Here is a 56,088-nt window from a genome sequence, read left to right as displayed (position 1 = left end):
GCAGTGGTTGCAGGGCTCCAGTGTCACCACGATCGCAGCGCCACGGAGGTCCAGGCCTGCCGCCTTCGCCTGGCCGATGGCGTCAGCTTCGGCGTGGGCAGTCCCGGCTCCGCGGTGGTACCCGGTAGCGAGTTGCGTCCCGTCGGCCCCGACGACGACGGCGCCCACGAGCGGGTTGGCGCCCCGCGGACCCTGCGCGGCGGCGGCCAAGGCAGCCTGCATTGCAGCACTTTCGGCAGCGCTGAAAAGGGCTGCGTCGAGTGGGGCTGCGTTGTCGAACCCGCCCACGGCTGCCGTCGGGGCGGAGCTGAATCCGCCGCTCATGCCCGGACCGCCACATCCGGGGCGGCCGCAGCGGCCGGCCGGACCGCAGGGCGCCGCGCCGCACGCCACCAGACGAAGAATCCGGTGAGGGTGAAGAAACCGTAGAAGAGGTACATGACGGCGCTGGCGTAGTAGCCCGCGCTGAACAGCAGCGGCACACCGACGATGTCCACCGCCACCCAGATGAGCCAGAACTCCGTCCAGCCGCGCGCCATGCCGTAAGTGGCGAGCAGCGAGCCCATGAACGTCCACGCGTCGGCCCAGACCGGCGGATAGGAGCCGAGGGAGTCGAAGACCGGGGTCAGCGCCATGGTGCCGGCCACGAGGCTAAGAGCCAGGATTGCCCGGGTCTTGTTGCTGGCCCAGCGTGGCGCGATGGCCGTCGCGGCGCCGGAGGCCTGTGCGCCCTGCTGCCAGCGGTACCAGCCGTAAAAGGCGACGCCGATGAACATCACCTGACGTCCGGCCTGGCCCCACAGCGTGGCGGGCGTGGCCGAACCGAAGACGTTACCCAGGAAGACTGTCAGGAGCAGGAGATTGCCGGCGATGCCGACGGGCCAGGCCCAGACCCGGCGGCGCATGCCGCCATAGGCGCTGGCGAGGCCAAAGATGTTGCCTAGCACTTCACGAAGAATCAGGACAGATCCGCCTACCGGGATCTGCGCTTCGAAGAGCCATCGCAAGAGGTCCATGCGTGTGTCGTTCCTTCCCTCAAGAACCGCGATGGCTCCGGGGGTATACGACAGCACAATTATGCGGACGCCGTCTGGGCGCCGCAGTAACAGCTGTACGTGCTTCTCTCATCCAGACTTTAACTGTCGGTACCGGAATTTCACCGATTCAACCGTTTGCCGGCACCCTTCCCAAGGGAAGGCGCTGGCGCGCGGGTCGCGGACTGTCACCGCCGGTTCGGACTTACACCGACCCCGGAGCACGTATGTGTGTTGTTATTCTGACACAACTGCAACGTAGCTCGGGCTATTCCCGGCCGCGCACGTTACGGTCTGAGTCATCTTTGCGGCAAATTCCCGGCCTAAACCGTGGCAGGCTCAGCGGTTCCCGGCCGCACGGAGGCGTTCGATGGCCTCCGCCGGATCCGCGGCGCCGTAGACGGCTGACCCGGCCACAAAGACGTTCGCTCCCGCCTCGGCGGCTCGCACGATCGTCTCCTCGGTGATGCCGCCGTCGACTTGCAGGGCCACTTTGACGCCGGAGCCGTCAATGGCCGCACGGGCCCGCCGGATCTTGGGCAGCGTCAGGTCCAGGAAGGACTGCCCGCCGAAGCCCGGCTCCACGGTCATGATCAACAGCAGGTCCAGTTCCGGGAGCATGTCCAGGTAGGGCTCCACGGGGGTGCCCGGACGCAGCGCCATGCCGGCCTTGGCGCCGCGGGCGCGCAGTTCCCGCGCGAGTTTGATCGGCGCGATCGAGGCTTCGGCGTGGAACGTCACCGAGGCCACCCCGGCGTCGGCGAAGCCCGGCGCCCAGCGGTCCGCGTCGGCGATCATCAGGTGGGCGTCCAGCGGCACCGGGCTGACAGCCTGGATGCGCTGCACCACGGGCAGCCCGATGGTCAGGTTGGGCACGAAGTGGTTGTCCATGACGTCCACGTGCACCGCATCGGCATTGCTGATACGGCGCAGTTCGGCCTCAAGATTGACGAAGTCAGCCGAAAGGATGCTCGGGTTGATGCAGCACTGGGCCATGGATTTCCTTCTTGTTCGTACTTAGCTGGTTCGTTCTTAGCTGATTCGTTCTTAGCTGATTCGTTCTTAGCTGGCAGTGCCCAGTATCAGCGAAACTCAGGCCTTCTTGTGAATCAGCGCCAGGAACATGGCGTCCGTCTGGTGCACGTGCGGCCAGAGCTGGGCGGTGAGCTCGTGCCCGGCCCCGAGGTGGCCGGTAAGGCTCACGCTGTCCAGCACGGCGCCGGCGTCGAGGAGCTCGAGGTCCTCGCGCTTGCGCAGGGCATCGCTGACGACGGCGGTCGTCTCTGCCGGGTGCGGCGAACATGTCACGTACGCCACCACGCCGCCGGGCTTGACGGCGTCGATCGCGGAGTTGAGCAGCTGGCGCTGCAGCGGGCCAAGGTCCACGAGGTCCTTGGGCGTGCGCCGCCAGCGTGACTCCGGGCGCCGGCGCAGGGCCCCCAGGCCGGTGCACGGGACGTCCACGAGGACACGGTCGAAGGACTCCGGCTGCTCGGCGCCGATGTCGCGGCCGTCTCCGGTCCGGACCTCCCAGGCGTCCCGCGGGACCGCGGACAGGGCCTGGCGCACGAGTTTGGCCCGGTGCGGGGCGGATTCGTTGGCCAGCAGGTGGGCGCCCTGCTGCCGGGCGAGGGCACCGAGCAGGGCGGCCTTGCCGCCGGGGCCGGCACAGAGATCCAGCCAGCGCTCCCCCGCGCCCTCGCTGTCCGTCCCGGTTTCCCCGCCGAAGCTTGTGCCGGTTTTTGCGTCGAGGGCCGTGCCGAGATCGACGGCGGCCATGGCGCGGGCCACGAGCTGCGAGCCGACGTCCTGGACACGGGTGCTGCCGTCGCGGACCGAGGCGAGCCGGCCGAGGTCCCCGCCGCTGGAGAGCGCGGATCCTTCGACGAGCTCACCCGGCGTGGCCCCGCTTTCCAGGGCTTCGTCCAGGCTGCCCACGCCGGGCAGCGCCACGAGGTTCACCACGGGCGCAGCGTTGTCCGCTTCGAGGAGCCCGTCAATCTCAGTAGCCGGCCGGCCGTGGACCACGAGCGACTGGCGGAGCGCGCGGACGATCCATTCGGGGTGGGCGTAGCGGATGGACGCAATCTTGGTGGCATCGGTCTCGGTGCTGAGCAGCACTTCTAGCCACTCTTCGAGAGTGCGGGCGGAGACTTTGCGCAGCACGGCATTGATCAAGGCCGAGGGCCCGGCCCCGATTACGGCGCGGGCCAGCCCCACAGTCTGGTCCAGGGCGGCGTGCGCGGGCACGCGCATGGCGAGCAGCTGGTGCACGCCAATCCGCAGGGCATCCAGGATCGCGGGATCCAGCTCGTCCAGCGGCCGGTCCACGCACCGGGCCAGGATGGCGTCGTAAGTGCCCTGGCCCCGGAGGGCGCCGTAGCTGAGCTCGGTGGCGAAACCGGCGTCGCGCTTGTCCAGCCCGTGGTGCCGGATCCGGGCAGGGAGCACCAGGTTCGCGTAGGCGTCCTCGGCGGCCACGGCGCGGAGGACTTCAAAGGCAACCAGCCGGGCCGGATCGGCGCGACGGGTCCGCTGGGACGGGGCGCTCTCGGTGAAGCCGCGCTGCGGGCCGCGGTTGCGTTCCCGGCCCTGGGCGTTCCGCCGGCTGCCGCTCCCGGCGCCCTGGCCACTGCCTCGGCTGCTGCCGCTGGTCCCGGACTCGCTCATTCGAATACCACGCTTTCAAGTGTTGCCTGCCCACGCGCCCAATCAGCGGCGGCCATCATTTTCTTGCCCGCGGGCTGGACCCGCGTCAATTCCACCGGGTGCGAGCCCGTACCTACGAGGACCCGCTTCCCGTCCATGGCCAGCTGTCCTGGCCGAAGGGCGGCTGACTCCGGGGCCGGCAGCACTGGCTCCAGTTTGATCCGCTGGCCCTCCAGCAGGGTCCAGGCGCCAGGTTCTGGCGTGACGCCGCGGGCCCGGCGGCCGATCGCCAGTGCGGGCTGCTGCCAGTCGAGCCGGCCGTCCTCGAGGCTGAGTTTGGGTGCCACGGTGACATCACCCTGTTGCGGCAGCGCGACGGCGTTGCCGGCGTCGATGGCGGAGAGTGTCTGGGCGAGCAGGACCGCACCGCTGTGGGAGAGCCGTTCGAGCAGGGCCCCGGCGGTATCGGCGGGGTGCACGGTCTCGGTGAGGGTTCCGAAGACCGGACCGGTGTCCAGCCCCTCCTCGAGACGGAAAGTGACGGCGCCGGTGACGTCGTCGCCGGCGATGACGGCGCGCTGCACGGGGGCGGCGCCGCGCCAGGCCGGCAGCAGGGAGAAGTGCAGGTTCACCCAGCCGTGGCGGGGAACAGCGAGGGCCGCAGGGGGGATCAGGCCGCCGTAGGCAACGATCGCCGCGACGTCCGGGGCGGCGGCGGCGATGCGGGCGGTGACCCCGGCATCGACTTTGGCGGCGTGGATGATCTCGATGCCGAGCTCGGCGGCCCTGGCCGCCACGGGCGACGGCGTCAGGACGCGCTTGCGTCCCAGCGGCGCGTCCGGGCGGGTGAGGACAGCGACGACGTCGAACCCGGCGTCAACAAGGGCGTCCAGGGACGGCACGGCGACAGCAGGGGTCCCCGCGAAGAGAACCCTCACGGGGTGATTCCGAAGCTGGACCCGCCAAAGCTCGTCCCAACGCTTTTCGCGCGCTTGGTTGTTGTCTGTTCCGTGATGGCGTCGTAGTTGGCATTGCGGATGGCGCGCAGGGCGGCCTTGCGGTCATCGCCCTCGAGCCGGTCGGTGTACAGGATGCCGTCCAGGTGGTCGGTCTCGTGCTGGAAGCAGCGCGCCAGCATGTCCTCGCCCTCAACGGTGACGGGGTTGCCATTCAGGTCCACGCCGGTCACCCGGGTATGGCGGTACCGGCGGACGGGGAAGCCCAGGCCCGGGATGGACAGGCATCCCTCGACATGGTCCGGCTGGAAGTCCTCGCTGTTTTCCAGCACAGGGTTGACGACGTGACCCTCGACGCCGCCGATCCGGTAGGTGAAGACGCGCAGGCTCACACCGACCTGGGGAGCGGCCAGGCCGGCGCCCTCGACATCCTCCATGGTTTCGGTCATGTCGGCGACGAGCTTTGCCAGTTCAGGCCCGAATTCCGTCACGGGATCGGCGACTGTGCGCAGCACAGGATCCCCGATGATGCGGATATTCAAAATGGCCATGTGCAGTCTGTCCTCACGGTGGGCGGCTAGGGATCCAGTCCAGTTTAGTTGCAGCTGCCGGGCTCCTGCTCAGGGCTGCCGTTCAGCGCTTCACCGGCGGCGCCAGCGGAAGCAGTGCCGCTCCGGCAGTCGCCGTGTCGGCAGACATCTCCCACACGCGGCGCAGCGCGCAGAATTTCCACCAGTGATGTTTCAGAACCTCGGGGTTGGCCCGCTGCGGACGGACTTCGGTCTCGCCGACCGCCACCGCCAGGAGGATGGGGGATTCGCCGTGCTGCCAGGCCTCCCACTCCCCCGCCACGGGATCCACGAGGCTTTCCTCCGCCTTCATGCCGGCGACGAGCTGCATGACCACCTTGTCATCCAGCGGCTTGACCGTGCCGTCCCGGCTGGTGCCCTTGGTCTTGTAGTCGATAAGACAGGTTCTGCCATTGATCCGTGCCACGAGGTCCAGGGTGCCGGCATAGCCGACCGTCTTGTTCCACACGGTAATCTCCGGGGCGATGGGTTCAACCTGGAAGAGCTCCCACCACTCGTCGAAGCGTGCCGCGAAGGCTTCCTCGCCGTTGGCGGCCAGGGCCTCCCGTGTTTCCTTCATCTGGTGCGGCCGGCCGAGCGCACGCAGCGCTACCTGCTCGCAGTAGTTGTGGACCCGGTCGCCGCGCTTGGCGGCATCATCCCGGTAAGACTCCGCCGCCTTGGCTGCCCGGCTGACCGCCTGGCGCAGTTTGGCGGGGCTCCCCAGGATGCCGGGGAGATCGGGATCCTGGGCCAGGCTGTTCGCGCCCATGTAGCCGAACCAGCCATCCAGGCCGTGCGGCTGCTGGCCGATCACCGTGGTGATGGAGGGGACGGAGAACTGTGCCGACGTGGAGCGCGCGTACATGCGGCCATGGTCCGTGGCGTGGGCGAGGAGTGGAGCGGTCATATGAAGACTCTTTCACGGGGGTCAGACAACGGTGAAAAGCAAAATGGCCCGCCCCGCTGAGTCAGCGGAACGGACCATTTCGTTAGTGGGCGATACTGGGTTCGAACCAGTGACCTCTTCGGTGTGAACGAAGCGCGCTACCACTGCGCCAATCGCCCTAACGACATTGAATGCTAGCCCACCCGGGCGGATTTTAGAAATCGGCCTGGCGAACCCGGCTTCGCCACTTGTTCGCCAATCTCTCCCGCAACAGTCCTGTGCACTGGCCCGGTGCAGTGGACACCTGCATTGGTACTGCGGAGGGTCCCGCGCAAAAGTCCCGGCACCGCTTCGGGCCGCCGCCCGAGACGGCTTCTAATTACAGCCCTGTAATTAGCAAAAACCCCTAGAATCCAAGGAAGCAAGGCCATGGCAAGGGGGCCAATGCGCCTCGATTTGTAGATTCCCAGAACCTCCTATAGAGTTCTTACTCGTTGGAACGCGAGGAAATGCCGAATGCGGCAAGGAATTGCACACCAACAATGCGGACGTAGCTCAGCTGGTAGAGCACCACCTTGCCAAGGTGGATGTCGCGAGTTCGAATCTCGTCGTCCGCTCGCAGGACACTGTCACGGCAAAGGTTCTTCGGAATCCTGTCTACACGGTGGGTTGGCCGAGAGGCGAGGCAGCGGCCTGCAAAGCCGTATACACGGGTTCGAATCCCGTACCCACCTCGGTGAAAACCCTGGTTTCCGGTTTCGACCGGTTGCAAGGGGCGATTGGCGCAGCGGTAGCGCGCTTCCCTGACACGGAAGAGGTCACTGGTTCGATCCCAGTATCGCCCACCAGAGCAAGGCAACTTGCTTGATGCAGTACCACCGGCCCAGCCGGCATGGACTAAATGCGGACGTAGCTCAGCTGGTAGAGCACCACCTTGCCAAGGTGGATGTCGCGAGTTCGAATCTCGTCGTCCGCTCTCTTCATTACAACTCCACTCCGGATCCTTCCGGTTGCGGGCGATTGGCGCAGCGGTAGCGCGCTTCCCTGACACGGAAGAGGTCACTGGTTCGATCCCAGTATCGCCCACCACAAGAGCAGCTCCCCGGAGCTGCTTTTTTTGTGCACTGGGGGTCCTTCTGCCCTGTGCACCTGCCCTGGCGTCTTTTATCCTGTCGGCGGACACCCTTGGCACCCCCGCAACCTCCCGCTAGGGTAGAAAACGCTAGGAGCGATCTGGCTCCGCGACCGAAGGGAGGTGCCCGTGGGTTTACTTGACGATCTAAAGGGCAAGGCTCAGCAAGTAATTGGTGGCAACGAAGACGCCATCAAGGACGGCATCGAAAAGGCCGGCGATTTCGTCGACTCTAAGACCGGCGGAAAGCACGCCGACAAGATCGATGCCGTGCAGCGGGGCGCTTCTGACTTCGTGGATAAGGCGAACGACCAGCCGAACACGGCTCCCGTCGCCGATCAGACTCCCGTAGCCGGCGAGCCGCGCGTAGCCGGGGAACCCCCCGTAACCGGGGAACCCCGCCAGCCAGGCCTCTGACCCAGATCCGTCAGCGAGGTGCCGGTCCCGCCGAGAGGCGGCGCCGGCACCTCCGGCATTTAAGGGCGACTCCGGCGATTAGCTAGGACGGTTCGTGGTTTTGGCCCTCGCGGGCCAGCGCGGTGAGCCGGGAGACGGCACGGAAGTACTTCTTCATGTACCCGCCGGTCATCATTTCCTCGGTGAAGAGCTGGTCGAACGGAACACCGCTGGCAAGGATGGGCACGTCTTTGTCGTACAGCCGGTCCGCCAGCACTACAAAGCGCAGCGCAACGGCCTGCTCGGTAATCGTGTGCACGTTCTTCCAGACCACGCCCTCGATTCCCTCCAGCAGCTGCCGGTAACGGCTGGGGTGCACGCCGGCCAGGTGGTTGATCAGGGTGCTGAACTCATCGCGGGCCACGGTCTTGCCGTCGAACTCGGCATGCATGTGGTGCGTCAGGTCGTCATTGCGCAGCGGCAGCGGCGCGGCCGGCAGGCCACGGTGGCGGAAGTCCTCGCCGTCGATCCGTACAACGTCGAACTGGTCCGCCAGTACCTGGATTTCGCGGGCGAAGTCGACGGCGGCGAAGCGCCCGTCGCCGAGGGAGCCCGGCAGTGTGTTCGATGTGGCGGCAAGCTTTACGCCGGCGTCGGCGAGTTCGCGCATGAGCCGGGACATGAGCACGGTGTCGCCCGGATCGTCGAGCTCGAATTCATCGATGCAGACGAGCTTGTAGTGGCTCAGTGCCTCGACGGTCTTGCGGAAGGACAGCGCACCGACGAGGTTGGTGTATTCGACGAACGTGCCGAAGGCCTTGGGTCCGGGGGCGGCGTGCCACAGCGATGCCAGCAGGTGGGTTTTGCCTACACCGAATCCGCCGTCGAGGTAAATCCCGGCCCGGGAGGTGTCCTTCTTGCCGAAGAGCCGCTTGAACAGGCCGTCGCCGTCGCGCGCCCCCACGCCGGCCGCGAAATGCTGCAGGGCATGGACCGCATGGGCCTGGCTGGGCTGGGCGGGATCGGGCCGGTAGCTGGAAAACGACACCTCACCGAACCGCGGCGACGGATAGAACCCCTTGAGGAGTTCGTCCACGGAAACTGCCGGCGTGCGGGCGGCGAGCTGTTCGATCTGTACCAAGGTGGTCCGTTCTGCTGGTCTCTTGTCCCCAGCAAGAATACCGGCAAAGCATGCCCGGCCCGCGTGGGCGCCTGCGGACCCGCGGCCGGCGTGAGGAAGACCACATTTCCCCGTGTGAACGCGGTGGAGCATTCCCGCCGGCCCGTGACTAGTGTTGTAACAGGCCCGGCGCCGCGCATGCTTTCCGCGCCCGGCCTCCTGACCGTTCCAGTGAAAGGCCATCGCAATGTCCTACCCCGTTGAGCAGAACGAGAAATTCGCCGCCTACGCCCACCCGGACCGCCTGGTGTCCACGGAATGGCTGGCCACGGCGATCGAGGATGGGGCCCTCGACGGCGGCAATCTCGTGGTGGTCGAATCCGACGAAGACGTCCTGCTGTACGAGACTGGCCACATCCCCGGGGCCGTGAAAATCGACTGGCACACGGACCTCAACGATGAAGTGACCCGAGACTACATTTTCGGCGAAGCCTTCGCCGCGCTGGCCGCGGCCAAGGGCATTTCCCGGGACAGCACCGTGGTCATTTACGGCGACAAGTCGAACTGGTGGGCCGCGTACGCCCTGTGGGTCTTCACGCTCTTCGGCCACGAGGACGTCCGGCTCCTGGACGGCGGCCGGGACAAGTGGATCGCGGAGGGCCGGGCGCTCTCTACCGTCACGACCGTTGCCACCCCCGCTGACTACCCCGTCGTGGAGCGCAACGACGCCCCGATCCGCGCCTTCAAGGATGACGTCCTGGCCCACTTCGGCAAGCCGCTGATCGACGTCCGCTCGGCCGAGGAATACACCGGCCAGCGGACCCACATGCCCGCCTACCCGGAGGAGGGCGCGCTGCGCGGCGGCCACATCCCCACCGCGGCCTCCATCCCCTGGGCCCGCGCGGCGGCCGGGGACGGCACCTACCGGAACCGCGGCGAACTCGAGGCCCTGTACCTCGGCGAGGCCAGCCTGAAGGCAGGCGACGACGTCGTGGCGTATTGCCGGATCGGCGAGCGGTCCAGCCACACCTGGTTTGCGCTGAAGTACCTGCTGGGCTTCGAGACTGTGCGGAACTACGACGGTTCCTGGACCGAATGGGGCAACGCCGTGCGCGTACCGATCGTCAAGGGTGCCGAGCGCGGCGCGGTTCCGGCCGGCCGTTAGCCGCGGGCACCATGGACCGGGACCGGACCCGACAGGGACACAATGGGCGCGCATGCGTAAGCTGGGAATGATGAATACTTCAACACTCCCCGCCGCGCTGGCGGACATTGTCGACGATTTCCAGGCCCTGACCGAAGCAGAACGCCTGCAGTTGCTCCTCGAGTTCTCGCAGGGACTTCCGGAACTTCCGGAGCGGCTCCGCGACCACCCGGAGCTGCTGGAGCAGGTAGTCGAGTGCCAGACGCCGCTCTTCCTGGCCATCGAGACGGAACAGGCCGACGGTGCCGCGCCGGAGCGCGTCCGGCTCTACTTCAAGGCACCCAGGGAAGCCCCGACCACCCGCGGTTTCGCCGGCGTGCTCCACGAAGGACTCGACGGCCTCAGCGCCGCGGAAATCCTGGCCGTCCCGGACGACATGCCCGAACTGCTGGGCCTCACCCGGGCCATCACTCCCCTGCGCATGCGCGGGATGACCGCCATGCTGGGCCGGATCAAGCGCAAAGTCGTCGCGTCCGGAAACCGGCAGTCGCCGGCGCAGTCCTGACCTCCAGCGCCCGGACAGCCAGGGAATATGGCCCGCAAACTTCCGTCGCAGGGAACTCCGGCCACCGCGGCACTCACGGCCGCCGGGGTTCACTTTGTTGCCCACCCCTACAACCATGACCCCGCAACGGCCAGCTATGGCCTGGAGGCGGCGGAAGTGCTCGGCGTCGACCCCGCCCGGGTCTTCAAGACCCTGATGGTCGACGTCGACGGCCGGCTCGCCGTCGGCGTCGTGCCCGTGAGCGGCAGCCTGGACCTGAAGGCGATGGCAGCAGCCCTGGGCGGCAAGAAAGCGGAGATGGCCGACCCGGCCGCGGCGCAGCGGCGGACCGGATACGTGCTCGGCGGCATTTCACCGCTCGGGCAGCGCCAGTCCTCCCCCACGGTGGTGGATGACAGCGCCCTGGCGCTGGAGACCATCCTCGTTTCGGGCGGACGTCGCGGCCTGGACATCGAGCTGGATCCGGCCGAGCTCATTCGGCTCACGGCTGCCCGTACCGCCAGGATCGGGATCCGGCGCGACTGACCCGTTTGTGTAACAGACTGACCCGTTTGTGTAACCGATCGTGTGTCAGTTGATAGCTCAGGCGGGTGCGGCGTTCCCGGACGCCGGCTCCTGGTCGCCGGGGTTGGCACGGGGCGCCAGCTGCAGCCGGAGCCAGGCCGTGACCTGCCGCTCCCAGCGCTCCGGGTCCACGTTCCATTCCTTGGTATGAAGGGCCCTGTCGAAGGGCTCGAAGGTGACCATCTCCGGGTTCTTCTCGGCCAGCGCCGCGGATGGCCCGTAGGGTACGTATTCGTCGTCCACGCTGTGCACAATGAGGGTCGGTGTCCGCAGCTCCACGGCCCGCGAAACCCAGTCCATCGCCTTGAAATCGACGGGGGCGGCGAGCCCGGTCAGCCGCCGGCCCAGGCGGTGGCTTAGCATCAGCTGTCCGTAGCGGCCCACGGACGACGGGATCCGGTTCAGCTCCGCGTGGTGGGCCAGTACGTTGACCCAGTTGATCACCGGCGCGTCCAGGACCATGGCCCGGATCAGGTGGCGGTGCCGGGAAAGGTCAGCCGTCTGGAGGCAGATCGCGCCGCCCATCGACCAGCCGAACAGGACCACCTCGCGGGCACCCTGCTGCACGGCGTAGCCGATGGCAGCCTCGACATCGCGCCATTCGGTGGAGCCCAGGCCGTAGCGCCCGTCGCTGGCTGACGGGGCCAGGCCGTCGTTTCGGTAGGAGATCAGCAGGCTGGACATGCCCAGTTCCCGGGCGGTCCGGACGGCCCGCAGGCCTTCCTGCCGGGTGGCACCGCGCCCGTGCACCATGATCGCCCAGATGTCCGGGGCCACATCCTCAGCCGCGGCAGGGGCGGCCCGGACGAGCCAGGCCGGCGCGGTCCCGGCGTCGACGTCGATCAGCACGTCCTCCACCGGAAGCCCCAGCGCGGCCGGATCCGGGTAGGCCGCCCCGCTCCACCAGCCGCGCCGGGCGGTGGCCATGTCCCCGCTGTAAACGTGCTCGACCTCGCGCAGTACGGTGCGTTCAGCCGGCGAGTAGGACAGGATCCGGCCGATCCGCGCGTGGCCGCGACCGCCGTCGAAGAAGAACCCGTAGACCCCGTCCACCGTGGCGTCCGGGGTGGCGGCGAGAATGACCTGCAGCGCCCGCCCCTCGCGGATGACGGCCAGCACTTCCTGGTCCTCTGCGCGGAACCTGGCCGGGGTGATGACGCGGCGGGCGAAATAAAGGGCGAGGGCGGAGGACCCGGCGGCGAGCACGCCGGCAGCGGTGCTGCCGCCGATAATGCCCCCCACCGCCCACTTGGCGCTTCCGGACGGCGCGGCGCCGGGGGATGCCGCCACGGGGACTGCTGTTCTGCGGGCAGCGGTCCGGCTGACGGCGGTCCGGCGAAGGTCCGGGCGGAGGCGCAAGGAGGATGCCATGGCACCATTCTTACTGAACCGCGGCCCAACCATGGCATTGGCAGGGTTTCAGCCGCACGGCCGGGCCGGCACGGACACGCCAGACCCGGCCGGGACACAACCATGCAGGTCAACACGAGCGCGACTAGGCTGGGGTCATGAGTGATCCAATCGTCATTTTGACAGAAGAGCCCCTCGGTGCGGATGACCGCGTCAATATTGAAACCCTGATTGCCGGCGGTGATGCGCCCGTGCTGATCCTGGTGCCGGCCAACACCGAGCGGCACCTCGTGGTGGATTTCCTGGAGAACCTTTCCTTGCTGGAAATCGCCAAAGCCTTCCGTGAACTGACGGCACACTCCGATCCCGCCGTGGAGCGGGCCGAAGCCGCCGACACCCTGGCTGCTTCGCTGGCCGCGCTGGCCGGCCTGGGCGGCGGCGTCTCGGGCGAAGTCGTCGAGGGCAAGGCCGTCGACGGCCTGGTCGCCAAGGTCAAGGAACTCAGTGCCGGACAGGCCGTGGTCATCACCCGCCCGCACGCCGTGGCCGACACATTCCACACCGACTGGGCCACTAAAGCACAGGACAAGCTGGGACTGCCCGTCCTGCATCTGTACGCCGGTTCGGGATTTATCGGGGACTCCTGAGCGTTATTGAGGCTATGAGCATCTTTAACAGGCCCAAATCCATGCCCTCGGCAGTGCCCGCCACCGAGCCCGCGACCGAGCCCGCAGCCGACCCTGCCGCTACGGCATTTGACCAGACGGCGGCCGAAAAGCCCGTCGAAAAGACGGATGCCCAATGGCGCGAGGAACTGACCCCGGAGGAGTACCGCGTGCTCCGCCAGGCCGGCACCGAGCGGCCCTACACCGGCGAATACTGGGACACCCACACCCGGGGCGTCTACCAGTGCCGGGCCTGCGGCACTGAACTCTTCACCAGCAACGAAAAGTTCGACTCGCACTGCGGCTGGCCGTCCTTCTGGGCGCCGCTCGCCGAGGGCACCGTGCGCTACATCCATGACCGCACCATGGGCATGGACCGGGTGGAAGTCCGCTGCGCCACGTGCGATTCGCACCTGGGCCACGTGTTCGACGGCGAGGGCTACGGCACCCCCACGGACCAGCGGTTCTGCATCAACTCGGTTTCCCTGAAGCTCGTTCCCGCGGACGACGCCGGGCAATAGCCCGCAGCCCTGCCTCTCCTTCCGCTGGAACGGCTTTTCAGAATCACTTGCCACAGATTTTCTTATGCTCGAAGCAATTTTGCATTAGAGTCTCTGCTTGCTTGCTACGCTCGATTTAGATCCAGCGACACGCTCCACAGCAACCAGAAAGGCGACCGTTGACGATGACCACGACCGCTCTTACCGCCCCCGCCCCGATCACCGCCGGCAACCAGGAATGGCTGCGGCTCAAGGCTGCCGCAACCGCCCTGCGTGCCCTCCAGGTCCAGGACGGATCCGTGCCGGATGCCGAAGCCCACGAGGCCGCGGCCGGCCACGTTGAAACGATCACCGCGGCGGTCGCGGCCCTGACACCGTCCTTGCCGCACGACGCCAACTACCTGGAACTGCTGGTCACCGACTTTGACCGCTGGGCGGATGGCGGCTTCGGCGTCCCGGACTTCCTGGATTCCCTGCAGGCCTTCCAGCCGCAGCAGCACCGGGTCAACGGACTCCAGCACCTGGTCGTGTTCCCGATGTACACGCAGAACGGCAGCAGCAGCCGGCTCGTCGAGGCCGTGCTGATCGAGGTCATCTGGCCCGAGTTCATCGGCGGCCTGGAAACGGGCGAATACTCCAACAAGCTCTTCGTCCCGATCCGGTTCCTCGACTTCACCGCGGGCTACAACACCAACTCCGCAGTCCTCTTCCCCGAGACCGTCGCCGTCCGCGAGACCCCGACGTTCACGTGGGGCGCGATCTTCGCCGACCGCGAGGCCGCCCGCTTCCGCCGCGTCCTGCGCGCCGCCGCGGAGATCACGTCCCTGCAGCTGCCCGAGGACGCAGCCGGGCTGCTGGAGGACCAGGAGCTGACGCAGGAAACCTTTGTCATGTGGGACCTCATCCACGACCGCACCCACATGCGCGGGGACCTGCCCTTCGACCCGTTCATGATCAAGCAGCGCATGCCGTTCTTCCTCTACTCGCTGGAGGAGCTGCGCTGCGACCTCACTGCCTTCCGCGAATCGGTAAAGATCGAGAAGGATGAGGACGCTGACCCGGAGGCGCGCCGGCACGCCAAGCTTGTCCAGTACGCCGTGATCTTCGACCGCATCTTCCGCTTCGCCATCACCGGCACGCGTGTGCGCAACTACGACGGCCTTGGCGGCCAGCTGCTCTTCGCGTGGATGCACCAGCACCACGTCCTGCACTGGACCGACAGCAAACTCAGCATCGACTGGGACGAGGCCGCCGGCGTCGTGGTTGAACTCGGCGCGAAGATTGAGGAACTGTACTGGCGCTCGATCGACCGCCCCAAGATGGCCCACTGGCTCGCCGCCTACGAGCTCATCTCCGGCACGGTCACGCCCAACCCGGCCTCGGTCTGGGCCAAGGGGCCGGACGCCCTGCCCCTGGACGGTCCGCCCCGCGGCCTCACGGACCAGGTCCTCGACGACGAGTTCCCGCTCTCCATGTTCTACGAGGCGCTGGAGAAGAAGATGCGGCCCGTCATCGAATCCACTGCCGGCATCATTGGGTCTTCAGACACCGGGTCGGCAGACACCGGCGAGGCCGCCGGCAGCCGGGCCCTGAACGCCGGATGAGCGCCGGACGCACCTTGAACGTGCTGGTCACGGGCGGCAGCGGGCCGTCCGGGATCGCCACGGCCCGCGCCCTTCACGACGCCGGCCACAGGGTCTTCACCGTCGGATCGAATGCTGCCCGCATCGAGGCCGCCGCCGCCGAAGCCGGCGGCGGCGTCACCCCGCTGGTGAGCGACCTCGCGAGCCTGGCGGACGTCAGGGCCTTGCGGGAAAGCATTGCCGGCCTGGCCGGAAGCGTCGACGGCGTGATCCACTTGGTGGGCGGCTGGCGCGGCGCGAAAGGCATCACGGACCAGAGCGACGACGACTGGGACTTCTTGGAGCGCAACGCCGTCACGACGCTGCGGAACGTCACCCGCGTCTTTTTCGACGACCTCGCCGCCTCTGACTCCGGACGTTTCGCCATGGTGTCCTCCACGGCCGTGAGCACCCCGACGGCGGCCGGGGCCAGCTACGCCGCGGCCAAGGCCGCCGCGGAAGCCTGGACGCTGGCGGTCGCGGACGGCTTCCGCCGGGTCCACGCCGCAACCGGCGCGGGCACTGGCGCTGGCGCTGCCGGGCAGGAGGGCGCGCAGCAGGACAACGCCAAGCAGGACAGCGCCGTGCTGCGCAGCGCCGCTGTCATCTTCGTGGTGAAGGCCCTCGTTGACGACGAAATGCGGGCCAAGGCCCCGGATCGCAAGTTTCCGGGCTTCACGGATGTGGCTGACCTGGGGGCTGCCGCGGCCGGGCTCTTCAGCGCTCCTGCCGGCGACCTGAACGGCCAGCGGCTGCTGCTCAGCCGCTGAACTACCCCGGGCTCTGTCACGGATTCCGCGGCCCGGACTCTGTGGCCCGGACCCAGCGCCGCCGGACTTAGCCCCGGCCGCCTGACCTCTTAGACTGAAAGCGTGAGCAAAACGATGACCAGCACAGTTGAATCCGTCCCCGCCGACACTGCGGTGCGGCTCCACGATCCCTCCGTCCGCGGCTTCGCCTCGGACAACTATTCCGGCGTGCACCCGGAAGTTCTCGCGGCCCTGGCCGCCGCCAACGAAGGCCACCAGGTCTCCTACGGCGAAGACGACTACACCGCGCGCCTGCAGCAGCTGATGGAAGAGCACTTCGGTGAAGGCATCGAATGCTTCCCGGTGTTCAATGGCACCGGCGCCAACGTCCTGTCCCTGCAGTCGCTGCTGCCGCGCTGGGGTGCCGTCATTTGCGCCTCCACCGCCCACATCAACATGGACGAAAACGGTGCACCGGAGCGGATCGGCGGCATCAAGCTGCTGCAGGTCCCCACCAACGACGGCAAGCTCACTCCGGCACTGATCGACCACGAAGCCTGGGGCTGGGGCGATGAGCACCGCGCCCAGCCGCTGGCCGTGTCCATCACCCAGACCACCGAGCTTGGCACCTGCTACACCCCGGACGAGGTCCGGGCCATCGCTGAGCATGTCCACGCAAAGGGCATGAAGCTGCACATGGACGGCGCCCGGCTGGCCAACGCCGCCGCCCATCTTGGCGTCCCGCTGCGGGCCTTCACCCGGGACGCCGGGGTGGACATCCTCTCCTTCGGCGGCACGAAGAACGGCCTGCTGTTCGGCGAGGTTGTGGTCGCCCTGAACCCGGAGGCCGCCCACGGCCTGGTCTACCTGCGCAAGATGAACATGCAGCTGGCGTCCAAGATGCGGTTCATGTCCGCCCAGTTCATTGCCCTCCTGGAGGGTGACCTGTGGTTGCGGTCGGCCTCGCACGCCAATGCCATGGCCGCCCGGCTGCGCGCCGGCGTCGAGGCGATCCCCGGCGTCGAACTGACCCAGAAGACCGAGTCCAACGGCGTCTTCGCCGTCCTGCCTGCCGGTGTTGCGGACCGGCTGCGCAAGTCCTTCCGCTTCTACGACTGGAACGAGGCGGCCCGCGAGGTCCGCTGGATGTGCTCCTTCGACACCACCGAGGATGACGTTGATTCGTTCATTGCGGCCATCAAGCGCGAACTCGCCGCTGCCTGAGCCTTGCACAGCTTCCCCTGCCCGGCGGCGAGCCTGCCGGGCAGGGCTCCGGCCGTTGCATAACCTTCCAAAGTGAGCTCCCTCGATCAGGTTCCGGCAGATTTCCTCTTCGCCCTGGGGACCCTTCGACAGGCACGGTGCCGCAGCGAGCTGCACCTGGACGAAATTCCGGCCCCGACCCGGCTGGCGCCGTTCGCGGTGGCCCTGGGCGCGGAGGTGATCGGACCCGGCGACTCCCCCGCCGGCGGACCGGTCCACGGCCCGGCGGCCGCGGCGCTGGCCCGGGCGTCCGGCAGCGACGACGTCGAACTGGCCACCGGCCGCTTCATCCTGCTCCACGATCCCGACGGCTCTGCCGTGTGGGACGGGGAGTTCCGGATCGTCACCTACATCCGTGCCCAGCTGGAACCCGAGATGGGCAACGACGAACTGCTGGGGTCCGTGGCATGGACCTGGCTGGTCGAAGCGCTGGACAATCATCAGGCCCCGTACCGCTCCGCGGGCGGCACCGCCACCCGGGTACTCTCGGAGAGCTTTGGCACGTTGTCGGACCGGCCGGATTCAATCGACATTGAACTCCGGGCCTCCTGGACCCCGGCCACCCCGGACATCACCTCGCACCTGGAGGCGTGGTCGGACATGGTCTGCACCTTCGCCGGACTGCCGCCGCTGCCCGAGGGCGTGACGGCCCTTCCCAGGCGCCCCCGCGGACACGCATGAGGCGCCTGTTCGGCCGTGGTCACGGCCCCACACGCCATGTTGTCGGTAAACTGTAGAGACCATGACCCCTCAGAATCCGGAAATCAGCACGGCCGGCGCCAGTCGCACTACGGCCGAGGCTGCTGACACCACAGCCCACATCACCGTGGAAGGCTTCGACAGCCTGGTCCCTGAAGTGATCGACCTCGACATTCCCCGCGACGGCGTGCCGCTGGTCATTGAAACCCAGTCCGGACTCGAACGCTGCGCCGCGGCCCTCGCGGCCGGCCACGGCCCTGCCGGCGTGGATGCGGAGCGGGCCTCGGGCTTCCGCTACGGCCAGCGCGCCTTCCTGGTCCAGATCCGGCGCGAAGGCTCCGGGACCTGGCTGATCGATCCCGAACCCTTCGGGGACCTGAACATCATCAATGACGCATTGCGCGGCGTCGAATGGATTCTGCACGCGGCCAGCCAGGACCTGCCCTGCCTGTCCGAACTCGGCATGTGGCCGGACAAACTCTTCGACACCGAACTCGCTGCACGCCTGGCCGGGCTGCCCCGGGTGGGCCTCGCCGCCGTCATCGAACAGCTCCTGGGCTTCGGCCTGGCGAAGGAACACTCCGCCGCCGACTGGTCCACCCGCCCCCTGCCGGAACCGTGGCTGCGCTATGCGGCGCTCGACGTCGAAGTCCTGACCGAACTGCGCGAGGAACTGATCGAACTCCTCGTGGCGGACGGAAAGCTGGAATACGCCGAGCAGGAATTCGCCGCCATCCTCGAGGCCGGACAGGCCCCGCCGCGCGTTGATCCGTGGCGCAAGACGTCCGGACTGCACCAGATCCGGGACCGCCGCCAGCTGGCCGCAGTCCGGGAGCTATGGCTGGAGCGCGATTCCCTGGCCCAGAAGCGTGACGTCGCCCCGGGCCGGCTGATCCCCGACTCCGCCCTCGTCGCGGCGGCCAAGGCGATGCCCTCTACGGTTCCCCAGCTCCTCGGCACCAAGGGTTTCCACGGCCGTGCAGCGCAGCGCGAAGCCCCCCGCTGGCTGCGCTGCATCGGCATGGCCAGGGCACTGGAGGACCTGCCGCCGCTGCACCTGCCCACCAACGCTCCCCCGCCCCCGCGTGTCTGGGCGGACCGGGACCCGGAGGCGGCCGCCAGGCTTGCCACCGCCCGTCCGAAACTCCAGGCCAGGGCGGAGGAACTGAACCTGCCAGTGGAAAACCTGCTGACTCCGGACTACCTTCGGCGGGTCGCATGGCGTCCGCCGGCAGAGCTCAGCGAGGAAGGCGTGGCCGAGGAACTGGCGAACCTCGGGGCGCGCCAGTGGCAGATCGAAGTTGCTGCTCCGCTCATTGCCGAGGCTTTCCTGCACCCCGAGCCGTTGCCCGCCAAGGAGCCCAAGGCCACCGCAGAGGCGCCGTCGGGTTCGACGGTCTAGCAGGTCCTTCCGGGGCCGCTCCCCTCCCCTTGCCAGCTATGTTACTGGCGAGTAACATAGTGCATGATGTCGTTCGGAACCCGCCCGCCCGTGGCAACCCCTGCCACCGGCACGGTTCCGGCACCCATGTCTCAATGAGGAGTACGCCGTGAGCCAAGCCCGCACCAGCGGAAAACCCAGCAGCGCAAACCCGAGCATCGGAAGAAACAGGACCGCGGGTCCCCGCACCGTCCGCGATGTCGTCTTTGTCGACGGCGTCCGCACCCCGTTCGGACGCGCGGGCGAAAAGGGCATCTACGCCGGCACCCGCGCCGACGACCTCGTGGTCAAGTGCATCCGCGAACTGATGCGCCGCAACCCCTCGCTTCCGGCGGACCGGATCGACGAGGTCGCGATCGCCGCCACCACCCAGACCGGCGACCAGGGCCTGACCATCGGCCGCACCGCCGCCCTGCTGGCCGGGCTCCCCCGGACCGTTCCCGGCTTCGCGATCGACCGCATGTGCGCCGGGGCCATGACCGCCGTAACCACGACCGCGAGCGGCATCGGCTTCGGCGCGTACGACGTCGTGATCGCCGGCGGCGTGGAACACATGGGCAACCACCCGATGGGCGCAGGCTCCGACCCCAACCCGCGCTTTATGTCCGAACGGATCGTGGACCCCGCCGCCCTGAACATGGGGAACACGGCCGAGAACCTGCACGACCGCTTCCCGGCCATCACCAAGGACCGCACGGACGCCTACGCCGTCGCCTCGCAGGACAAACTCGCCGCGGCCTACGCCAACGGACAGATCCAGCCCGACCTCGTGCCCGTCGCCACGATGAAGCCGGGCCGGGGCTGGACCGTCAACACCGTGGACGAACCCCCGCGCCCCGGAACCTCGCTCGGGGACCTGGCCGCCCTCAGGACCCCGTTCCGCGCCCACGGCCGGGTCACGGCGGGCAACGCCGCGGGCCTGAACGATGGCGCCACCGCAGCCCTGCTGGCCTCCGCCGATGYCGCCGAGGAACTCGGACTGCCGGTCAGGATGCGCCTGGTCAGCTACGCCTTCGCCGGCGTGGAGCCCGAGGTCATGGGCATCGGCCCGGTCCCGGCCACCGAAAAGGCCCTCAAGAACGCCGGACTCGGCATCGGGGACATCGGACTGTTCGAAATCAACGAGGCCTTCGCCGTCCAGGTCCTCAGCTTCCTGGACCACTTCGGGATCGCCGACGACGATCCCCGGGTCAACCGCTACGGCGGCGCGATCGCCGTCGGGCACCCGCTGGCGTCCTCCGGGGTCAGGCTGATGAACCAACTGGCCCGGCAGTTCGAGGAGGACCCCTCGGTCCGCTTTGGCATGACCACGATGTGCATCGGTCTGGGCATGGGCGCCACCGTAATCTGGGAGAACCCGCATCACGCGGATTACGGCACCGAGGCACCCGTCATCGAAGCACAGCACGCAGAGACCACGACCACCAAGACTGGAGCCACAGCATGAGCGCCGCTGATTTCCGCAAGCTTGCCGACCTCTTCCCGAACGAGACGGTCACCCACTCCTATGTCCAGGACATCGAACTGCCGCCCGTCAACGGCAAGAGCCCCGGCATCTTCGCGCTTATCACCCTCGACAACGGCCTGGACCACTCCAAGCCCACCACGCTCGGTCCCAACACGCTGATCGAACTCGGCACGGTCCTGGAAGGGCTGAAGGAGCGCGCCGCCCGCGGCGAGATTGCCGGCGTCGGCGTGACCGGCAAGCCGTACTTCCTCGTGGCCGGCGCCGACCTGTCAACGGTCAAGTCCGTCAGCGGACGCGAACAGGGCCGGTGGATGGCCCAGCTGGGTCACGACGTCTACGCCACCCTGGCCGGCCTGGGCGTGCCGAGCTTCGCGTTCATCAACGGCCTGGCCCTGGGCGGCGGCCTGGAGATCGCGCTGCAGTCCACCTACCGCACGGTCTCCACCGGCGCCGGCGCGCTGGCTCTTCCCGAGGCGTTTATCGGACTCATCCCGGGCTGGGGCGGGGTCTACATCCTGCCGCGGCTGATCGGGCCAGAGAACGCCCTCAAGGTCATGATCGAAAACCCGCTGAGCAACAACCGCACCCTCACCGGGCCGCAGGCCTACCAGCTCGGCATGGCGGACGCGATGTTCGAACCGGCCGACTTTGTGGAACAGTCCCTGGCCTGGGCAGCGAAAGTCATTGCCGGCGCCGTGGCGCCGGAGCGGGCGAACGCCGTGGACCCGTCCGCTCCGGAGGTCGCCGCCCGCTGGGCGGCCGCCGTCGCCAAGGGCCGGGCCTTCGTGGAGGCCAAGACCTCCAACGCCTCCCCGGCGCCGGCCAAGGTCCTGGACGTCATGGAAGCCAACCGCCCCCTGACCCAGGCGCAGTCCGCCGAGCTCGAATGCGAGACGCTTGCGGACCTCATGCAGACCGACGAGTTCCGCTCCACCGTTTACGCCTTCCTGGACCTTGTGCAGCGGCGCTCCAAGCGTCCCGCCGGCGCACCGGACCGCAAGCTCGCCCGTCCGGTGACGAAGATCGGCGTCGTGGGCGCCGGGCTGATGGCGAGCCAGCTGGCCCTGCTCTTCGCCCGCCAGCTCAAAGTTCCGGTTGTGCTGACGGACATCGACCAGGCCCGCGTGGACAAGGGTGTGGGCTACGTCCACGCCGAGGTGGACAAGCTGCTGGCGAAGGGACGGATCAGCGCCGACGCCGCCAACCGCACGCGCGCGCTCGTCACGGGATCTGTTTCCAAGGAGGCCTTCGCCGACGCCGACTTCGTCATTGAAGCCGTCTTTGAGGAACTCAACGTCAAGAAGCAGGTCTTCAAGGAAGTCGAGGCGATCGTCTCGGCAGAGTGCATCCTCGCCACGAACACGTCCTCGCTGTCCGTCACGGCGATGGCGGAGGACCTGGAGCACCCGGAGCGCCTGGTCGGCTTCCACTTCTTCAACCCGGTGGCCGTGATGCCGCTGCTGGAGATCGTGCGCGCGCCGAAGACCGACGACGCCGTGCTGGCCACCGCGTTCGAGCTCGCCAAGGGGCTCAAGAAGTCCGCCGTGCTGGTTAAGGACGCCCGGGCGTTTGTGGTCAACCGCGTCCTGCTGCGCCTCATGGGTGAAGTCACCGCGGCCTTCGACGAGGGCACGCCCGCCGATGTGGCGGATAACGCGCTGCGGCCGATGGGCCTGCCCATGACTCCGTTTGTGCTCGGCGCCATGGTGGGACTGCCCGTGGCGCAGCACGTCCAGGAATCGCTGCACGCGGCGTTCGGGGACCGATTCAGGGTCTCAGAAAACCTGCAGGCGCTGATCGACAGCGGCGTGAAGTCCATTTGGGCCGTGCAGAACGGGCAACCGGTGCCCGGTCCTGAGGGCAAGCCGTTCATCCCGGCCGAAACCCTGGCGCTGATGTCCTTCGGCAGCACACCGTCCACTGGCGAGGAGGTGCTGCGCCGGACGCAGGACGCGCTGGCGGAGGAAATCGGACTCATGCTCGAGGAGGGCGTCGTGGCCGGCCCCGAGGACATCGACCTCTGCATGATCCTCGGCGCGGGCTGGCCGATGTTCCTGGGCGGTATCACCCCGTATCTGGACCGGGTGGGCGCCTCGGAGCGGGTCAACGGGAAGAAATTCCTGGCCCCGGGCGTGGCCTCCGAACCGGCCTAAAAGCGGGCCTACGGCGGCCAGGAGCCGGCCTACGCCCGCCCCGCCTTGTGGCGCCGCCGCCTGGACTTTGGTCCGGGCGGCGGTGCTGTTTTTTGTTCAGGCCCAGGCGGGGGTCACTTTCCGGGTGCCAGCGCCGCCTCAAGAAGGACCCGCTCCAGCCACGCGAGATAGCGCTGCGGCGTCCAGCCGGCCTGCACCACGAGGTGCTCATGTTGGTACGGGGAGGTCAGAAGCCACAGCGTCAACGCCACCTCCTCCACCGGAACATCCGCCCGAAGCCCGCCGCGCTGCTGCAGCAAACGGGCGACCTGCAGGAAGTCCGTCCGGATACGCTCCTGCAAGCCGGCATGCGCCGACGCAATCTCCGGGTCGCCTTGCGCCGCAGCCGCCATGGCCTGCCACAGCCGCCCGATCCTGCCGTTGAGTTCCGCCGCGAAGGAGGCCAGGCCAAGCAGGCCGGTCCGGGCGTCCTCCTGGGCCAGCACGGCTTGCGCCTCCGGCACGTCCAGGATGGACCGCCCGCCGTCCACGCCGGCCGAGGCAGCTTCCAGGGCAGCCAGCAGAAGCCGCTTCTTGGGCCCGTGGGCCTGGACCGTTTCGACGGAAACGCCGGCGTCGGCGGCGATGGCACCCAGGGTCGTTGCCGTGAACCCTTTCGCCGCAAAGCAGCGGCCGGCCGATTCGAGCACGCGCTGGCGCGTGGCGGAGGCCTGCTCTTCGCGCAATGCGGACCGGTAGCGCCTGGGACGGGAAGTTTCAATTGCCATATTGACTACTGTCTCACAGTAATGAAAACTGATGCAACGCACTCATCCACTAAGGAGACACCATGGCATCGGTACTCGTCTGCTCCAGCCCGTTGGTCGGCCACGTCACGCCGATGCTTGCGGTTGCCGCCGGCCTCGTTGAGCACGGGCACGACGTCCGTTTCCTCACCGGCAAGCGCTTCGAACGCCAAGTGTCCCGGACCGGCGCCTCGTTCATCCCGCTGCCCCCGGAGGCAGATTTCGATGACACCAGCCTGGATGCCGCCTTCCCCGGCCGCGTCGGCCTGAAGGGGCCAAAGGGGATCCGCTTCGATATCCAAGAGATCTTCATGCGCCCAGGCAAGACCCAATACCAGGCCATCCTGGCGGCATCCGCGGAACGCCGCGTCGATGCCGTGCTGGCCGAATCATTGTTCATGGGTGCCGCGTTGCTGCTGGCCGGGCCGCCGCGCAACCGTCCGGCGGTCATCAACTGCGGAATCGTTCCGCTAAGCCTCGCCAGCCGCGATACCGCCCCGTACGGGCTGGGCATCGAGCCGATGCGGGGGTTGCCCGGCCGGGTGCGGAATTTGGCCATGCAGGCCCTGACCGAAAAGATGGTCTTCGGCCCGGTGCAGAAGTACGCCAATGAGATCTCCCGGGACGTCACCGGCTCCCCTTTCCCGACCTTCTTCATGGACTGGCCGCGCGCTGCGGACCATATCGCCCAGTTCACCGTTGCGGACTTTGAATACCCGCGCTCCGACCTCCCCGGGACGGTCCACTTTGTGGGCCCGGTGTCCCAGGGCAGGAAGAGCACGACGGGCGGGACAGGCACCACGGACGCGACGGGCAGTGCGGGCGGGACGCCCGGGCCCGAGCTTCCCGCGTGGTGGGCCGAACTGAACGCCGGCCGCCCCGTTGTCCATGTCACCCAGGGAACCGTCGCCAACCGGGATTTTGATGACTTGGTCCGCCCCACCATGGAAGGCCTGGCGCAGGACGACGTCCTGGTGGTGGTCACCACCGGCGGCCGCCCCGTGGACGCGCTCACCGGCCCGCTGCCCGACAACGTCCGCGTCGCCTCCTATCTGCCCTACGACGAGCTGCTCCCCCGGACCGACGTCCTGGTCACCAACGGCGGATACGGCGGGGTGCAGTTCGCGCTGCGGCACGGGGTGCCGCTCGTCGTGGCTGGTCAGACGGAGGAAAAGGCCGAAGTATCCGCCCGGGTGGCCTGGTCCGGCACCGGAATCAACCTCCGCACCAACCGGGCGACGCCCGAGGCCGTCGCCAAGGCCGTCCGCACTGTCCTGTCCAACAGCTCCTACCGGGACGCAAGCAGCCGGATCGGCACCGCGATACAGGCCTCCCGCGGCGTCGATGAGCTGGCTGACCTTGTGGACAGCGTCTGCAGCGATCGATCCCTAGAACGGGAGTAGCGGAACCGGGCGTAGCGGGAACGGGAGTCAGATCCCGCGCAGCCGGCCGTCCGTGAGTTCCAGGACGCGGTGCGCGTTCAGCCGTGCGTAACTTAGGTCATGGGTGACCATGACGACGGCGGCGCCCCGTGCGGCGGCGCGGTCGACGGCGCCCTGCAGCGCCTCGAGGCCGTGCCGGTCCAGCCCCACAGTGGGCTCGTCCAGGGCCAGCACTGCCGGTTCGCGGGCCAGGACCGTGGCCAGGGCGAGCAGCCGTTGCTGGGACGCAGACAGTTCGGCCGGATGGGCCGCCTCGGTACCGGACAGTCCCACTGCGGCCAGGGCCGCCCGGGCCTTACCCTCGGCTTCGGCTTTCCCGAACAGCGGCCGCAGTCCGAACGCGGCTTCCCGCAGGACAGTCCGTTCGAACAGCTGATCCCCGGGGTGCTGGAACAACAGGCCCATTGAGGCCGCGACTGTTCCCACCGGCACGCCGGCAATGCTGCGCCCGCAGACCAGCACCTCCCCCACCGTGGGCCGGAGCAGTCCGTTGAAGTGGCGCAGCAGCGTCGACTTGCCGGCGCCGTTGGGCCCGGTCACGGCGACGATCTCGCCCGGGCGCACGGCGAAGTCCACGTCCCGAAGGACCGGGGCCTGCGCACCGGTGCTTCGCCGCCGCTGATCCTGGCCGTAGCCGAACCCTACCCCGCGCAGTTCCAGCGACGGCGGCCCCGCCTCGGTCGCCGCGGCAGGCACCGGGCCGGTACGGCGGGCTCCGACACCGCCGGACTCAGCGACACCGGCCCCGACAGTGCTGGGCCCGTGTATGCCAATCACACCGGCGCGCTCCAGCTCCCCCGAGCCGGCCAGCTGCGCCGGCGTTCCCGCGGCGGTGACCGTCCCGCCGTCGAGCCCCGTTTGGCCGTCAAGAACCGTCCAGTGCGTGGCTTCCCCGGCGAGCCGGTCCGCCGCCTGGCTCAGCAGGACGACGCCGGTCCCGGTGCCGCGGAGGCCGCGGACCAGATCCTCAACTTGTGCCGCTCCGGCCGCGTCCAGCGATGCCAGCGGCTCGTCCAGGATGAGCACGTCCGGGTCCGCGATGACGGCGCAGCCCACGGCCAGCCTGCGCAGCTCCCCTCCGGAGAGCGTGGCCGGGTCCCGGTCCAGCAGGCCTGCGAGTCCCGTGCGGGCGGCGGTGCGTGCCACCGCGCGGTGCATGTCCTCCCGGGCCGTCGCGCGGTTTTCCAGCCCGAGGGCCAGTTCCTCCGCGACTGTGGCGCGCACCGAGGAGAGCATCGCGGCGGCGTCCTGCGGGACGAAGGCCACCCGGCGCGACCACTCGGCGGGGTTGATCCGGGGATCGTCGGGCACGCCGCGAAATTCCAGCACGGTATCGCCGAGTTCCAGCCGGCCGCGGAATTGTCCGGCGTGACCGGCCCGGAGCCAGCCGGCCAGCAGTTTGCCCAGCGTGGATTTTCCGCTCCCGGAACCGCCCAGGACAGCGGTCAGGGAGCCGGGCGTGACCGAGATTGCGGCATCTCTGAGCACCGGGGTGTCTTCGCCGTGGAACGTGAACGCCTCGATCCGGATCTGCAGCGCAGTTCGCGTGGCGGCCGTCACGACGCCACTCCGCCGGGCCAGGAGACCACAATCCGCGCGGCGACCGCTGCTGCTGTGAGCACCAGTGCGGCAACCCGGAAGCGCCGCTGGGCGGGCGGGTCGGCGACTTCGCGGTAGCTGGTGCGGGGTCCCGGGCTGCCGAAACCACGGGCGTCGAGCGCCTGGGCACGGCTGCCGGCGTCGTCGATCAGGGCCAGGACCAGCGGCACCATCTGCAGGCGGAGGGTGCCGAGGCGGGACGGCAGGCCGCGCCGGACCACCATCCCGCGCGTTTCCTGGGCCTGCCGGATCCGGTCCAGGCGGCCCGCGACGGCCGGCAGGAGGGTGAGCGTGGAGGCCAGGACGAAGCCGAACTGCGGCGGGATCCTGCGTCCGGCGAGGGCGGAGACGAGGTCCGGGACGCTGACGGTGAAGGAAAAGAGCAGGAATACCAGGACGCAGGCGCTGGTCCGCGTTCCGAGCTCCAGCGCGAAGCCCAGGCCCTCGGCCGTGACCCGGGCCGGGCCCCACTGGGCCAGCACGGTCTGGCCTTCAGGGAAGAAGAGTCCGTGCAGCACCAGCAGGGACAGGCACAGAGGTGTCAGGATCACCGCCGCGGCAGGCAGGACGCGCCCCGCCACTCCACGACGCACGGCGAGGAACACCGCGGCGAGTGCCACGCCGACCGACAGCGGCCAGTACGCAGCCGCCGTCGTGACGACGGCGGCGCTGGCGGCGGCGGTCAGCGTGGTGAAGGGGTGGAGACGCGTTGTCATAGTCAGAGTGTCAGGGTGTCACATGGCGGCAGGACTCAGGCGTCGGGCGCTGAGGGGGCCTTGCCGGCGAGCACCCGGTAGCGCCGGACGAAGGGGAACTGGAAGGTGGTGCGGCGGGGCAGGGCGTAGGCGAGCAGCGCCGCGATCGTGAAGACGATGGCCTTGTCCATGGGGTCGGAAATCAGTGCCTGCTTGGTGATGGCGGCCAGCAGAGTGTCCCCCATGGCGCGGAAGGCGCTGACGATCGCCCCGGTGCCCAGCCCGGACGTGCCGCCAAAGACGAACGCGGCGATCGGGGCGGAGACGACGCCGGCCAGGATGCCGGTGAGGAAGCCGGCCACCGGGGCGAAGTAGAAGCGGCGGAACAGGCCGCCGCGGGCGGCCATGCCTGCGAGGAAGCCGATGAGGGCGGCACCGGCGGCGAAGGGCAGGACGGTGGGGTTGAAGAAGGACCAGACGATGCTGCTCAGCGCGCCCGTGGCGGCGCCGGCCGCGGGCCCGGCGAGAACGGCGATCAGGACGGTGCCGATCGCGTCGATGTAGAACGGCAGTCCCGTGCTGCCCATCAGCTGTCCGAGCACCACGTTCAGGACGAGCGCCACCGGGATGAGGACCACGGTGGAAGTGGGTAGAGCCGGCAGGACGGCCACAATCAGCAGCACAGCGCCGAGCAGGAAGCCGCCGAGAGCAACCAGCGCCGAGAAACTGGCCGGGCCGTTGGCAATGTCCGCGGGCTGGGTCAGCACCAGGAAGATGTACGTGGCGGCGATCGCGGCGGCGCCGGCGATTTCGAGCAGGCGGCGCCTGCGGCCGGCCGCCTGTCCAGGGGCAGTGATGGTGAGGGCTGGCTGTGACATGGCGGGTGTTCCTTTGGCTGGGTGCAACAAGTTCCGCCTCATGTCACCTCGGCGCAGCTACCATCCTAGCGATCCGGACACCCGCCCGGGAACTCCCCGCGTTGACCCAACAAAGATGCCCAGCCTCAGCCCGTCGGTGACCGGTGGCCCACGGCGCGCGCGAGGGCGCCGACCGAGGAAATTAGTTCGTCGAAGCAGTGCCCGGGGTTGTTGTCGGAGACAATCCTGGCGTTCGGTGCCAGCCCCCAGAGCCCGCGGAAGTCGGCCACTGTCGTGCCGATCAGCAGCGGGGAATCCGTCTCGACGTCGACCGTGGCCAGCCGGGTGGCGAACGGTGTGCGTCCTGCGGCAGCGCAGGCCGCGAAGGCGTCGTGCACGTGCGCCACATAGCCCTGGTCGTAGAGCCGGTGGAATTCCATGTAGAACCGCAGGGCATCGGACAGGCACGCGACGAGGGGGTTGCCGGAGCGGCTGCGCTGGCCTTCGGGCTGCTCAGGCAGGACGAGTTCAGGCTCCGGCGCGCCGGCGGCCTCGCCGAGGCCGCGCAGGTGCTCCGGGTGCATCTCGATCCGCTCGGTCATTTCCAGGGCGCACAGGATCGGCAGCTTGTCCTCGGGCAGGCCCCGGTAGGCGGCAAACACTTCCTTGGCGGCATGCGGGTCCACGGAGGTGTTCCATTCGGCCGTCGGGGTGGTGTTGCCTTGGTAGTAGAAGCTTCCGCCCATGATCACGAGTCCCTTGAGCAGCCGGGGAAGCTCCGGCTCCCGGCGCAGGGCAAGGGCGAAATTGGTCAGCGGGCCGGTGATCAGCCCGGTGATCTCCCCGGGGTGCGCCCGCACCTCCTCCACCCAGACGTCGACGGCGTGCCGCGCCGAGATCTGCTGGTGCGGCGGCGGCAGCTCGGCGTAGCCGATCCCCTGCGGCCCGTGGGTCTCCTCGGTGGTGATCAGCGGGATCTCCAGCGGGACCTCGGCGCCGATGGCCACCTCAATGCCCTCGCGGCCGCACAGCTCCAGCAGGGCCAGGCTGTTCAGCGCCACCTGCCGGGCCCCGACGTTCCCGGCGGTGCACGTAATTGCCTGGACGTGGACCTCGGGCCGGGACAGCAAGTAGACGATGGCCAGGGCGTCGTCGATCCCGGTGTCGACGTCCATCAGGATCGAATGCGTGACGGCAGGGCCGGCCGCGGAGGTGTTCAGATCCGAACCGTTCAGAACAGTGCCACCTTGGGCGTGCGCGGGAAGAGGTCATCCAGCTCGGCGAGGTCGGCATGGCTGGGTATCCAGGCCACGGCGGCGGCATTCTGGCGCACCTGCTCCGGCGTGGTGGCGCCGGCGATGACGCTGCTGACGGACGGCTGGGCGGCAAGCCACGAGAAGGCCACCTGGACTTCGTTGAGCCCGCGTGCGGCGGCGAACTTGCCGAAGGCATCCAGCTGTTCCCAGTCGGCGTCGTGGACCAGGTTGGTGCGGGTGTGGCTGAGCCGGGTTCCCTCCGGGGCCCGGCCGGCCGAGTATTTGCCGGTGAGCAGGCCGTTGGCGAGCGGGAAGTACGGAAGGACGCCCAGGCCGTAGGCCTCCGCCGCCGGGGTCACCTCGAGCTCGGCGCGCCGGTCCAGCAGGTTGTAGTGGTTCTGGCTGGAGATGAAGCGGGCTCCCCCGCGGGCACGCGCCACGTACTCGGCCTCGGCGATCTGCCAGCCGGCCCGGTTGGAGTGGCCGATGTAGCGGACCTTGCCGCTCGTGATGAGGTCTTCGAGCGCCGACAGCGTCTCGTCGATGGGCGTGAGCGGGTCCGGGGTGTGGAACTGGTAGAGGTCGATCCAGTCCGTGCCGAGCCGGCGCAGCGAGGCTTCCGCCGCCTTGATGATGTAGCGGCGGGATCCGCGTGCGCCGAAGTCCTCGCCGTTGGCGCCGCGCATGTCCATGCCGAATTTCGTGCCGATGACGGCGTCGTCCCTGCGGGCACCTAGGGCCTTGCCGAGCATTGACTCGCTGAGGCCGGGCTCGCGGCCGTAGGCGTCCGCGACGTCAAAGAAATTGATCCCGGCGTCGAGCGCCGCATGCACGACGGCGTCGGTGCCTTCCTGCGATTCAGTCACGGTTCCGGGACGGCCCAGGTTGTTGCAGCCAAGTCCCACGACAGAGACGGACAGTCCGGAATTTCCAACGCGGCGGTATTCAGTCATGGATTTAGCCTATATCGCCCCGGCGGGCGGCCGGGCCAAGGCCGCGGCGGCCGGCGGAGCGGCACCGGCGCTAACCTGCTGGCAGCTCCAGCCCGTGCTCGTCCATGGCGTCCTGGAGTTGCGCGAGCGTGCGCGGGCAGACCCCAGGCATCCCGGCAAGCCGGCGCTGGCCAAGCTGCACGATGTTTTCGAGGGTTTCGACCCCCGCGTGTGCGAGGGACTTGCGCGCGGGCGCCGCCAGTCCTGCGGGGAGTGGAGTACTGCCTGGTTTCGAGGGTTTGCGCGTCATTGCGTTGCCTTTCAGTCCGTGCCCCCAAACTGGTGTGAGCCGTGTCCGGCTCCTTGCCCGTGCTGCCTAAAGCGTGAAGCTGTTCGCCGGTTTCGGCGAGTGCTTGAGCTTGAAAGTATCCTCGCCAAACGGCGCGGCGCCAATGCTCAGTTTGGTGAAGTCGAGGTCTTCACCGCGGATGCAGACCTTGATGGCGTTGACCGTCTTATTGACGTCCGGAGTGAGGCAGAAGATATTGAGCCGGGCGTCGGAAAATTCGCTGCGGTCCACGATCCCCAGGCCACGCCAGGCCAGGTGGCTGATCAGCGCGTCTTTGGCTTTTTCCTCGAGGTACCGGTCGCGGCTGGTCCCCTCTTTGGTCTTCAGCGCGTACTGGGCCACTACCCAGGACTGCTCCTCCACCGGAATTTCGGCGTAACCGTCCTCGGCGCACTGCACCGCGAATGCGTCCATGAGGCGCTCCGCGGCCTCGGCGTCCGCGACGTCGGTCTCGTCGGTCTTGCTCTGGTGTCCGACGACGCCGTGGTTCATCACGAACTGGCTGTAGTCCTCATCAAACCAGCCCTCCCTAAAATGCAGGGTGCCCTCTTCGTCACGTTTGTAAACCCTGATAATTCCACTCATATGCCAGTTCCTTCCTTGGCCGTCCGGCGCCGGATTCAGTGGCGCCGTTCGGGTAGTGCTCAACGGATGTGCTGGCTACAGCAGCGGCAGACTGCCGGTGCTGGGGTGTTCCTGGCCGGGCAAGGGGCGCGCAAACGGCACCTTCGTGCCCAGGACCTGGGCGACGACGTCGTGCGTGATCTGCTGGGCGGTCAGGCCCACGCGTTCGAGCACCTGGTTGCGGGTGCCGTGATCGAGGAACTCGACCGGCAGGCCGACCTCGTTGAGGGCGGTGTCCACGCCCGCGGCACGCATCTCCTGGCGGATCCGGGAGCCGACGCCGCCGGCCCGCACACCGTCCTCGATGCAAATGACCAGGCGGTGGCGTGCGGCGAGATCGATGATGGACCGCCGGACCGGGAGGACCCAGCGGGGATCCACCACAGTGGAGCTGATGCCCTGGGCACCGAGCCGGTTGGAGACGTCCAGGGCAAGTTCAGACATAGCGCCCACGCTGACGATCAGGACGTCGTTCTCGCTGGAGCCCGCGGGCCGGCGGGCCAGCACGTCCACGCCGTCGTCCAGGCGTTCGACCGCCTCGACCTCGGCGCCGACGCTGCCCTTGGAGTAGCGGATCACGCTGGGGGCGTCTTCGACGGCCACGGCCTCGCGCAGTTCCTCCCGCAGCCGGGTGGCGTCGCGCGGGGCCGCCAGGTGCAGCCCGGGGACGATCTGGACCATTGCCATGTCCCACATGCCGTGGTGGCTCGCACCGTCGGGTCCGGTGACGCCGGCCCGGTCCAGGACGATCGTGACGCCGGCTTTGTGCAGGGCCACATCCATCAGCAACTGGTCGAAGGCCCGGTTCAGGAACGTCGCGTAGACCGCGACCACCGGGTGCAGTCCCCCGAACGCCATGCCGGCAGCCGAGGTGAGGGCGTGCTGCTCGGCGATGCCGACGTCGAACACGCGCTCCGGGTGCCGGGCGGCGAACTTGTGCAGTCCAACCGGAATCAGCATGGCGCCGGTGATCCCGACGATGTCGTGGCGTTCGTCGGCGATGTCGGCGATCTCGTCGGCGAACACGGCGGTCCAGGACTTGGCGCCGCCGGCTTCGGTGGGTGCGCCAGTCTCCGGATCGATGATCCCGACGGCATGGAACTGGTCCGCTTCATGGGCGCGGGCCGGGGCGTAGCCGTGGCCCTTTTCGGTCATGGCGTGCACGATCACGGGGCCGGCGTAGTTCTTGGCGGTGGAGAGCGCGTTTTCCATGGCCTGGAGGTCGTGGCCGTCGACGGGACCGATGTACTTCATGCCGAGGTCCTCGAACATGCCCTGCGGGGCCCACCAGTCCTTGAGGCCCTTCTTCATGGCGTGCAGGCTCTTGTAGGTGAACTGGCCCGCGGGGCCGCCATTCTGCAGCCTGCGCTTCCACCACTCGAGCGTGCCTTCATAGGAGGGGGCGGCGCGGAGGGAATCGATCGTGGGGCGCAGGGACGCGAGGTAGTCGGCGAACCCGCCGACCGTTGCGGCGTAGGAGCGGCCGTTGTCGTTGACCACAATCACGACGCGGCGCTTCTTGTCCGCCGCGATGTTGTTGATGGCCTCCCAGGCCATGCCGCCGGTCAGGGCACCGTCGCCCACCACTGCGACGACGAAGCGGTCGCCGTCGCCGGTCAACTGCCGGGCGCGGGAGATGCCGTCGGCCCAGGACAGCGAGGAGGACGCGTGCGAGCTTTCGACGATGTCGTGCTCGGATTCGCCGCGGTCGGGGTAGCCGGACAGGCCGCCCTGCTGGCGTAGGGTGCTGAAATCCTGCCGTCCGGTGAGGAGCTTGTGCACGTAGGACTGGTGACCGGTGTCGAAGACGATGCTGTCGCGGGGGGAATCGAAGATCCGGTGCACCGCGATGGTGAGCTCGACGACGCCGAGGTTCGGGCCCAGGTGCCCTCCCGTCCGGGAGACGTTGCCGATCAGGAAATCCCTGACCTCGGCTGCCAGCTGATCCAGCTGCGCCCCGGACAACTTACTCAGGTCCTGCGGATTCCGGATGGTGTCCAAGATTCCCAACGGCCCCTCCTTCGGGTGGTAGACATGCCTTTTAACTCTAACGCCTCCGGGCGGGGCGCCGCGCCGGACGCCCGCGCCGGCGCCCGCCCCTGATTGCGTTCCTGATCGAGCCCCCTGATCCCGTTCCTGAATCGGGGAACGCAAAGGCCCCGGCCGGTCASTGACCGGCCGGGGCCTTTGCATGCGTTACCGGACCTGCCCGGCAGCTCCGCCTAGTGCGCGGAGATCTGGCGCAGGACGTACTGCAGGATCCCGCCGTTGCGGTAGTAGTCCGCCTCGCCCGGAGTATCGATGCGCAGCACGGCGTCGAAGGACGTGACGGAACCGTCTTCGGCTGTGGCCGTGACCTTGAGGGTCTTCGGCGTGGTGCCCTCGTTCAGGGCGGTTACGCCCTCAACTGCGAAGGTTTCCGTGCCGGTCAGGCCCAGGCTGGCAGCGTTCTGGCCGGCCGGGTACTGCAGCGGCAGGACACCCATGCCGATCAGGTTGGAGCGGTGGATGCGCTCGTAGCTCTCGGCCACGACGGCCTTGACGCCCAGGAGCGCCGTGCCCTTGGCGGCCCAGTCGCGGGACGAACCGGAGCCGTACTCCTTGCCTGCCAGGACCACCAGCGCGGTGCCGGCTGCCTGGTAGTTCTGCGCGGCGTCGTAGACGTAGGCCTGCGGGCCGTCGGCCTGGCTGAAGTCGCGGGTGAAGCCGCCCTCCACGCCGTCCAGGAGCTGGTTCTTGATGCGGATGTTCGCGAACGTGCCGCGGATCATGACCTCGTGGTTGCCACGGCGTGAGCCGTAGGAGTTGAAGTCCTTGCGCTCCACACCGTTGGCCAGCAGGTACTGGCCGGCGGGGGTGTCCGACTTGAAGGAACCGGCCGGGGAGATGTGGTCCGTGGTGACGGAGTCGCCGAGCTTGAGCAGCACGCGCGCACCGGTGATGTCCTGGACCGGCTCCGGCTGGGCCTTCATGCCCTCGAAGTACGGGGGCTTGCGGACGTACGTGGACTTCTCGTCCCAGGCGAAGGTGTCGCCGGCGGGGGTGTCGAGCGCCTTCCAGCGATCGTCGCCGTCAAAGACGCCTTCGTAGCCGCGGGCGAACATTTCCTTGTCGATCGAGGAATCGATGACCTGCTGGACCTCGACCGGGTTCGGCCAGATGTCCTTCAGGAAGACGTCGTTGCCGGCCTCGTCCTGGCCCAGGGCGTCGTTGTCGAAGTCGAAGTCCATGGAACCGGCCAGGGCGTAGGCGATGACCAGCGGCGGGGAGGCCAGGTAGTTCATCTTCACGTCCGGGTTGATCCGGCCTTCGAAGTTACGGTTGCCGGACAGCACGGCGGTGACGGAGAGGTCGTTGGCCTGGATCGCCTCGGAGATCTCGGCGTCGAGCGGACCGGAGTTGCCGATGCAGGTGGCGCAGCCGTAGCCCACGATGTAGAAGCCGAGCTTCTCCAGGTACGGGGTCAGGCCCGACTTGTTGTAGTAGTCGGTGACCACCTTGGAACCGGGAGCCACGGAGGTCTTGACCCACGGCTTGGACGTCAGGCCCTTGTCGACGGCGTTGCGGGCCAGCAGTGCGGCGGCCAGCATCACGGACGGGTTGGACGTGTTGGTGCAGGAGGTGATCGAGGCGATCGACACTGCGCCATGGTCGAGCTCGAACTCGCGTCCGTCCGCGGTCTTGACGCTGACCTTGTTGGACGGGCGGCCGTTCGACTTCGGGCCGTGTGCGTGCGGGGCCACGTCGCTCACGTGCGACGCGGACGCGGTGAACGAGGGCGAGTCCGAAGCCGGGAAGCTTTCGTCGATCGCTTCGTCCAGGCTTCCGTCGGCCAGGTCTTCCTTCACGTAGTTGCGCAGGTCCTCGCGGAACTGGGCCTTGGACTCGGTGAGGATGATGCGGTCCTGCGGGCGCTTCGGGCCGGAGATCGACGGAACAACCGTGGACAGGTCCAGCTCGAGGTACTCGGAGAACTTGATCTCGCGGGAGGGGTCGTGCCAGAGGCCCTGTTCCTTCGCGTACGACTCCACGAGGGCGACGTTCTCGTCGGACCGGCCGGTGAGGCGCAGGTAGTCGAGGGTGACGTCGTCGATCGGGAACATCGCGGCGGTGGAGCCGAACTCCGGGCTCATGTTGCCGATCGTTGCACGGTTGGCCAGCGGCACAGCCGCGACGCCTTCACCGTAGAACTCGACGAACTTGCCGACCACACCGTGCTGGCGCAGCTGCTCGGTGATGGTCAGGACGACGTCGGTGGCCGTGGCGCCGGCCGGGATGGAGCCGGTGAGCTTGAAGCCCACGACGCGCGGGATGAGCATGGAGACGGGCTGGCCAAGCATGGCGGCCTCGGCCTCGATGCCGCCAACGCCCCAGCCCAGCACGCCCAGGCCGTTGACCATGGTGGTGTGCGAGTCGGTACCGACGCAGGTGTCCGGGTAAGCGCGAACGACGCCGTCAATTTCGCGGGTCATGACCGTGCGGGCCAAGTACTCGATGTTGACCTGGTGCACAATGCCGGTTCCCGGCGGGACGACCTTGAAATCGTCAAATGCAGTCTGGCCCCAGCGCAGGAACTGGTAACGCTCACCGTTGCGCTGGTATTCGATCTCCATGTTGCGCTCCAGCGCGCCGGAGTTGCCGAAGGCGTCAATCTGGACCGAGTGGTCAATGACCATTTCGGCCGGCGCCAGCGGGTTGACCCGCTTCGGGTCTCCGCCGAGCTCCTTGACGGCCTCACGCATGGTGGCGAGGTCAACGACGCACGGCACGCCGGTGAAGTCCTGCATGATCACGCGCGCCGGCGTGAACTGGATCTCGGTGTCGGGCTCGGCGCTGGGATCCCAGCCTGCCAGCGCACGGACGTGGTCGGCCGTGATGTTGGCACCGTCCTCGGTCCTCAACAGGTTTTCAAGCAATACCTTGAGGCTGAACGGAAGGTTTTCTGCACCTTCGACGGAGTTCAACCGGAAAATTTCGTATTCGGTTCCGGCTACATTAAGTTTGCCTTTTGAACCGAAGCTGTCCACAATGCTCATCGCAGGACTCCTCTCGCAACAGTTTCATCTTTGCCGCGCCGCTGGACCCTTGCTAGTTARGTCGACCTAACTAATACAGGCATCAGTACATCAAGGTACGCAATGCAGGTAAGAAACGCAGGGAACGGCCGTTAAAACGCCAGTAGTGATGGAGCGCGACGACGGACTACTACGCCCATCCTAGTGGCATCACGGTTGGGGAGTCAGTAACGCCACAGTCTCCATGTGGTGGGTGTGCGGGTACAGGTCGAAGGCACGCAGCCCGGCCATGCCCCAGCCGCCCTGCCGGAAGTAGCCGAGGTCGCGGGCGAACGACGCCGGATCGCAGGAGACGTAGGCGACGGCCCGGGGACCGGCGTCGATCAGCTGCTTGACTACCGCCTTGCCGGCACCGGCACGCGGCGGGTCCAGGATCAGGGCGTCGAAGTTGCGGGGTTTCTGCCGCAGCACCCGCTCCACGCGGCCCTGGACGATCTCCACCTGGGCGGCGTCGTGCAAGTTCTTGCGGGCATCACGGCTTGTTCCGGGCGCTCCCTCGACCGAGAGCACGGATCCGGTCACGCCCACGGCATCGGCCAGCGGTGCCGTGAACAGCCCGGCCCCGGCGTACAGGTCCGCCACCACCGAGCCAGGCGCCAGGAAGCCGCCGTCGTGCAGGAAGCCGGTAACGGCGCCGACGAGCGTCTCCGGGGCATCCCGGTGGATCTGCCAGAAGCCGTCGCCGGTAACCCGGTAGTCGTGACCCGCGGCAGACTCCTGGACATAGGTGCGGCCGCGCAACTGGAGCACCTCGCCGGTGGCCGGGTCCAGGCTGGCCACCGAGACGTCGTCGGGCAGTTGCGCCAGGATCCCGCCGAGCCGCTTTGAGCGGGTGCCCGGAGCAGGCACCAGCAGCACCAGCGGCCGGGAGCCGTTGGCCGGGGCGGCGACCTCGACGCGGTCGATGCCCTGCAGGTCGATTTCCCAGAGCCGGAGCGCGTTGATGCCGGCCACGGCCAGCGGCATGTCACGCACGGGCAGGATGGCATCGGAGCGGTGGGCGTGCATGCCGAGCTTGCCGGCCGGCGTCACGGCGAAGCCGGCGCGCGTGCGCCAGCCCAGGCCGGACGCGGCTGACTCCCCTGCGCCGTCGGTGCCTGCGCCCTCAGACCTGCCGGCGCTCGTGCCGTCCCCGGCGGCCGTGCCGACGGCTTCGACGTCAGGGCGAAGTTCGACGCCGGCCAGCCGCTGGAGCTGTTCGGCCAGGACATCGGCCTTGAGGCTGCGCTGGCGCGCCAGCGAAATGTGGCCGAGTTCGGCGCCGCCGACGGGCGGGTGCCGGTGCGACCAGGAGCGCGCGGAATCGGCGAGGTCCCAGAAATGCGGCACCCGGTCCGGGGAGGGCTCCAGGACCTCCACCACATCGGCGCGCCAGAATTTCGCGGCCGGGCCTTCGTCGGTGAGTCGGACGCGGACCTTCTCGCCGGGAATGCCGTGGCGGACGAAGATGACGCGTCCCTCATGCCGGGCCACGCAGTGCCCGCCGTGGGCGACGGGTCCGACGTCGACGACGAGATCGGTGTGGGTGTGCGTCCGGGTGTCGGGGGTCATTGGATATCCTGCAGGTTCTTGGCTTCTTCGGACGATTTCAGCTGCCACGGCACACTGGCCACCATGACGCCGGGCTCGAAGTGCAGCCGGGTCTTGATGCGCAGCGCGGTCTGGTTGTGGACCAGCTGCTCCCACCATTTGCCCACGACGTACTCCGGGATGTAGACCACGATCAGGTCGCGGGGCGAATCCCTGCGCATGCTCTTGATGTACTCCATTATCGGGGTCACCGTTTCACGGAACGGGCTGGCGAGGACGGTCAGCGGCACCGGGATTTCGAGCTTCTCCCACTCCGCAACTGTCGCCTCGGTCTCCTCCGGACTGATGTCCACCGTGATCGCATCCAGCCGCGACGGGCGTGAGGCCCGGGCGTAGGCGAGGGCGCGCAGAACCGGTTTGCGCACGTGCGAGACGAGCAGCACGGCGTGCACACGCGTGGGCAGGGCGCGCGGCGAGGAGTCCTCGTCCACGGCGAGTTCCTTGGCCACGTTGTCATAGTGCGCCCGGATGCTCCACATGATCAGGAAGAGCACGAACATGGCCAGCAGTGCGATCCAGGCGCCCTGCGAGAACTTGGTGATGAGGACGATCACCAGCACCAGGGCGGTCATGCAAAAGCCCACCGTATTGATGGTCCGGGACTTGATGATGCGCCGTCGCACGGCGGGGTCCTTGGACAGTTTCAGCTCCCGGCCCCAGTGCCGGATCATGCCCAGCTGGCTCATCGTGAAGGAGATGAAGACGCCCACGATGTAGAGCTGGATGAGCTTTGTGACATCGGCGTTGAAGGCGAGGATCAGAACGATGGCGCCTGCCGCCAGTGCGAGGACGCCGTTGCTGAAGGCCAGCCGGTCGCCACGGGTGCGCAGCTGGCGCGGCAGGTAGCCGTCCTGGGCCAGGATCGAGCCGAGCACCGGAAAACCGTTGAACGCCGTGTTGGAGGCGAACACGAGGATGACGCCGGTGGCAGCCACCACGATGTAGAACGGGATGGAGCCCTCGCCGAAAACGGTCTGCGCGATCTGGCTGATGGCCGGGTTCTGGATGTAGCCCTCCTCCAACGGTTGGCCGTTCACGAGGAATTCCGTCGCCGGGTCCTGCACGATGTGCACCTTGGTGGCGTTGGCCAGGTAGATGATGCCCGCGAGCATGGCCGAGGCAATCACGCCGAGCAGCAGCAGCGTGGTGGCCGCGTTCTTGCTCTTGGGTTTCTGGAAGTTGGGCACGCCGTTGCTGATGGCCTCGACGCCGGTCAGGGCCGCCGCGCCGGAGGAGAAGGCCCGCAGCAGCAGGAACGCGCCGGCCAGCCCGACGAGCCCTTCGTCGAAGCCCGGCTCCGGCACGATCTCGAACGCCGCCGAGGGCGCCTGCCCCAGCTGGCCGGTCGAGGCCTGGAAGATGCCGACGGCGGTCATGCCCAGGATGGAGGCCATGAAGATGTAGGTCGGGACGGCGAAGACGCTGCCGGCCTCCTTGATGCCGCGCAGGTTCACGAGGGCCAGGATGACGACGCCGATCGTGGCAATCGCCGCCTGCTGTCCGTGCAGCGAGGGCACGGCGGTGGTCAGGTACGTCGCGGCCGAGGACATCGACACGGCCACGGTCAGCACATAGTCGACCAGCAGCGCCGAGGCCACGGTCAGGCCGGCAAACTTGCCGAGGTTGACGTTGGCGATCTCGTAGTCGCCGCCGCCGGAGGGGTAGGCGTGGACGTTCTGGCGGTAGGAGGCCACGACGGTCAGGAGCACCACCATGACGGCGAGGCCCACCCACGGCGCGACGGCAACGGCGCTCACGCCGGCCAGGGCCAGGGTCAGGAGGATTTCATCAGGCGCATAGGCCACGGAGGACAGCGCGTCCGAGGCGAAAATGGGCAGCGCGATCCGCTTCGGCAAGAGCGTGTGGGCCAGACGGTCGTTCCGGAAGGGCTTGCCTACCAGCACCCGCTTCACGGCATTGAAAATTGTCAGCACCACACAAAACTAGTCTGATTCGGACGCGATGTCATGACGGCGAAGTCGGCGTGCGCAAGGACGCCGCCCGGCGCCCCGTGGCCGTGGCCTTCCTGCACCGCGTGGCCGGTAGAGTTTTACGCAGTATCAGACGCAGAACCAAGAGGAGGCCCATGTGGCGCACTTCGTGATCATGGGTTGTGGCCGTGTCGGGGCAACCCTGGCACACACGCTCGAGGACGCCGGGCATTCGGTGGCCATCATCGACCAGGATGACCGTGCCTTCCGGCGGCTCCGCACAGGATTTTCCGGACGGAAGGTCACGGGGGTCGGGTTTGACCGCGAGACGATGAAGCGGGCCGGCGTCGAGGAAGCCTATGCCTTCGCGGCCGTGTCCAGCGGTGACAACTCCAACATTCTCGCCACCCGGGTGGCGCGGGAGACTTTCCATGTTCCCCATGTGGTGGCCAGGATCTATGACCCGGGCCGGGCCGAAATCTACCAGCGCCTCGGCATTCCCACGGTCGCCGCGGTCCGCTGGAGCGCCGACCAGGTGCTGCGCCGGATCCTGCCCGAACAGCACATTGCCGGCGACTTCCGGGAGCCCTCGGGCCGGCTGGTCCTCGCCGAGGTTGACCTCAACCCCGACTGGATCGGGCACCCGATCTCGTCGATCGAGAAGGCGGCCGGTATCCGGATCGCGTATCTGACCCGGTTCGGCGAGGGCATGCTGCCCGCTGCCGCCACGTCCTATCAGGACGGCGACACTGTCCACGCCATGCTGAACGTGGACCGGAGCTCCGAGATCGGCCACATTCTCGCCAAATCCCCCGCCAAGGAGTCTTAAGTGAAAGTCGTCATCGTCGGTGCCGGAAGCGTCGGTTCCTCGATCGCCCGCGAGCTGTTGGCCCACAAGCACGAAATCCTGCTGATCGACGAGAAGCCGGAGGTCATCGGCCGGAGCGGGCTGCGCGGCGCCCACTGGCTGGTGGGTGATGCCTGCGAGCTGAGCACGCTGCAGGACGCCAAACTCGAGGACGCCGACGTCGTGGTCTCCGCCACCGGTGACGACAAGGTCAACCTGGTGGTCTCGCTGCTGGCCAAGACGGAATTCGGCGTCGGGCGTACCGTCGGCCGGGTCAACAACCCCAAGAACGACTGGATGTTCGACGATTCGTGGGGCGTCGACGTCGCGGTCAACACCCCGCAGCTCATGACCGCCCTGGTGGAGGAGGCGGTGGAGATCGGTGACCTGGTCCGGCTGCTGACGCTGCAGACCGGGGTGTCTTCACTGGTGGAGTTCACGGTCCCGCACGACTCGCACGTGATCGGGCTGACCGTGGGCGATGTCCAGTGGCCCGAGGACTCCACGCTCGTCGCGATCCTGCGGGACCAGGCGCCCATCACACCGAGCCGCGACGACGTGATCGACGGCGGCGACGAACTGTTCTTTGTCACCACGATCGCGGCCGAGGACGACCTCCGCGCCCTGCTGGCCCCCGAATCCCCGCTCGAAGATCAGCACCCGGTGACCTCGGACCAGCATGGCCACGGCACCCAGCCGGCCGGGGACGACGGCTTCGACGGCTGACCCGTTTTGAACTAAAGATGCGCTATCAGTAATGGCCGTTCCCAAGGCTTGGGAACGGCCATTATTGATAGCGCATCAGGTCAGTTGACCTCTTTGGCCGCGGCGGGCACCGGGGCCGGCCGGGTGATCAGCCAGGCAATCCAGATGCCGAGGATGTACAGCGGGGCGCCCATGAGGAGCCTGGTGGTGGCGAGGGCGGCGAGGCCCTGCTCCCCCATGAAGTACAGCGGAACCTGCACTACGAGCCGCAGGACCAGCACGGCAACTATCACCCAGGTGCCAATGCTGTACGCCCTGACCCGTTTCGGGTCCTTGCGCCATTCCAGGCCCTCGTTGCGGATGAAGCCGAAGAGCAAGCCGGCGATCGGCCAGCGCACGAACACGGAAATGGACATGGCCAGGATGTAGCCGAGGTTGGTGAAGAACCCCAGGACGTAGAAGTTCTCCGCCTTGCCGGTCGAGGTGGCCAGCCAGGCGGAGAGACCGACGCCGATGAAGCCCGCCAGCGCCTGCGTCAGCGGTTTGCGCTGGAGAAGCCGTGCGACGGTGAAGGCGGCGGCCACCGCCAGGGAGGCCGTGACGGCCATGGCCGGGTTTTCCCGGTCGATGGTGAAGGCAATCAGGAAGACCAGGCCCGGCAGGATGCTCTCGGCGATGCCCTGGATGCCGCCGGCGCTTTTAAGCACGTCGATGTTGCCGTTGCTCGACCGGTGCAGGCCGGCCTTGGCCGCATAGTCCCCGGCAAGCTGGGCGACGGTGGGCTGCGAAGTCACGGGCTGGGTGGCGGTGGGCTGGGAAGCTGCGGGTGCGGAAATGTCCGGGCTGCCGTCCACTGTTTCCCCCGGCTCCTGCTGGCCGGTGTCCGTGTCTTCCCGCTGGGGGGCCCGCTCGGGGTGTTCGGGCAGGGTCATTGCTCCTCCTGGCGGGAGAGTATTTCGTAGCGGGGATTGAAGATCGTGGGCAGCCCGTCGCGCATGGTGACCATGCCCTCGAGCCGGAGCTCTGTTCCGGCGTCGACACCGGGGATCCGGCGCCGGCCCAGCCATACGACGCGCAGCCGCTCCTTGGGTCCGGCCGGCCGCTGGCGCTGGGCGCCGGGGCGCACCCGGTGTGTGGATACCCCGTTGGCCGGCAGGCTGCTGGTCGCTCCGGCACCGGGGCCGGCTTTGGCACCCAGACCCGGGAAGCGGGTGACGGGCGCGGGCGTGTCGTGATCGATCAGGATCGCAATGAAGGATGCCACCTGGTTGGCGGGCACGTACGTGACGGACTCGATGAAGCCGTGGCACAGCACCCGCCCGCGGTCCGGCAAGTCCCGGACGGACATGGTGGCGGTGGCTTTCCTGCCGGCGGCATCAGCCAATCTGGGTTATCTCCGGTCCGCGTTCGGGCTGTTCGAAGTCGGGGGCCGGCTGCGGCGACGGTGCAGCCGCGGTGTCCTTGGGCAGGCGCAGCTGCAGCAAATCACGCGGCGGCATGGGGTTCTCGCCGCGAACCACGACGATCTTCCGGAATAGCCCTTCCAGCCCGGCCGCGGCGTCGCGGTCGAGTGCCGCCTCGCCGCCGAAGACTCCGCGCAGGAACCAGCGCGGCCCATCGACGCCGATGAAGCGCGCCACGCGGTACCCCTGGCTGCCGTCCGCACCGCCTGCGGGAAGCTTCGCCACGAGCTCGGTGCCGAAGCTGCCCTCGACCTCCTCGACCTGGCCGCCCTGGCTGCCGACCGACTGGCCGATCTGCTCACGGATTTCATCCCACAGGCCCTCGGAGCGGGGGGCGGCGAAGGCCTGCAGCTGAAGGCTCGAGCCCTCCAGATCCATGGTGACGGCGACGACGCGCTGGCTCGCCTCTTCAACTTCCAGGCGGAGCTGGAGGCCCTCGCGGGGTGCGATCAGCAGCGCACCGAGGTCCACGTACCCGTCCTGGTCGTCGATTTCAGAGACGTCGAGGGGGCCCGTCGCGGCCCGGCCGGCGGTTTCGGCAACGTTCCCGGCCGGCGTCGCGGCGGCGTCAATAGCAGCTTCCGTGGCCTCGCCCGGCTCTGTCGGCTGCTCCTGTTTGGCTTTCCTGCCGCGCCCAAAAACCATGGGGTGTCTCCTTCAGTTGTGATCCTGTGCCGCCGCCCGGCGCCGTCCTGGCACCTGCCCGCGCGGCCGCCCGCTACCCTGCGGCCGGCTCCTTATTCCCTGCATCGCTGATCATGTCTCAGCGCCTGTGTTGCCGTCATGCCTATTGCTTCAGTACCTATATGTCTCAGTGTCTATGTGCCGCAGTGCCTGCGGGACTGCAGTACCGCAGGCACTGCAGAACCCGATTGGCTCCCGTGGCCTTGCCGTGACCTGCGCTCAGGCCGGTCCGCCGAAACCGCCGGTGGAGCCGAAGCCTCCCCCGCCGCGGACCGAGCCGTCGAGTTCCTCGACCGGAAGGAACCTGGCGTACTCCACGCGCTGAATGACCATCTGTGCAATTCTATCGCCGCGGCGGAGCTCAATCGCCTCGTCCCGGTCAGTATTGAGCAGTGTCACCGCGATTTCCCCGCGGTAGCCGGCGTCCACCGTGCCGGGAGCGTTCACCACGGTGAGTCCGTGCTTCGTGGCGAGGCCGGACCGGGGGTGGATCAGCGCAACGAAACCGTCCGGGAGCGCAATCGAGACGCCTGTCGGGACGAGCCGTCGTTCCCCCGGTGCGAGGACGACGTCCTCGCGGGCGCGAAGGTCGGCGCCGGCGTCGCCCGGGTGCGCGTACGACGGCGGCTCGAGCCCGTCGTCGAGCATTTTCAGCTGTACCGTCAAGGTGGGCGTTCCGTAGGCTGCGTCGCTGGCCATCGATGCGGCACTGGCGACGGCGGTGTTTTCTTCAGTCACAGTCCCTCACTCTAACGCCCGCAAGGAACATCGTCCTAGCCGCCGCCGGCCTGCCCGCGCACGCCGCCCGCGGAGTTGATGCCGGTTTTGCGCCGGGTTGAGGCCGAGATGAAATAGCCCGGGAAAGATGAAAAGCTGTGCTTATGCCCGAATCCAGCGCAGCCGCGCCTGCCCCGAAGAACGCCCCGAGCGACTCCACTGTCCTTTACGCCGAGAAGCTTTGGCCAAACCTCTGGATCTGGCTGGTGTCGGCGTTGTTCTCCAGCGCAGGGATCCTCATGCTGGCGCCCATCAGCATCTGGGCCGGCATTACCGCCGCGATCGTGCTGTTCGTCGTCATCTCCGTGCTGCTGGTGCTGTCCACGCCATCAATCACCGTCACCAGGACCACTCTGACGGTGGGCAAGGCCACGATTGAACGCGGGTTCCTGGGCAAGGCCACGGCGTTCCGGGGCAAGGAAGCGACGGCGGAACGGGGCACGCGGCTCAACGGGCTGGCGTTCCTGTGTATCCGCGGCTGGGTGGATCCGGTGGTCCGGATCCAGATCGAGGACGCCTCGGACCGCACCCCGTACTGGCTCACTTCCACCCGCCACCCCGAGCAACTGATCGCCGCGCTCAACGCCTAATTCCTCACCGCCTCCTCCACGGTTCCTCACCGCGCCCGCGTCCTCAACGCGAGGTCCGGGATCCGGGATCCTGACCAAGGCTGCCGCGTGCCTAGCCCTCGCAATCCTTGCAGTACTTGAGGCCGTCCTTTTCGCGGGCAATCTGCGAACGGTGGCGGACGAGGAAGCAGGAGGCACACGTGAATTCGTCCGCCTGGGCGGGCAGGACGCGAACCAGCAGTTCCTCCCCGGACAAGTCAGCGCCGGGAAGTTCGTAGCCTTCGGCAAGGTCGGACTCATCTTCATCCACCACGGCGGAAGGCTTCTCCGTACGCCGCGCCTTCAGAGCCTCAATCGAATCCTCACTGAGGTCTTCTTCGGTCTTACGCGGCGCATCGTAATCAGTCGCCATTATTTGTTGCTCACACTCCGCATTTCGTTCGATTGATTCGCCGTTCCAGGCTGGCCCGCCGGGATGGTAACCCTGGGCTCCGGGAGCGGTTCACCGATGTAACGCCGGACATGCGGTTTTTGTGCCCGGTGTCGGGTCATTTTTGCTTAAGCGCCTCCCGAATGCCAGAGCCCGCCGGTCTGCACCCCACGATCTTTCCCGCGGACCGGCCAAAACCGGCGTAAAGTCGCGGAAAATCACGGCGCGCCTGCCGTCCTAACCCGAAATGCATCCCGCTGGTGGCAGAGTTTCGATTGTTAGTAATGCCAGGGTGGAGGATTTGTATGCAGGATCTACGGCTTGTAGGTGTCCACGACGACGGAGAGCATCTCCTGTTGAGTGGCACCGGCGGCGAGATGTTCCAGCTGCCGATCGATGAAGCACTACGGGTGGCAGCCAGCCGGATGTCGGCGAAGACCGCGTCCAGCGCGGCCGCACCTCCTATTGCCATGTCTCCGCGCGACATCCAAACCAGGATTCGCAACGGAGCCACCGCCGCCGAAGTGGCGGAACTGTCCGGAATTCCGCTGGAGAAAGTCCAGCGCTATGAGGGCCCGGTCCTGGCCGAACGCGAATACATCGCCCAGCAGGCCCGCAAGGTGGAGGTGGCCTCCCCCGCCCCGGGCCACGACGCCTACCGGTCTGTGTTCGGTGAAAGCCCGGCGTCGCTCAGCGACATGGTCGAGCACCGCCTCAGGGCCTACGGCGTCGAACCCTCAACACTGGAGTGGGATTCCTGGCGCCGTCCCGACGGCAGCTGGAACGTGGTGGCCCGCTTCGAACCCAAGCCCGGCGGGCCGGCCGGAATCGGCGAGGAACCGCCGGCCCTGTGGACCTTTCATCCCGCCCGGAAGACCCTGCAAAACGCCAACCGCTGGGCCCAGCAGCTGAGCGAACTGGAGCCGCTCGAAGGCCCCGTTCCGACGCGGCGCCTCACGGCCGTCTCCGACCGGCCCTTCGACTTTGAAACCGATGCCGAGGCCGCGGCCCGCACAGCGACCGGCCAGCACAGCATTATTCACCAGATGCTGCTTCAGCAGGACAGGATCCACCAGGAACAGGACGCCGACGGGCTGCTGGACATGCTGCGTTCCCGCCGCGGCCATCGGATCGGGGTAGACGAGGACGCGGACGACGCCCTTGCCACGCTCCTGACCAACGGTGTCCCCGCGGCCCACCCCCGGCCGGCAGAGGCGCCCGAGGCGCCCGAGGGCCCGCAAGCGACGGAACCGGATTCCATCCCCGAATTCGCTGCGGACAACGCTCCCGTCTCTGCCGAAACCGACCCGGCCGCAATCAACCCAGGGCTGCCGGAGGTTCCGGCAGTGGAGGCGGCCACCCCGGCGGAAACCGACCCCTTCACCCGACGGCGCGATGGCCGGCCGTCGATGCTCTCGCGGCTGACCCTCGCACCGCGCCTCCAGGAGGAGGACGATGCCCTGAAACTGCACGACGGCGTCAGCACCGAGACCCGGGAAGTCACCATCGCGGCCTCGCAACTGCGCCCGGCCAGTAAGAGCGGCCCGACGGCAAGCCCGGGCCTGGATGAATTGATCGGCGGCGGAACGTCCCGGCGTCAGCACCGCGAGTCCCACGCCGCTCCCCGTACCGACGGCGGCACCGAGCAGCCGGAGCGCCAGCCGGCCAAGCCGAAGCGGTCCAGCGTTCCGAGCTGGGACGAAATCGTCTTCGGAACCCGCAACGACCAATAGAAGTCCCAGGCCCGGATTTCAGGCATGGACTTCATACCCGGGCGTCAGCCGCGGGGCGCCTTCTTACCGTCGGCCTGGAAGTAGAGCAGCGGGACTTCCCGCTCGGCTTTCGTCAGGGAACCGTGCTGGCCCACGACCTCCAGGGCTGTGGGCCGGACCCGGCGTGTGTCGTAGAGCGCCAGCGCGTCCCGGGCCGCGATCATGACGTCGCCGATCCGCCGGGCGGCTTCGGCCCGCACGTCACCGAACAGCCCGCCCGCGATCGCCTCCTCACGGGTGAAGGCCCAGATTCTGTCGCCGAAGCGGGATCGCCAGTTTGCCAGCAGGCGGGCGCGGGCGGCGTCGTCCGTTCCATCCTCGAGGTAGAGGTGGACCATCCGCGGCTCTCCAGCGGTGTGCCGCACGCCGGCGAGCAGTGCCGGCTCCGCGGAGTAGTCGATCCGCTGCGACTCGGGCACATCCACCATGCCGTGGTCCGCCGTCAGCAGCACGGTGGTGGCGGCCGGCAGGGTGGCGTTGAGCCGCCGCACCGTGGCATCGAGTTCTTCGAGCTGGTGCTCCCACTGGGGTGACTGGCAGCCGTGGCGGTGCCCGGCCTTGTCGAGCTCATTGACATAGAAGTACATCAGCGAGGGTCCCGCGCCGGCCATGGCCTCGGCGGCCGCTTCGGTCCGGGCGTGCGACGTGGTTCCGGTGATGAAGCGGCCCCCGCGGAGCGCGGCCTCGGTCATGGCCGAGGTGCTGAACTGCGGCAGGCTGACGGTCGTGACATCGACGTGCTCCGCAGCCCGTTCGAAAACGGTGCGGAACGGCTGCCACGTCCGCGGATCCACGCCGGCGTCCCAGTTGCCCAGCATGTTCACTACCCGGTCCTGATCCGGATCCAGGACGTCATAGCCCACCATGCCGTGCCGGCCCGCCGACAGTCCGGTGCCAAAGCTGGCGAGGGATGCCGCGGTGGTGGACGGGAACGCTGAGTCCAGCGTCACGGGCACCTGGCCCTGGCCGGCCTGCATGACCGCGCGCAGGAACGGGGTGTGGGCGATCTTCTGCTTCAACAGGTTCCGGCCCAGCCCGTCCGCCAGCACCACACACACGCGTTTGGCGGGCGGAAGATTCAGTTTGTTCTCGAATCCCGGGACGCCCAGGCTGGCCGCGGCGCTGGTGAGTACCTCGGCGATGGAACGGTGTCCGAATGCCGGGGCAGGCGGGAGCGCAGACGGACCGACGCCGGCGGCCAGCGGGGCGGGCGGGGCGACACCGGCGGCGGCCGGGGAGGCACTTAGAACCGGAACTGGCAGCTGATCTTCGGCGGGCTCAGGCTGACGGAAATGGGCCATGTCAGCGCTGGTGGCCGCGGCTGAGGCGGTTTCCGAACACGCCCATCCGCGGCCGGGGCGGCAGCCCGGGCCCGTTGTGCGGGACCGGCGCCGCGGAGCCGGTGTTCACTGCACGCAGGGCGCGGGCGAAGAGCTTGGCGTCCTGCACTGCCTGCAGGCCGTCCGCTTCGGCGCTGATGCGCAGGACGATGTCTTCCTGCGCAATGGTGCCGCTGTAGCCGTGATCGGCCTCGCACTGCGGGTCCCCGCAGCTGGCCGGACCCATGTCGAGGCGCTGGCCACCGGACCACGCGATGGACAGCGTCAGCTCCCGGACCGGGTCGGAGGGCTTGTAGTCCTGCGGCTGGGCGTAGACGTAGCTCAGGACCACCGAGCGGATCTGGGTGACGGGGACGGACTCGGTGGACACTTGGGCGACGGTCTGCTCCCCGGCCTCGTCGAGCTGCTGGTCATCGACATGGGTGATGACCAGCATGTCTTCGGTCAACACCAGGACGGTGATGTGGCGGCGGACTTCGGCGCGATCGAAGTGGGTCTCGAGGTGCACGAGGTGGGCCACGCAGTCGCGGCCGTCCAGTGCATCGGCGACGACGTCGGCCACGAGCCGGGGGTAGAAACCGGCCTGCTGGAGGGCACCTTCCAGGCTCTGGCCCTGCGCACTGTGGTCATGGAGGCCGTGGTGGTGCGCGGTCTGGCGTGCGGGGGCGGTCGCCAGGGGCTTGGGTGCTGGAGGCTGGGAGCTCATAGTCTCCATTTTCACAGATCGGCTGGGGACTTGCTAACTGCCCGGCCCCGGACGCGGGCCACAGCCCGGCAGCAGCGGGGCCTAACTGCGCATTGCCCGGCGCGCACTGTCTGTCCGCTGGGCGGCGTTTGCGATCCGGACGTCGGCGGCAAGGATCGAGGCGCCGTCGGGCCCGGCGAGGACGGGATTGAAGTGCACCAGCGCGATCTCGGGATGGTTGTCCTTCAGCCTGGTGAGGCGGGCGGCGAGGTCTTCGAGTGCGGTGACGTCGACGGCGGGCAGGCCCTGATACCCGAAGAGTTTCCGCGACGCCCGGGGCGCCCGCATGAAGTCGTGGACATCGGAACCGGAGAGCGGCGGCACGCGGTGGGCCCAGTCATCGAGCAGGTTCACGGCGTCGCCGGCCAGGCCGAAGGAGATCACAGGCCCCAGCAGCGGGTCCTCGATGGCACGGAACGTGCAGGCCTGCCCCACGGGAACCATGGTCTGCACTTCGAGTGACGGGGAGCCGTACCGCTCGAGCGACTTGCGCATCTGCAGCACGTTGCGCCGCAGCGAATCGGCGTCCTGGATGTCCAGCCGCACGCCGCCGAGGTCCAGCCGGTGCCGCAGCGCCGGGTCCGTGGTCTTCAGTGCGACGGGCCAGCCGAGTTGCCCGGCCGCTGTCACGGCCTCTTCCGCCGTCTCGAACCCGACGGACGGGACCAGCCGGATGCCGTAGTGGCCCAGCAGCCGCGCGGCCGTGTCCTGGTCCAGCCGGACGAGCTGCTCGCCGCCCACATTGTGCAGCAGCCGCTCCAGGTCTGCCCGGGCAGCCTCCGGGTGGCAGCCTTCGGGTTCCACGAACAGGCCTTGATCCCGGTCCAGCCACTGCGCGTAACGCACGACGGCGGCCAAGGCCGCCACCGCCGCACCCGGGTTGGAGTAGCACGGAACCGGCGGGGCGGCCGCGGGCTGGTTTGGCTGCTCCGGTTCCGCGCCGACCATGCCCTCCACGTAGATGGAGGGATCAAGGATTCCGCTAAAGGCGGCGACCACCGGTTTGCCGGCCGCCGCGGAGCACTCGGCCAGCACGCCGGCGATCTTTTCGACGGTGAGACCGCGCGCAGGAAGCAGCGCGACCACCGCGGCGTGCACCGTGTCCGCTGTCAAGGTTTCCTGCAGGCTCCGCCGCAGGGCCGGCAACGCCCGGGACATGCCCGCGTCGAGKTCAACGTCGGCAACGATCCGTTCCACGCCGAGTCCCTGGCGGGCGGCACTGTCCGCGACCACCTTGCCAAGGGCGCGCGAGTTGCTGAAGACGGCGATTCCGGGACCCGCGGGCAGCGGCTGGCTTGAGACGATCTGGGCGACGTCCATGAGCTCTTCGATGGTCTCCACCCGGATTACGCCGGCCTGCCGCATCATGGCGTCCAGCGCTTCCGAGGGAGCCTGGGTGGTGCGAACGGCGTGCCCGGGCGGCAGGTTCAGGCCCATGGCGTCGGACTTGGCCACAATCACGGGCTTGGTGCGGGCCAGGCGGCGGGCCAGGCGGGAGAACTTGCGCGGGTTGCCGATCGATTCCAGGTAGAGGCCCACCGCCGTGGTGTCGGCGTCGTCCTCCCAGTACTGCATCATGTCGTTACCGGAGACGTCGGCGCGGTTGCCGGCGGAGAGGAAGGTCGAGATGCCTACCCGGCGCCGGCTGGAGGCCGCGTAGAGGGAGACGCCGATCGCGGCCGACTGGCTGAACAGCCCCAGGCCGCCGCGGCGGGCCAGTGCCGGTGCCATCGAGGCGTTGAGGGACACGGCCGGGTTGGTGTTGACGATGCCAAGCGACGCCGGGCCGATCACGCGCATGCCGTTTTCCCGGGCCTGCCGCACCAGTTCGCGCTGGCGTGCCAGGCCGCGTTCGCCGTCGTCCGCGTACCCCGCGGTGGCCACCACGATGCCCTTGACCCCGGCGGCGGCGCATTCCTGGACCACCTTGGGAACCTCGTCGTACGGGACCGCGATGATGGCGAGGGTGACCGGGCCGGGGACCTCGGAGAGCCGGGCGAAGGAGAGCATGCCGGCGAGTTCCAGGGCCTCCGGGTTGATCGCATAGACCGTGCCGCCGAACCCGCCTTCGATAACGTGCTCGAGGAGCTGGTAGCCCACCGTGCCCCATTTGCGGCTGGCTCCGATCACGGCCACGGAGGCCGGGGCGAGCAGTTCCTGGATGCTGCGGGCCTCGGCGCGGTGCTCGCGGGATTCCATCACGGCCCGGGACTTGTCGGTGGGGTCGATGTTGAATTCGAGGCTGACCACGCCGTCGTCGAAGTGCCGTTTGACGTCGTAGCCGGCGTCGGAGAAGACCATGAGCATCTTGCGGTTCTCCGGGAGCACTTCGGCGCTGAACTTGCGGATCCCGTTCTCGCGGGCGGCGGCGGCGAGGTGTTCGAGCAGGATCGAACCGATGCCGCGGCCCTGGTGGGCGTCGGCGATGTTGAAGGCGACCTCGGCGTCCGCCGGGTCATCGAGCCGGTCGTAACGGCCGATGCCCATGATTTCGCCGCCGATCGTGATGACCAGGGCCACCCGGTCCCTGTAGTCCACTTCGGTGAACCGCTTGAGTTCCTTGCTGGAAAGCTTGGACTTGAAGGCGAAGAAGCGCATGTAGATGGACTTCTGGGACTGGCCCACGTGAAAGGCTTGGACTGCATCTGCATCGGAGGGGTGGATGGGGCGCACATGCGCTGTGCCGCCGTCGCGCAGGACAACATCGGCTTCCCAATATTCCGGATATACGCCGTCCGCCGGCTGATCCACCATAGGCTTAGCCTAGTCATAAACTTACGCAGTACCCGTTCAGCACCCCTCAGAAGGATCCACCAGCCTTATGGCACGCCGCCAAACCACGCCCCCGGAACCCAGCCAGGATTTCATCGAGAACATCGTCGATATCGATGTCACGTCCGAGATGGAAGGCTCATTCCTCGAATATGCCTATTCGGTGATCTACTCGCGGGCCCTCCCCGACGCCCGCGATGGACTGAAGCCCGTGCAGCGGCGCATTCTCTACATGATGTCCGACATGGGGCTGCGCCCTGACCGCGGTCACGTCAAGAGCGCCCGCGTGGTGGGCGAGGTCATGGGCAAGCTGCACCCGCACGGCGACGCCGCGATCTACGACGCCATGGTCCGCATGGCCCAGGACTTCTCCCTGCGGCTGCCGCTGATCGACGGACACGGGAACTTCGGCTCGCTCGACGACGGCCCCGCCGCACCCCGCTACACCGAGGCCCGGCTGGCCGCCGCGGCCCTGACCCTCACGGACCACCTCGACGAGGACGTCGTCGACTTCGTTCCAAACTACGACAACCAGCTGACCCAGCCGGACGTGCTGCCGGCCGCGTTCCCCAACCTCCTGGTCAACGGCGCCACGGGCATCGCCGTCGGCATGGCCACCAATATGGCCCCGCACAACCTTGTGGAGGTCATTGCCGCCGCCCGGCATCTGATCGACAACCCGGACGCCACGCTTGAGGACATCATGAGGTTCGTCCCGGGCCCGGATCTGCCCACCGGCGGCCGGATCGTGGGCCTGGACGGCATCCGCGACGCCTACGCCACGGGCCGCGGTTCCTTCAAGACCCGGGCAAAGGTGGACATCGAGCAGCTCTCTGCCCGCCGCACCGGTCTGGTGGTCACGGAACTGCCGTACATGGTGGGCCCGGAGAAGGTGATCGAGAAAATCAAGGACGCCGTCAACGGCAAGAAGCTCACCGGCATCAGCGACGTCGTGGACCTCACGGACCGCAAGCATGGCCTCCGGCTGGTCATTGAGCTCAAGAACGGCTTCAATCCCACCGCCGTGCTCCAGCAGCTCTACCGCTACACCCCGATGGAAGACTCCTTCGGCATCAACAACGTCACGCTGGTCGACGGCCAGCCGCAGACCCTCGGGCTGCTCCAGCTGCTCTCGGTCTATGTAGACCACCGGATCAATGTGGTCCGGCGCCGCACGGCCTTCCGGCTGGGCAAGAAGAAGGACCGCCTGCACCTGGTCGAGGGCCTCCTGGTCGCGATCGTGGACATTGACGAGGTCATCCAGATCATCCGGTCCTCCGACGAGGTCGCCGCGGCCCGGACCCGGCTGATGTCCATTTACGATCTCTCCGAGATCCAGGCGAACTACATCCTGGAACTGCGGCTGCGGCAGCTGACCAAATATTCGCGGGTCGAGCTGGAGAAGGAGCAGGAGGAGCTCCGCCGGGAGATCGCGGAGCTTGAGGCGATCCTGGGCTCCCCCGTGCTGCTCCGTGCCCTGGTGTCGGACGAACTCGGCGAAATCGCGGAGAAGTACGGCACACCGCGCCGGACCGTGCTGCTGGAATCCGAGGCCGTCTCCCCCACTGTGGCAGCCGCAGTGGGCGCAGCCACCGGGGCCAAGGGCAAGGCCGCACCGCTGGCCCTTGAGATCGCGGACGATCCTTGCTGGGCCATCCTCACCGTGTCCGGGCAGATCGCCCGCACCGCCAACCAGGACAGCCTGGCCGAGGCCGGCCCGCGGACCCGGCATGACGTATTCTCCTCCGTAGTCAAAACCACTGCCCGCGGCGAGATAGCGGCCGTGACCTCGCAGGGCCGCATGTTGCGCCTGCAGGTCATGGACATGCCCGTGCTGCCGCCAACCTCGGGCACACCGAACATGGCCGGCGGGGTGGCGGCCAAGGATTTCATCACGCTCCTCAAGGGCGAGTCGCTGGTGGCCTTCGCGCCGCTGGACCAGGTCCTTGCGATCGGAACCGCCCAGGGCGTGGTCAAGCGGGTGCAGCCGGACTATCCGTTGAACCGCGAAGACTGGGAAGCCATCGCGCTCAAGGACAAGGACACCGTGGTGGGCGTTGCGCCCGCCGGGTCCGACGACGACGACCTTGTCTTCATCACCCGCCAGGCCCAGCTGCTGCGCTTCAGTGCCTCCGCCGTCCGCCCGCAGGGCCGGACTGCGGGCGGCATGGCCGGGATCAAGCTGGCCGCCGAAGACCGGGTGATGTTCTTCGGGACCGCCAGCTCCGCTGACGCCGCCGCCGTCGTCGTGACCATCGCGGGGACGGAGGGCGCCCTACCGGGAACAGCCCCCGGCGCCGCGAAGGTCACCGCCCTGGCCGAGTACCCCATCAAGGGCCGGGCGACTGCCGGGGTGCGGGCGCACCGCTTCCTCAAGGGCGAGGACACGCTGCTCCTCGGCTGGGCCGGCCACGGTCCGGCCAAGGCTTCCTCCCTGGCCGGCGTGGCGCGCTCACTCCCCGGCGAGCATGGCCGCCGCGACGGCTCCGGAATTCCGTTGTCCCAGGCGATCGACGCGATTGGACCCAGCATGGCGTGGTCAGAGGAACCGGAAGCCGGCAACGACACGTAGAACCGCGGACGTACGAAGCACGGCCGGCGGCGTATTCGCGCTCCGGCCGGGCTTCGTGATCGGCCCTTGTCTCCGGCGACCTCAGTCCGGGAAAGGTCTTGCCCGTATCCAGTGGGCTGGCGCTAGGGCATGTGAACGAGGGTCAGGATGTTGCCCTCCGTGTCCAGGAACCACGCGGCCGAGCTTCCGTCCGGAGTGGTGGCGATGCCGCCCTCGGTTTTTAGGCCCGGGAAATCGTATTCCTCGAAAACGACTCCGTTGGCGCGGAGTTCGGCAACGGCGCCCGGCAGGTCATCGACCATCCAGCCGATCTGCGTGTTTTTGGCCGTTCCGGCATTGGGCGTCTGGTACAGGAGGAACGCGGAACCTCCGCCGCATTTGTACTGCAGGTTGTCCTCGGCGTCCGCGTTTTCGGGTTCGAGCCCGAGCTTATCGCGGTAGAAATTCCGTGCACGGGTGATGTCTGCTGCCGGTAGCACTGCGCCGACTTGCTTGTCCTTGAGCATGGCTATTCTCTTTCCAGGCCCGCCCCCCGGAAGGAATAATACTCCTCCATGTGCCCCACGTACCTGAGAAACTGCAACGCTGATTTTCGGGGCCGGCGGCGGCATGGCCGGCACTTTGTTCCGCACTGCCATGCTCACTTTTATTCCGGCGCGTTTATGCCGAGCGCGGTGGTTGCGACATAGCTGCCGTCGTGGAGCCGCCGTGTAGCTGCGACGGGGCGGTCGCCCCCGCCCTGGCCACGAGACGCACTGTCATGCGGCGCCTTGTCGCGCGGTGGCCACGGGATCTGCGGGCTGGAAATAGCGGTTGCGTCGGGGCGTCTGGGCGGGGTCGAGGTGGGGTGGCGGGATGAACCAGGGTGTGCCGGCCCGCATTTGGATGGTCCAGTGTTCCTTGTGGATCAGGTGGTGGTGATGGCTGCAGAGCAGGGTTCCGTTCTCGGTCCCGGTGGTCCCGCCGCGGGACCAGTAGGTGATGTGGTGCGCCTCGCACCACGGCGCCGGAATCGTGCAGCCAGGGAAGGCGCAGCCCCGGTCCCGGGCGGTGAGGGCCTTGCGGATGTGGGGCGGAAAGACACGTGAGGCCCGTCCGACATCCAAAACCTGCCCCTCGCCGCCGAGGACCACCGGGATGATGTCGGCGTCGCACGCGATCTTGCGGACGGTGTCGGCGGTTACGGGACCGGTGAACAGCATCGTCCCGGTTCCTGTCCCGGGCTCTCCGGTGGTTGCTGTGGCGCCGGTGGTCTCGTGAAGCCGGGTGAGCAGGTCTCGGTAGTCGATGGTGGCCATGACCTGCGGCCGGAGTCCGCCGGCGGCGGGCAGCCCTCCGGTTGCCAGCGC

Annotated in this window: 50 protein-coding genes, 6 tRNA genes and 1 riboswitch (1 of these 57 only partly in view); of the genes, 24 read left to right on the top strand and 32 right to left on the bottom strand. The window is 68.0% G+C overall.

Annotated elements, in window-relative coordinates:
- The 8 genes from ribD to AC1DZQ_RS16345 all read right to left on the bottom strand — a co-directional run.
- Positions 1–222 carry the start of a bifunctional diaminohydroxyphosphoribosylaminopyrimidine deaminase/5-amino-6-(5-phosphoribosylamino)uracil reductase RibD gene (ribD, locus tag AC1DZQ_RS16380; protein WP_476964536.1) on the bottom strand. It extends 873 nt beyond the left edge of the window, so only the first 222 of its 1,095 coding nucleotides appear in the window; the start codon lies at positions 220–222; its stop codon lies beyond the left edge, outside the window.
- A gap of 98 nt (positions 223–320) precedes the next feature.
- The gene (pnuC, locus tag AC1DZQ_RS16375; protein WP_476964489.1) at positions 321–1,016 is read right to left on the bottom strand and encodes a nicotinamide riboside transporter PnuC; all 696 of its coding nucleotides are present in this window, start codon (positions 1,014–1,016) and stop codon (positions 321–323) included.
- A gap of 95 nt (positions 1,017–1,111) precedes the next feature.
- Positions 1,112–1,263: riboswitch (FMN riboswitch) on the bottom strand.
- Between the two features lie 110 nt (positions 1,264–1,373).
- On the bottom strand, positions 1,374–2,030 hold the full coding sequence (gene rpe, locus AC1DZQ_RS16370; protein ID WP_476964488.1) for a ribulose-phosphate 3-epimerase: 657 nt from the start codon (positions 2,028–2,030) through the stop codon (positions 1,374–1,376).
- A gap of 96 nt (positions 2,031–2,126) precedes the next feature.
- Entirely contained in the window at positions 2,127–3,704 is a 1,578-nt protein-coding gene (locus tag AC1DZQ_RS16365) for an RsmB/NOP family class I SAM-dependent RNA methyltransferase (protein WP_476964487.1), read from the bottom strand.
- Positions 3,701–4,621 (bottom strand): methionyl-tRNA formyltransferase, encoded by a 921-nt coding sequence (gene fmt / locus AC1DZQ_RS16360; RefSeq protein ID WP_476964486.1) that lies wholly within the window; start codon positions 4,619–4,621, stop codon positions 3,701–3,703. Before fmt ends, AC1DZQ_RS16365 begins: the two co-directional genes overlap by 4 nt.
- Positions 4,618–5,190: a peptide deformylase gene (gene def, locus AC1DZQ_RS16355; RefSeq protein WP_476964485.1), complete on the bottom strand. Its 573-nt coding sequence runs from the start codon at positions 5,188–5,190 to the stop codon at positions 4,618–4,620. The genes fmt and def overlap by 4 nt, the downstream gene beginning before the upstream one ends.
- Positions 5,191–5,272: 82 nt before the next feature.
- Positions 5,273–6,118 carry a cytochrome gene (locus AC1DZQ_RS16350; RefSeq protein ID WP_476964484.1) on the bottom strand — a complete coding sequence of 282 codons (846 nt, stop codon included), beginning with the start codon at positions 6,116–6,118 and terminating at the stop codon, positions 5,273–5,275.
- An 86-nt stretch (positions 6,119–6,204) separates the two neighbouring features.
- A tRNA-Val gene (locus AC1DZQ_RS16345) sits at positions 6,205–6,276 on the bottom strand.
- A gap of 365 nt (positions 6,277–6,641) precedes the next feature.
- Here AC1DZQ_RS16345 and AC1DZQ_RS16340 point away from each other — a divergent pair.
- From AC1DZQ_RS16340 to AC1DZQ_RS16315, 6 genes are all read left to right on the top strand, one after another.
- Positions 6,642–6,714 (top strand) — tRNA-Gly (locus tag AC1DZQ_RS16340).
- A gap of 46 nt (positions 6,715–6,760) precedes the next feature.
- A tRNA-Cys gene (locus AC1DZQ_RS16335) sits at positions 6,761–6,831 on the top strand.
- Positions 6,832–6,870: 39 nt separating this feature from the next.
- Positions 6,871–6,945: transfer RNA gene (locus AC1DZQ_RS16330), tRNA-Val, on the top strand.
- A gap of 55 nt (positions 6,946–7,000) precedes the next feature.
- A tRNA-Gly gene (locus tag AC1DZQ_RS16325) sits at positions 7,001–7,073 on the top strand.
- Positions 7,074–7,111: 38 nt separating this feature from the next.
- Positions 7,112–7,186: transfer RNA gene (locus tag AC1DZQ_RS16320), tRNA-Val, on the top strand.
- 172 nt (positions 7,187–7,358) lie between these two features.
- The gene (locus AC1DZQ_RS16315; RefSeq protein ID WP_476964483.1) at positions 7,359–7,646 is read left to right on the top strand and encodes an antitoxin; all 288 of its coding nucleotides are present in this window, start codon (positions 7,359–7,361) and stop codon (positions 7,644–7,646) included.
- A gap of 82 nt (positions 7,647–7,728) precedes the next feature.
- On the opposite strand, the gene zapE is transcribed toward AC1DZQ_RS16315, so the two are convergent.
- A complete protein-coding gene (zapE, locus tag AC1DZQ_RS16310; RefSeq protein WP_476964482.1) occupies positions 7,729–8,766 on the bottom strand; it encodes a cell division protein ZapE in 1,038 nt (345 codons plus the stop codon).
- Between the two features lie 226 nt (positions 8,767–8,992).
- Here zapE and AC1DZQ_RS16305 point away from each other — a divergent pair, with 226 nt between their 5' ends.
- From AC1DZQ_RS16305 to ybaK, 3 genes are all read left to right on the top strand, one after another.
- On the top strand, positions 8,993–9,910 hold the full coding sequence (locus tag AC1DZQ_RS16305) for a sulfurtransferase (RefSeq protein ID WP_476964481.1): 918 nt from the start codon (positions 8,993–8,995) through the stop codon (positions 9,908–9,910).
- Between the two features lie 70 nt (positions 9,911–9,980).
- Complete coding sequence (locus AC1DZQ_RS16300; RefSeq protein ID WP_476964480.1) at positions 9,981–10,454, top strand: SufE family protein; 474 nt, start codon at positions 9,981–9,983, stop codon at positions 10,452–10,454.
- Between the two features lie 27 nt (positions 10,455–10,481).
- A complete protein-coding gene (ybaK, locus tag AC1DZQ_RS16295) occupies positions 10,482–10,979 on the top strand; it encodes a Cys-tRNA(Pro) deacylase (RefSeq protein WP_476964479.1) in 498 nt (165 codons plus the stop codon).
- A 57-nt stretch (positions 10,980–11,036) separates the two neighbouring features.
- Here the strand turns inward: ybaK and AC1DZQ_RS16290 are convergent, their stop codons facing one another.
- Positions 11,037–12,389: an alpha/beta hydrolase family protein gene (locus AC1DZQ_RS16290; protein WP_476964478.1), complete on the bottom strand. Its 1,353-nt coding sequence runs from the start codon at positions 12,387–12,389 to the stop codon at positions 11,037–11,039.
- 137 nt (positions 12,390–12,526) lie between these two features.
- Here AC1DZQ_RS16290 and AC1DZQ_RS16285 point away from each other — a divergent pair, with 137 nt between their 5' ends.
- From AC1DZQ_RS16285 to AC1DZQ_RS16245, 9 genes are all read left to right on the top strand, one after another.
- Positions 12,527–13,015, top strand: a complete 489-nt coding sequence (locus AC1DZQ_RS16285) for a hypothetical protein (RefSeq protein ID WP_229993284.1) — start codon at positions 12,527–12,529, stop codon at positions 13,013–13,015.
- A 14-nt stretch (positions 13,016–13,029) separates the two neighbouring features.
- A complete protein-coding gene (msrB, locus tag AC1DZQ_RS16280; RefSeq protein WP_476964477.1) occupies positions 13,030–13,554 on the top strand; it encodes a peptide-methionine (R)-S-oxide reductase MsrB in 525 nt (174 codons plus the stop codon).
- A 164-nt stretch (positions 13,555–13,718) separates the two neighbouring features.
- On the top strand, positions 13,719–15,137 hold the full coding sequence (locus AC1DZQ_RS16275; protein WP_476964476.1) for a DUF6421 family protein: 1,419 nt from the start codon (positions 13,719–13,721) through the stop codon (positions 15,135–15,137).
- Entirely contained in the window at positions 15,134–15,925 is a 792-nt protein-coding gene (locus AC1DZQ_RS16270; RefSeq protein WP_476964475.1) for an SDR family NAD(P)-dependent oxidoreductase, read from the top strand. Before AC1DZQ_RS16275 ends, AC1DZQ_RS16270 begins: the two co-directional genes overlap by 4 nt.
- 114 nt (positions 15,926–16,039) lie before the next feature.
- On the top strand, positions 16,040–17,128 hold the full coding sequence (locus tag AC1DZQ_RS16265; RefSeq protein WP_476964535.1) for a threonine aldolase family protein: 1,089 nt from the start codon (positions 16,040–16,042) through the stop codon (positions 17,126–17,128).
- 72 nt (positions 17,129–17,200) lie between these two features.
- Complete coding sequence (locus AC1DZQ_RS16260) at positions 17,201–17,848, top strand: DUF3000 domain-containing protein (RefSeq protein ID WP_476964474.1); 648 nt, start codon at positions 17,201–17,203, stop codon at positions 17,846–17,848.
- A gap of 61 nt (positions 17,849–17,909) precedes the next feature.
- Positions 17,910–19,268, top strand: a complete 1,359-nt coding sequence (locus tag AC1DZQ_RS16255) for an HRDC domain-containing protein (RefSeq protein ID WP_476964473.1) — start codon at positions 17,910–17,912, stop codon at positions 19,266–19,268.
- 196 nt (positions 19,269–19,464) lie between these two features.
- A complete protein-coding gene (locus AC1DZQ_RS16250) occupies positions 19,465–20,754 on the top strand; it encodes a thiolase family protein (RefSeq protein WP_476964534.1) in 1,290 nt (429 codons plus the stop codon).
- Positions 20,751–22,928 carry a 3-hydroxyacyl-CoA dehydrogenase NAD-binding domain-containing protein gene (locus AC1DZQ_RS16245; RefSeq protein WP_476964472.1) on the top strand — a complete coding sequence of 726 codons (2,178 nt, stop codon included), beginning with the start codon at positions 20,751–20,753 and terminating at the stop codon, positions 22,926–22,928. Before AC1DZQ_RS16250 ends, AC1DZQ_RS16245 begins: the two co-directional genes overlap by 4 nt.
- Before the next feature lie 113 nt (positions 22,929–23,041).
- Here AC1DZQ_RS16245 and AC1DZQ_RS16240 read toward each other — a convergent pair whose 3' ends face one another.
- Entirely contained in the window at positions 23,042–23,695 is a 654-nt protein-coding gene (locus AC1DZQ_RS16240) for a TetR/AcrR family transcriptional regulator (protein ID WP_476964471.1), read from the bottom strand.
- Between the two features lie 62 nt (positions 23,696–23,757).
- On the opposite strand from AC1DZQ_RS16240, the gene AC1DZQ_RS16235 reads away from it, so the two are divergent.
- On the top strand, positions 23,758–25,116 hold the full coding sequence (locus AC1DZQ_RS16235) for a glycosyltransferase (RefSeq protein WP_476964470.1): 1,359 nt from the start codon (positions 23,758–23,760) through the stop codon (positions 25,114–25,116).
- Positions 25,117–25,143: 27 nt separating this feature from the next.
- On the opposite strand, the gene AC1DZQ_RS16230 is transcribed toward AC1DZQ_RS16235, so the two are convergent.
- From AC1DZQ_RS16230 to AC1DZQ_RS16180, 11 genes are all read right to left on the bottom strand, one after another.
- The gene (locus AC1DZQ_RS16230) at positions 25,144–26,715 is read right to left on the bottom strand and encodes an ABC transporter ATP-binding protein (RefSeq protein ID WP_476964469.1); all 1,572 of its coding nucleotides are present in this window, start codon (positions 26,713–26,715) and stop codon (positions 25,144–25,146) included.
- Positions 26,712–27,470: an energy-coupling factor transporter transmembrane component T gene (locus AC1DZQ_RS16225; RefSeq protein WP_476964468.1), complete on the bottom strand. Its 759-nt coding sequence runs from the start codon at positions 27,468–27,470 to the stop codon at positions 26,712–26,714. The genes AC1DZQ_RS16230 and AC1DZQ_RS16225 overlap by 4 nt, the downstream gene beginning before the upstream one ends.
- Before the next feature lie 35 nt (positions 27,471–27,505).
- On the bottom strand, positions 27,506–28,327 hold the full coding sequence (locus AC1DZQ_RS16220; RefSeq protein ID WP_476964467.1) for an ECF transporter S component: 822 nt from the start codon (positions 28,325–28,327) through the stop codon (positions 27,506–27,508).
- A gap of 125 nt (positions 28,328–28,452) precedes the next feature.
- Positions 28,453–29,481, bottom strand: coding sequence for a nucleoside hydrolase (locus tag AC1DZQ_RS16215; RefSeq protein ID WP_476964466.1), 1,029 nt, complete (start codon positions 29,479–29,481; stop codon positions 28,453–28,455).
- Between the two features lie 56 nt (positions 29,482–29,537).
- Positions 29,538–30,515: an aldo/keto reductase gene (locus AC1DZQ_RS16210; RefSeq protein ID WP_476964465.1), complete on the bottom strand. Its 978-nt coding sequence runs from the start codon at positions 30,513–30,515 to the stop codon at positions 29,538–29,540.
- Between the two features lie 70 nt (positions 30,516–30,585).
- Positions 30,586–30,804: a helix-hairpin-helix domain-containing protein gene (locus AC1DZQ_RS16205; protein WP_476964464.1), complete on the bottom strand. Its 219-nt coding sequence runs from the start codon at positions 30,802–30,804 to the stop codon at positions 30,586–30,588.
- Between the two features lie 66 nt (positions 30,805–30,870).
- A complete protein-coding gene (locus tag AC1DZQ_RS16200) occupies positions 30,871–31,428 on the bottom strand; it encodes a hypothetical protein (RefSeq protein ID WP_476964463.1) in 558 nt (185 codons plus the stop codon).
- A 75-nt stretch (positions 31,429–31,503) separates the two neighbouring features.
- Positions 31,504–33,477: a 1-deoxy-D-xylulose-5-phosphate synthase gene (dxs, locus tag AC1DZQ_RS16195; RefSeq protein ID WP_476964462.1), complete on the bottom strand. Its 1,974-nt coding sequence runs from the start codon at positions 33,475–33,477 to the stop codon at positions 31,504–31,506.
- A gap of 212 nt (positions 33,478–33,689) precedes the next feature.
- Positions 33,690–36,503 carry an aconitate hydratase gene (locus AC1DZQ_RS16190; protein ID WP_476964461.1) on the bottom strand — a complete coding sequence of 938 codons (2,814 nt, stop codon included), beginning with the start codon at positions 36,501–36,503 and terminating at the stop codon, positions 33,690–33,692.
- 189 nt (positions 36,504–36,692) lie between these two features.
- Positions 36,693–38,093 (bottom strand): class I SAM-dependent RNA methyltransferase, encoded by a 1,401-nt coding sequence (locus tag AC1DZQ_RS16185; RefSeq protein ID WP_476964460.1) that lies wholly within the window; start codon positions 38,091–38,093, stop codon positions 36,693–36,695.
- Positions 38,090–40,066, bottom strand: coding sequence for an APC family permease (locus AC1DZQ_RS16180; protein WP_476964459.1), 1,977 nt, complete (start codon positions 40,064–40,066; stop codon positions 38,090–38,092). The genes AC1DZQ_RS16185 and AC1DZQ_RS16180 overlap by 4 nt, the downstream gene beginning before the upstream one ends.
- A gap of 154 nt (positions 40,067–40,220) precedes the next feature.
- Between AC1DZQ_RS16180 and AC1DZQ_RS16175 the strand changes: the two genes are divergently transcribed.
- Positions 40,221–40,892 (top strand): potassium channel family protein, encoded by a 672-nt coding sequence (locus AC1DZQ_RS16175; RefSeq protein ID WP_079553719.1) that lies wholly within the window; start codon positions 40,221–40,223, stop codon positions 40,890–40,892.
- Positions 40,893–41,636, top strand: coding sequence for a potassium channel family protein (locus AC1DZQ_RS16170; protein WP_476964458.1), 744 nt, complete (start codon positions 40,893–40,895; stop codon positions 41,634–41,636).
- Positions 41,637–41,716: 80 nt separating this feature from the next.
- Here AC1DZQ_RS16170 and AC1DZQ_RS16165 read toward each other — a convergent pair whose 3' ends face one another.
- The 4 genes from AC1DZQ_RS16165 to dut all read right to left on the bottom strand — a co-directional run bounded on the left by AC1DZQ_RS16165 (position 41,717) and on the right by dut (position 44,500).
- On the bottom strand, positions 41,717–42,547 hold the full coding sequence (locus AC1DZQ_RS16165; RefSeq protein ID WP_476964457.1) for a DUF3159 domain-containing protein: 831 nt from the start codon (positions 42,545–42,547) through the stop codon (positions 41,717–41,719).
- Positions 42,544–42,999 (bottom strand): hypothetical protein, encoded by a 456-nt coding sequence (locus tag AC1DZQ_RS16160; protein ID WP_476964456.1) that lies wholly within the window; start codon positions 42,997–42,999, stop codon positions 42,544–42,546. Before AC1DZQ_RS16160 ends, AC1DZQ_RS16165 begins: the two co-directional genes overlap by 4 nt.
- Positions 42,992–43,723 (bottom strand): DUF3710 domain-containing protein, encoded by a 732-nt coding sequence (locus AC1DZQ_RS16155; protein WP_476964455.1) that lies wholly within the window; start codon positions 43,721–43,723, stop codon positions 42,992–42,994. The genes AC1DZQ_RS16160 and AC1DZQ_RS16155 overlap by 8 nt, the downstream gene beginning before the upstream one ends.
- Before the next feature lie 258 nt (positions 43,724–43,981).
- Positions 43,982–44,500: a dUTP diphosphatase gene (gene dut / locus AC1DZQ_RS16150; protein ID WP_476964454.1), complete on the bottom strand. Its 519-nt coding sequence runs from the start codon at positions 44,498–44,500 to the stop codon at positions 43,982–43,984.
- Between the two features lie 143 nt (positions 44,501–44,643).
- Between dut and AC1DZQ_RS16145 the strand changes: the two genes are divergently transcribed.
- Positions 44,644–45,129, top strand: coding sequence for a DUF3093 domain-containing protein (locus tag AC1DZQ_RS16145; RefSeq protein ID WP_476964453.1), 486 nt, complete (start codon positions 44,644–44,646; stop codon positions 45,127–45,129).
- A gap of 91 nt (positions 45,130–45,220) precedes the next feature.
- Here the strand turns inward: AC1DZQ_RS16145 and AC1DZQ_RS16140 are convergent, their stop codons facing one another.
- A complete protein-coding gene (locus tag AC1DZQ_RS16140) occupies positions 45,221–45,520 on the bottom strand; it encodes a DUF4193 domain-containing protein (protein ID WP_018772415.1) in 300 nt (99 codons plus the stop codon).
- Between the two features lie 323 nt (positions 45,521–45,843).
- Between AC1DZQ_RS16140 and sepH the strand changes: the two genes are divergently transcribed.
- Positions 45,844–47,271 carry a septation protein SepH gene (gene sepH, locus AC1DZQ_RS16135; RefSeq protein WP_476964452.1) on the top strand — a complete coding sequence of 476 codons (1,428 nt, stop codon included), beginning with the start codon at positions 45,844–45,846 and terminating at the stop codon, positions 47,269–47,271.
- 44 nt (positions 47,272–47,315) lie between these two features.
- Here sepH and AC1DZQ_RS16130 read toward each other — a convergent pair whose 3' ends face one another.
- The 3 genes from AC1DZQ_RS16130 to AC1DZQ_RS16120 all read right to left on the bottom strand — a co-directional run bounded on the left by AC1DZQ_RS16130 (position 47,316) and on the right by AC1DZQ_RS16120 (position 52,149).
- Positions 47,316–48,611 (bottom strand): alkaline phosphatase family protein, encoded by a 1,296-nt coding sequence (locus AC1DZQ_RS16130; protein WP_476964451.1) that lies wholly within the window; start codon positions 48,609–48,611, stop codon positions 47,316–47,318.
- Position 48,612: 1 nt separating this feature from the next.
- Positions 48,613–49,356 (bottom strand): DUF5998 family protein, encoded by a 744-nt coding sequence (locus AC1DZQ_RS16125; RefSeq protein WP_476964450.1) that lies wholly within the window; start codon positions 49,354–49,356, stop codon positions 48,613–48,615.
- Positions 49,357–49,437: 81 nt separating this feature from the next.
- A complete protein-coding gene (locus AC1DZQ_RS16120) occupies positions 49,438–52,149 on the bottom strand; it encodes a bifunctional acetate--CoA ligase family protein/GNAT family N-acetyltransferase (protein WP_476964449.1) in 2,712 nt (903 codons plus the stop codon).
- Between the two features lie 67 nt (positions 52,150–52,216).
- On the opposite strand from AC1DZQ_RS16120, the gene AC1DZQ_RS16115 reads away from it, so the two are divergent.
- Positions 52,217–54,739, top strand: a complete 2,523-nt coding sequence (locus AC1DZQ_RS16115) for a DNA gyrase/topoisomerase IV subunit A (RefSeq protein WP_476964448.1) — start codon at positions 52,217–52,219, stop codon at positions 54,737–54,739.
- 122 nt (positions 54,740–54,861) lie between these two features.
- Here the strand turns inward: AC1DZQ_RS16115 and AC1DZQ_RS16110 are convergent, their stop codons facing one another.
- Together AC1DZQ_RS16110 and AC1DZQ_RS16105 are read right to left on the bottom strand one after the other, a co-directional pair.
- The gene (locus AC1DZQ_RS16110; RefSeq protein ID WP_476964447.1) at positions 54,862–55,245 is read right to left on the bottom strand and encodes a VOC family protein; all 384 of its coding nucleotides are present in this window, start codon (positions 55,243–55,245) and stop codon (positions 54,862–54,864) included.
- Between the two features lie 252 nt (positions 55,246–55,497).
- A partial coding sequence (locus tag AC1DZQ_RS16105) for an HNH endonuclease (protein ID WP_476964446.1) occupies positions 55,498–56,088 on the bottom strand: 591 nt, incomplete at its 5' end.

Source organism: Arthrobacter sp. P1_C12_2 (assembly GCF_056406415.1).
This window is presented reverse-complemented; position numbering and strand designations above follow the sequence as displayed.

Excerpts from the sequence above, each read along its gene's own strand:
- pnuC (WP_476964489.1), bottom strand. The coding sequence starts at position 1,016 with ATGGACCTCTTGCGATGGCTCTTCGAAGCGCAGATCCCGGTAGGCGGA.
- rpe (WP_476964488.1), bottom strand. The coding sequence starts at position 2,030 with ATGGCCCAGTGCTGCATCAACCCGAGCATCCTTTCGGCTGACTTCGTC.
- AC1DZQ_RS16365 (WP_476964487.1), bottom strand. The coding sequence starts at position 3,704 with ATGAGCGAGTCCGGGACCAGCGGCAGCAGCCGAGGCAGTGGCCAGGGC.
- def (WP_476964485.1), bottom strand. The coding sequence starts at position 5,190 with ATGGCCATTTTGAATATCCGCATCATCGGGGATCCTGTGCTGCGCACA.
- AC1DZQ_RS16350 (WP_476964484.1), bottom strand. The coding sequence starts at position 6,118 with ATGACCGCTCCACTCCTCGCCCACGCCACGGACCATGGCCGCATGTAC.
- AC1DZQ_RS16305 (WP_476964481.1), top strand. The coding sequence starts at position 8,993 with ATGTCCTACCCCGTTGAGCAGAACGAGAAATTCGCCGCCTACGCCCAC.
- AC1DZQ_RS16300 (WP_476964480.1), top strand. The coding sequence starts at position 9,981 with ATGAATACTTCAACACTCCCCGCCGCGCTGGCGGACATTGTCGACGAT.
- ybaK (WP_476964479.1), top strand. The coding sequence starts at position 10,482 with ATGGCCCGCAAACTTCCGTCGCAGGGAACTCCGGCCACCGCGGCACTC.
- AC1DZQ_RS16290 (WP_476964478.1), bottom strand. The coding sequence starts at position 12,389 with ATGGCATCCTCCTTGCGCCTCCGCCCGGACCTTCGCCGGACCGCCGTC.
- AC1DZQ_RS16285 (WP_229993284.1), top strand. The coding sequence starts at position 12,527 with ATGAGTGATCCAATCGTCATTTTGACAGAAGAGCCCCTCGGTGCGGAT.
- msrB (WP_476964477.1), top strand. The coding sequence starts at position 13,030 with ATGAGCATCTTTAACAGGCCCAAATCCATGCCCTCGGCAGTGCCCGCC.
- AC1DZQ_RS16275 (WP_476964476.1), top strand. The coding sequence starts at position 13,719 with ATGACCACGACCGCTCTTACCGCCCCCGCCCCGATCACCGCCGGCAAC.
- AC1DZQ_RS16270 (WP_476964475.1), top strand. The coding sequence starts at position 15,134 with ATGAGCGCCGGACGCACCTTGAACGTGCTGGTCACGGGCGGCAGCGGG.
- AC1DZQ_RS16265 (WP_476964535.1), top strand. The coding sequence starts at position 16,040 with ATGACCAGCACAGTTGAATCCGTCCCCGCCGACACTGCGGTGCGGCTC.
- AC1DZQ_RS16255 (WP_476964473.1), top strand. The coding sequence starts at position 17,910 with ATGACCCCTCAGAATCCGGAAATCAGCACGGCCGGCGCCAGTCGCACT.
- AC1DZQ_RS16245 (WP_476964472.1), top strand. The coding sequence starts at position 20,751 with ATGAGCGCCGCTGATTTCCGCAAGCTTGCCGACCTCTTCCCGAACGAG.
- AC1DZQ_RS16240 (WP_476964471.1), bottom strand. The coding sequence starts at position 23,695 with ATGGCAATTGAAACTTCCCGTCCCAGGCGCTACCGGTCCGCATTGCGC.
- AC1DZQ_RS16235 (WP_476964470.1), top strand. The coding sequence starts at position 23,758 with ATGGCATCGGTACTCGTCTGCTCCAGCCCGTTGGTCGGCCACGTCACG.
- AC1DZQ_RS16225 (WP_476964468.1), bottom strand. The coding sequence starts at position 27,470 with ATGACAACGCGTCTCCACCCCTTCACCACGCTGACCGCCGCCGCCAGC.
- AC1DZQ_RS16220 (WP_476964467.1), bottom strand. The coding sequence starts at position 28,327 with ATGTCACAGCCAGCCCTCACCATCACTGCCCCTGGACAGGCGGCCGGC.
- AC1DZQ_RS16215 (WP_476964466.1), bottom strand. The coding sequence starts at position 29,481 with ATGGACGTCGACACCGGGATCGACGACGCCCTGGCCATCGTCTACTTG.
- AC1DZQ_RS16210 (WP_476964465.1), bottom strand. The coding sequence starts at position 30,515 with ATGACTGAATACCGCCGCGTTGGAAATTCCGGACTGTCCGTCTCTGTC.
- AC1DZQ_RS16205 (WP_476964464.1), bottom strand. The coding sequence starts at position 30,804 with ATGACGCGCAAACCCTCGAAACCAGGCAGTACTCCACTCCCCGCAGGA.
- AC1DZQ_RS16200 (WP_476964463.1), bottom strand. The coding sequence starts at position 31,428 with ATGAGTGGAATTATCAGGGTTTACAAACGTGACGAAGAGGGCACCCTG.
- AC1DZQ_RS16190 (WP_476964461.1), bottom strand. The coding sequence starts at position 36,503 with ATGAGCATTGTGGACAGCTTCGGTTCAAAAGGCAAACTTAATGTAGCC.
- AC1DZQ_RS16185 (WP_476964460.1), bottom strand. The coding sequence starts at position 38,093 with ATGACCCCCGACACCCGGACGCACACCCACACCGATCTCGTCGTCGAC.
- AC1DZQ_RS16165 (WP_476964457.1), bottom strand. The coding sequence starts at position 42,547 with ATGACCCTGCCCGAACACCCCGAGCGGGCCCCCCAGCGGGAAGACACG.
- AC1DZQ_RS16155 (WP_476964455.1), bottom strand. The coding sequence starts at position 43,723 with ATGGTTTTTGGGCGCGGCAGGAAAGCCAAACAGGAGCAGCCGACAGAG.
- AC1DZQ_RS16145 (WP_476964453.1), top strand. The coding sequence starts at position 44,644 with ATGCCCGAATCCAGCGCAGCCGCGCCTGCCCCGAAGAACGCCCCGAGC.
- AC1DZQ_RS16140 (WP_018772415.1), bottom strand. The coding sequence starts at position 45,520 with ATGGCGACTGATTACGATGCGCCGCGTAAGACCGAAGAAGACCTCAGT.
- sepH (WP_476964452.1), top strand. The coding sequence starts at position 45,844 with ATGCAGGATCTACGGCTTGTAGGTGTCCACGACGACGGAGAGCATCTC.
- AC1DZQ_RS16130 (WP_476964451.1), bottom strand. The coding sequence starts at position 48,611 with ATGGCCCATTTCCGTCAGCCTGAGCCCGCCGAAGATCAGCTGCCAGTT.
- AC1DZQ_RS16125 (WP_476964450.1), bottom strand. The coding sequence starts at position 49,356 with ATGAGCTCCCAGCCTCCAGCACCCAAGCCCCTGGCGACCGCCCCCGCA.
- AC1DZQ_RS16115 (WP_476964448.1), top strand. The coding sequence starts at position 52,217 with ATGGCACGCCGCCAAACCACGCCCCCGGAACCCAGCCAGGATTTCATC.
- AC1DZQ_RS16110 (WP_476964447.1), bottom strand. The coding sequence starts at position 55,245 with ATGCTCAAGGACAAGCAAGTCGGCGCAGTGCTACCGGCAGCAGACATC.